At 72.6% G+C, this 57671-nt stretch carries 46 protein-coding genes, 1 tRNA gene and 1 pseudogene (1 of these 48 running past the window's edge); 28 read left to right on the top strand and 20 right to left on the bottom strand.

The window, feature by feature from the left end; translation table 11 throughout:
- A protein-coding gene (locus tag ACWCP2_RS25455; protein WP_450910890.1) for a class I SAM-dependent methyltransferase crosses the window boundary here: on the top strand, positions 1 to 88 show its end. It extends 1262 nt beyond the left edge of the window; only the last 88 of its 1350 coding nucleotides appear in the window; the start codon falls outside the window, past its left edge; the stop codon is at positions 86 to 88.
- A 90-nt stretch (positions 89 to 178) separates the two neighbouring features.
- Here the strand turns inward: ACWCP2_RS25455 and ACWCP2_RS25450 are convergent, their stop codons facing one another.
- The gene (locus ACWCP2_RS25450) at positions 179 to 2731 is read right to left on the bottom strand and encodes an ABC transporter permease (protein WP_450910889.1); all 2553 of its coding nucleotides are present in this window, start codon (positions 2729 to 2731) and stop codon (positions 179 to 181) included.
- 61 nt (positions 2732 to 2792) lie between these two features.
- Complete coding sequence (locus ACWCP2_RS25445; protein WP_450910888.1) at positions 2793 to 3566, bottom strand: ABC transporter ATP-binding protein; 774 nt, start codon at positions 3564 to 3566, stop codon at positions 2793 to 2795.
- A 433-nt stretch (positions 3567 to 3999) separates the two neighbouring features.
- Between ACWCP2_RS25445 and ACWCP2_RS25440 the strand changes: the two genes are divergently transcribed.
- A tRNA-Leu gene (locus ACWCP2_RS25440) sits at positions 4000 to 4081 on the top strand.
- A 213-nt stretch (positions 4082 to 4294) separates the two neighbouring features.
- Positions 4295 to 5152: a Bax inhibitor-1/YccA family protein gene (locus ACWCP2_RS25435; RefSeq protein ID WP_450910887.1), complete on the top strand. Its 858-nt coding sequence runs from the start codon at positions 4295 to 4297 to the stop codon at positions 5150 to 5152.
- A gap of 151 nt (positions 5153 to 5303) precedes the next feature.
- Here ACWCP2_RS25435 and ACWCP2_RS25430 read toward each other — a convergent pair whose 3' ends face one another.
- On the bottom strand, positions 5304 to 5534 hold the full coding sequence (locus ACWCP2_RS25430) for a DUF4287 domain-containing protein (RefSeq protein ID WP_356513084.1): 231 nt from the start codon (positions 5532 to 5534) through the stop codon (positions 5304 to 5306).
- Between the two features lie 106 nt (positions 5535 to 5640).
- On the opposite strand from ACWCP2_RS25430, the gene ACWCP2_RS25425 reads away from it, so the two are divergent.
- Positions 5641 to 6030 (top strand): hypothetical protein, encoded by a 390-nt coding sequence (locus ACWCP2_RS25425; protein WP_450910886.1) that lies wholly within the window; start codon positions 5641 to 5643, stop codon positions 6028 to 6030.
- 46 nt (positions 6031 to 6076) lie between these two features.
- Here the strand turns inward: ACWCP2_RS25425 and ACWCP2_RS25420 are convergent, their stop codons facing one another.
- From ACWCP2_RS25420 to ACWCP2_RS25410, 3 genes are all read right to left on the bottom strand, one after another.
- The gene (locus ACWCP2_RS25420; RefSeq protein ID WP_450910885.1) at positions 6077 to 6886 is read right to left on the bottom strand and encodes a hypothetical protein; all 810 of its coding nucleotides are present in this window, start codon (positions 6884 to 6886) and stop codon (positions 6077 to 6079) included.
- A 383-nt stretch (positions 6887 to 7269) separates the two neighbouring features.
- Positions 7270 to 8490, bottom strand: coding sequence for an acetyl-CoA C-acetyltransferase (locus ACWCP2_RS25415; protein WP_450910884.1), 1221 nt, complete (start codon positions 8488 to 8490; stop codon positions 7270 to 7272).
- 66 nt (positions 8491 to 8556) lie between these two features.
- Entirely contained in the window at positions 8557 to 9675 is a 1119-nt protein-coding gene (locus ACWCP2_RS25410) for an SGNH/GDSL hydrolase family protein (RefSeq protein ID WP_450910883.1), read from the bottom strand.
- A 167-nt stretch (positions 9676 to 9842) separates the two neighbouring features.
- Between ACWCP2_RS25410 and ACWCP2_RS25405 the strand changes: the two genes are divergently transcribed.
- Positions 9843 to 11228 (top strand): cystathionine beta-synthase, encoded by a 1386-nt coding sequence (locus tag ACWCP2_RS25405; RefSeq protein ID WP_450910916.1) that lies wholly within the window; start codon positions 9843 to 9845, stop codon positions 11226 to 11228.
- A gap of 372 nt (positions 11229 to 11600) precedes the next feature.
- On the opposite strand, the gene ACWCP2_RS25400 is transcribed toward ACWCP2_RS25405, so the two are convergent.
- Complete coding sequence (locus ACWCP2_RS25400) at positions 11601 to 11987, bottom strand: hypothetical protein (RefSeq protein ID WP_450910882.1); 387 nt, start codon at positions 11985 to 11987, stop codon at positions 11601 to 11603.
- Between the two features lie 9 nt (positions 11988 to 11996).
- Positions 11997 to 13283, bottom strand: a complete 1287-nt coding sequence (locus ACWCP2_RS25395; protein WP_450910881.1) for an MFS transporter — start codon at positions 13281 to 13283, stop codon at positions 11997 to 11999.
- A gap of 292 nt (positions 13284 to 13575) precedes the next feature.
- On the opposite strand from ACWCP2_RS25395, the gene ACWCP2_RS25390 reads away from it, so the two are divergent.
- A complete protein-coding gene (locus tag ACWCP2_RS25390) occupies positions 13576 to 14418 on the top strand; it encodes a MurR/RpiR family transcriptional regulator (protein ID WP_450910880.1) in 843 nt (280 codons plus the stop codon).
- Positions 14419 to 14438: 20 nt separating this feature from the next.
- On the opposite strand, the gene ACWCP2_RS25385 is transcribed toward ACWCP2_RS25390, so the two are convergent.
- On the bottom strand, positions 14439 to 15590 hold the full coding sequence (locus ACWCP2_RS25385; RefSeq protein WP_450910879.1) for an FAD-dependent oxidoreductase: 1152 nt from the start codon (positions 15588 to 15590) through the stop codon (positions 14439 to 14441).
- Positions 15591 to 15724: 134 nt separating this feature from the next.
- On the opposite strand from ACWCP2_RS25385, the gene ACWCP2_RS25380 reads away from it, so the two are divergent.
- Entirely contained in the window at positions 15725 to 16282 is a 558-nt protein-coding gene (locus ACWCP2_RS25380) for a TetR/AcrR family transcriptional regulator (RefSeq protein WP_450910878.1), read from the top strand.
- Positions 16283 to 16521: 239 nt separating this feature from the next.
- On the opposite strand, the gene ACWCP2_RS25375 is transcribed toward ACWCP2_RS25380, so the two are convergent.
- Entirely contained in the window at positions 16522 to 17877 is a 1356-nt protein-coding gene (locus ACWCP2_RS25375) for a diaminopimelate decarboxylase (protein ID WP_450910877.1), read from the bottom strand.
- Positions 17878 to 17981: 104 nt separating this feature from the next.
- On the opposite strand from ACWCP2_RS25375, the gene hutU reads away from it, so the two are divergent.
- From hutU to ACWCP2_RS25335, 8 genes are all read left to right on the top strand, one after another.
- Positions 17982 to 19646, top strand: coding sequence for a urocanate hydratase (gene hutU, locus ACWCP2_RS25370; RefSeq protein WP_450910876.1), 1665 nt, complete (start codon positions 17982 to 17984; stop codon positions 19644 to 19646).
- Between the two features lie 125 nt (positions 19647 to 19771).
- Positions 19772 to 20962, top strand: a complete 1191-nt coding sequence (locus ACWCP2_RS25365; RefSeq protein WP_450910915.1) for an allantoate amidohydrolase — start codon at positions 19772 to 19774, stop codon at positions 20960 to 20962.
- Complete coding sequence (locus ACWCP2_RS25360; RefSeq protein ID WP_450910875.1) at positions 20953 to 22314, top strand: formimidoylglutamate deiminase; 1362 nt, start codon at positions 20953 to 20955, stop codon at positions 22312 to 22314. The genes ACWCP2_RS25365 and ACWCP2_RS25360 overlap by 10 nt, the downstream gene beginning before the upstream one ends.
- 148 nt (positions 22315 to 22462) lie before the next feature.
- Positions 22463 to 23641 carry an imidazolonepropionase gene (gene hutI / locus ACWCP2_RS25355; protein ID WP_450910874.1) on the top strand — a complete coding sequence of 393 codons (1179 nt, stop codon included), beginning with the start codon at positions 22463 to 22465 and terminating at the stop codon, positions 23639 to 23641.
- A 187-nt stretch (positions 23642 to 23828) separates the two neighbouring features.
- On the top strand, positions 23829 to 24539 hold the full coding sequence (locus ACWCP2_RS25350; protein WP_450910873.1) for an LPXTG cell wall anchor domain-containing protein: 711 nt from the start codon (positions 23829 to 23831) through the stop codon (positions 24537 to 24539).
- 17 nt (positions 24540 to 24556) lie between these two features.
- Positions 24557 to 25603 (top strand): COG1470 family protein, encoded by a 1047-nt coding sequence (locus ACWCP2_RS25345; RefSeq protein WP_450910872.1) that lies wholly within the window; start codon positions 24557 to 24559, stop codon positions 25601 to 25603.
- 110 nt (positions 25604 to 25713) lie between these two features.
- Positions 25714 to 26811: a hypothetical protein gene (locus ACWCP2_RS25340; protein WP_450910914.1), complete on the top strand. Its 1098-nt coding sequence runs from the start codon at positions 25714 to 25716 to the stop codon at positions 26809 to 26811.
- Positions 26808 to 28106: a hypothetical protein gene (locus tag ACWCP2_RS25335; RefSeq protein ID WP_450910871.1), complete on the top strand. Its 1299-nt coding sequence runs from the start codon at positions 26808 to 26810 to the stop codon at positions 28104 to 28106. Before ACWCP2_RS25340 ends, ACWCP2_RS25335 begins: the two co-directional genes overlap by 4 nt.
- An 80-nt stretch (positions 28107 to 28186) precedes the next feature.
- On the opposite strand, the gene ACWCP2_RS25330 is transcribed toward ACWCP2_RS25335, so the two are convergent.
- Positions 28187 to 29704 (bottom strand): peptide MFS transporter, encoded by a 1518-nt coding sequence (locus tag ACWCP2_RS25330; RefSeq protein ID WP_450910870.1) that lies wholly within the window; start codon positions 29702 to 29704, stop codon positions 28187 to 28189.
- Positions 29705 to 30200: 496 nt separating this feature from the next.
- Between ACWCP2_RS25330 and ACWCP2_RS25325 the strand changes: the two genes are divergently transcribed.
- Entirely contained in the window at positions 30201 to 30878 is a 678-nt protein-coding gene (locus ACWCP2_RS25325) for a response regulator transcription factor (protein ID WP_450910869.1), read from the top strand.
- Between the two features lie 95 nt (positions 30879 to 30973).
- Entirely contained in the window at positions 30974 to 32239 is a 1266-nt protein-coding gene (locus ACWCP2_RS25320; protein WP_450910868.1) for an ATP-binding protein, read from the top strand.
- Positions 32240 to 32304: 65 nt separating this feature from the next.
- On the opposite strand, the gene ACWCP2_RS25315 is transcribed toward ACWCP2_RS25320, so the two are convergent.
- Positions 32305 to 32856, bottom strand: coding sequence for a GtrA family protein (locus ACWCP2_RS25315; RefSeq protein ID WP_450910867.1), 552 nt, complete (start codon positions 32854 to 32856; stop codon positions 32305 to 32307).
- 223 nt (positions 32857 to 33079) lie between these two features.
- Between ACWCP2_RS25315 and ACWCP2_RS25310 the strand changes: the two genes are divergently transcribed.
- From ACWCP2_RS25310 to ACWCP2_RS25295, 4 genes are all read left to right on the top strand, one after another.
- Positions 33080 to 34219, top strand: coding sequence for a 5-(carboxyamino)imidazole ribonucleotide synthase (locus ACWCP2_RS25310; protein WP_450910866.1), 1140 nt, complete (start codon positions 33080 to 33082; stop codon positions 34217 to 34219).
- The gene (gene purE, locus ACWCP2_RS25305) at positions 34216 to 34761 is read left to right on the top strand and encodes a 5-(carboxyamino)imidazole ribonucleotide mutase (RefSeq protein ID WP_450910865.1); all 546 of its coding nucleotides are present in this window, start codon (positions 34216 to 34218) and stop codon (positions 34759 to 34761) included. Before ACWCP2_RS25310 ends, purE begins: the two co-directional genes overlap by 4 nt.
- The gene (locus ACWCP2_RS25300) at positions 34758 to 35969 is read left to right on the top strand and encodes a dipeptidase (RefSeq protein ID WP_450910864.1); all 1212 of its coding nucleotides are present in this window, start codon (positions 34758 to 34760) and stop codon (positions 35967 to 35969) included. The genes purE and ACWCP2_RS25300 overlap by 4 nt, the downstream gene beginning before the upstream one ends.
- Positions 35970 to 36141: 172 nt before the next feature.
- Complete coding sequence (locus ACWCP2_RS25295) at positions 36142 to 37251, top strand: membrane dipeptidase (protein WP_450910863.1); 1110 nt, start codon at positions 36142 to 36144, stop codon at positions 37249 to 37251.
- A 7-nt stretch (positions 37252 to 37258) separates the two neighbouring features.
- Here ACWCP2_RS25295 and ACWCP2_RS25290 read toward each other — a convergent pair whose 3' ends face one another.
- Both ACWCP2_RS25290 and ACWCP2_RS25285 read right to left on the bottom strand, forming a co-directional pair.
- Entirely contained in the window at positions 37259 to 38557 is a 1299-nt protein-coding gene (locus tag ACWCP2_RS25290; protein ID WP_450910862.1) for a glycosyltransferase 87 family protein, read from the bottom strand.
- 162 nt (positions 38558 to 38719) lie between these two features.
- Positions 38720 to 40072 (bottom strand): UDP-glucose dehydrogenase family protein, encoded by a 1353-nt coding sequence (locus tag ACWCP2_RS25285; protein ID WP_450910861.1) that lies wholly within the window; start codon positions 40070 to 40072, stop codon positions 38720 to 38722.
- Positions 40073 to 40323: 251 nt separating this feature from the next.
- Here ACWCP2_RS25285 and ACWCP2_RS25280 point away from each other — a divergent pair, with 251 nt between their 5' ends.
- A complete protein-coding gene (locus ACWCP2_RS25280; RefSeq protein ID WP_254387593.1) occupies positions 40324 to 41496 on the top strand; it encodes an acyl-CoA dehydrogenase family protein in 1173 nt (390 codons plus the stop codon).
- Between the two features lie 226 nt (positions 41497 to 41722).
- Positions 41723 to 42805, top strand: coding sequence for a sugar phosphate nucleotidyltransferase (locus ACWCP2_RS25275; protein ID WP_450910860.1), 1083 nt, complete (start codon positions 41723 to 41725; stop codon positions 42803 to 42805).
- A 90-nt stretch (positions 42806 to 42895) separates the two neighbouring features.
- Here the strand turns inward: ACWCP2_RS25275 and ACWCP2_RS25270 are convergent, their stop codons facing one another.
- Positions 42896 to 44245: an LCP family protein gene (locus ACWCP2_RS25270; RefSeq protein ID WP_450910859.1), complete on the bottom strand. Its 1350-nt coding sequence runs from the start codon at positions 44243 to 44245 to the stop codon at positions 42896 to 42898.
- Positions 44246 to 44351: 106 nt separating this feature from the next.
- Here ACWCP2_RS25270 and ACWCP2_RS25265 point away from each other — a divergent pair, with 106 nt between their 5' ends.
- From ACWCP2_RS25265 to ACWCP2_RS25255, 3 genes and pseudogenes are all read left to right on the top strand, one after another.
- Positions 44352 to 44894 (top strand): acyl-CoA thioesterase, encoded by a 543-nt coding sequence (locus ACWCP2_RS25265; RefSeq protein ID WP_450910858.1) that lies wholly within the window; start codon positions 44352 to 44354, stop codon positions 44892 to 44894.
- 111 nt (positions 44895 to 45005) lie between these two features.
- Positions 45006 to 45830 carry an SGNH/GDSL hydrolase family protein gene (locus ACWCP2_RS25260; RefSeq protein ID WP_450910857.1) on the top strand — a complete coding sequence of 275 codons (825 nt, stop codon included), beginning with the start codon at positions 45006 to 45008 and terminating at the stop codon, positions 45828 to 45830.
- Positions 45831 to 46305: 475 nt separating this feature from the next.
- Positions 46306 to 46656, top strand: a pseudogene (locus ACWCP2_RS25255) (short-chain dehydrogenase); the annotation flags it as partial.
- Positions 46657 to 46678: 22 nt separating this feature from the next.
- Here ACWCP2_RS25255 and ACWCP2_RS25250 read toward each other — a convergent pair.
- Positions 46679 to 48214 (bottom strand): LCP family protein, encoded by a 1536-nt coding sequence (locus ACWCP2_RS25250; protein WP_450910856.1) that lies wholly within the window; start codon positions 48212 to 48214, stop codon positions 46679 to 46681.
- A 141-nt stretch (positions 48215 to 48355) separates the two neighbouring features.
- Between ACWCP2_RS25250 and ACWCP2_RS25245 the strand changes: the two genes are divergently transcribed.
- Positions 48356 to 49396, top strand: a complete 1041-nt coding sequence (locus ACWCP2_RS25245) for a glycosyltransferase family 2 protein (protein ID WP_450910855.1) — start codon at positions 48356 to 48358, stop codon at positions 49394 to 49396.
- 168 nt (positions 49397 to 49564) lie between these two features.
- On the opposite strand, the gene ACWCP2_RS25240 is transcribed toward ACWCP2_RS25245, so the two are convergent.
- From ACWCP2_RS25240 to ACWCP2_RS25225, 4 genes are all read right to left on the bottom strand, one after another.
- Positions 49565 to 51235: an LCP family protein gene (locus tag ACWCP2_RS25240; protein WP_450910854.1), complete on the bottom strand. Its 1671-nt coding sequence runs from the start codon at positions 51233 to 51235 to the stop codon at positions 49565 to 49567.
- 101 nt (positions 51236 to 51336) lie between these two features.
- Positions 51337 to 53094, bottom strand: coding sequence for an LCP family glycopolymer transferase (locus tag ACWCP2_RS25235; RefSeq protein WP_450910853.1), 1758 nt, complete (start codon positions 53092 to 53094; stop codon positions 51337 to 51339).
- Between the two features lie 222 nt (positions 53095 to 53316).
- Entirely contained in the window at positions 53317 to 54570 is a 1254-nt protein-coding gene (locus tag ACWCP2_RS25230) for an LCP family protein (RefSeq protein ID WP_450910852.1), read from the bottom strand.
- 179 nt (positions 54571 to 54749) lie between these two features.
- Positions 54750 to 55499, bottom strand: coding sequence for a TIGR03089 family protein (locus ACWCP2_RS25225; protein ID WP_450910851.1), 750 nt, complete (start codon positions 55497 to 55499; stop codon positions 54750 to 54752).
- Positions 55500 to 55648: 149 nt separating this feature from the next.
- Between ACWCP2_RS25225 and ACWCP2_RS25220 the strand changes: the two genes are divergently transcribed.
- Positions 55649 to 57115: a peptidoglycan recognition protein family protein gene (locus ACWCP2_RS25220; RefSeq protein WP_450910850.1), complete on the top strand. Its 1467-nt coding sequence runs from the start codon at positions 55649 to 55651 to the stop codon at positions 57113 to 57115.
- Positions 57116 to 57671: the final 556 nt, after the last annotated feature.

Raw genomic sequence — 57671 nt, 5'->3', positions numbered from 1 at the left:
GCTCGGCGTCAACCAGGTGCTCGCGGTGCGCACCGGGAAGCGCTCGGCCTCCGGGATGCCGCTGCGGGCCCGGGAGTGGCCCGCGTAGCCCCGTACGGGCGGTGGAACGGCCGCAGGGCCCCGCGACGTCGTGTCGCGGGGCCCTGCGGCTCGGTACGGGCGCGGCCGTTCCTTCCCGCTACTCCGTCTTGATCGCGGTCAGCATGTTCAGCCGGGCCGCGCTGCGGGCGGGCCACAGGGCCGCCAGGGCGCCGACGACGCCGGCGAGCAGCATGAAGATCGCGATCCGGTCGAAGGGGATGACCAGGGCGTAGTTCGGGATCGAGCCCTTGATGGTCTCGCCGACGGCCCAGGCGATGAAGGTGCCCAGTGCCACGCCGATGACCGCGCCGAAGAGCGAGATCACGATGGCTTCGAGCCGGATCATGTTCTTGACCCGGCCGCGGTCCAGGCCGATGGCCCGCAGCATGCCGATCTCCTGCGTCCGCTCGTACACGGACATCGCCAGGGTGTTGACGACGCCGAGGACCGAGATGATCAGCGCCATGGCGAGCAGGCCGTACATGATGTTCAGGGCGGTGTTGATCAGGCCGCCCATCTCGTTGCGGATGTCCTGCTGGGTGGCGAAGGTGATCGCCGGGTTCTTGCCGAGGGCGTCGACCAGGGCCTGCTCGCCCTTGGCCGAGGGGCCGCCGTCCATCTTGACGAGGACCTCGCGCAGGTACGGCTTCTCGTCGTGCCGGTCGAGGATCCGGGAGTCGATCACGTAGGGGGAGAGCATGCCCTCCATGTCCTTGTAGACCGCGCCGACCTTCAGGCTCTCCTTCTTGTTGTCCGGGAAGGTGACCTTCAGGGGGGAGCCGACCGACAGGCCGTCCGACTTCGCGGTCTTCTCGGCGACGGCCACCTCGCCCTTGGCCAGGCTGGTCAGCTGCCCGCTGAGCACGTCGAAGTTGAGGAGCCGGCCGATGGTCTCCGGGTTGACCCCGGAGACGGAGCGGTAGGTGTCGCCGTCGCCGACCTTGAAGTCGCCGGCCTGCTGCGGGGAGACCGCCTCGACGCCGGGGGCCTTCTCCAGGGCCGGGATCACGGAGGCGTCCAGGCTGCCGAAGCTCTCGCCCATGGAGACCTTGTAGTCGGCCTTGAGGTTGTCCGTCGTCATCCGGTCGATGGCCTTGCCCATCGTGATCCCGAGCACCGACAGGGCGGTGACCAGGGTCAGGCCGATGGCCAGCGAGGCGGCGGTGACGGCGGTGCGGCGCGGGTTGCGGACCGCGTTCTGCGCGGCCAGCTTGCCGGCGACGCCGAACACCTTCTCCAGCAGCGGGCGGACCGCCGCGATGACCGGGCGGGAGAGGGCCGGCAGCAGGATGATGATGCCGATCATCGTGAGGAAGGCACCGGCGCCGATGAGCATCTTGCCGTCCTTCCCGGTCATCGCGCCGCCGAGGATGGCGAGCAGACCCAGCAGGGTGACGGCCCCGCCGATGCTGTTGCGCAGCACCAGGGACTTCGAGGAGGCCGGCAGGTGGGCGCTGCCCATCGCGGCGACCGGGGAGATCTTGGCGGTGCGGCGGGCGGGCAGCCAGGCGGCGAGCATCGTGACGACGACGCCGATGACGATCGCGGCGATGACGGTGGCGGGGGCGACGACCAGCGGGCCGGCCGGGATCTTGACGTCGAAGGCGTTCATCGCGGAGCGCATGCCGACGGCGAGCCCGACACCGGCGATCAGGCCGATCGCGGAGGAGATCACGCCGACGACCAGGGCCTCGGCCAGGACCGAGCGCTTGACCTGGCCGCGGTTGGCGCCGACGGCGCGCAGCAGGGCCAGTTCCTTGGTGCGCTGGGCGACCAGCATGGTGAAGGTGTTGTAGATCAGGAAGACGCCGACGAAGAGCGAGATCAGCGCGAAGGTCAGCAGCATCTGGTTCATGCTGCCCATGCCGGCTTCGATGTCCTTGGCCTGCTCGGCCGCGAGGGCCGCGCCGGTCTGGGCCGTGGCGTCCTTGCCGACGAGCGGCTTGATCTCGGTGAGCAGCCGGTCGGCGGAGGTGCCGGCCTTGGCGCTGACCGCGAGCTCGTCGTAGTAGCCCGGCTCCAGGTAGAGCCGCTGGGCGGTGGGGGTGTCGAACAGGACGAGCGAGCCGCCCGCGTTGACCGCGCCGTCCTCGGTGGTGAAGACGCCGGCGAGCGTGTACTCCTTGGCCGGGCCGTTGTCGGCCACCCGGACCTTGTCGCCCACCGTGTACTTGCCGCGCTTGGCCGTCTCCGTGTCGAGGGCGATCTCGCCGGCCTTGGCCGGGCCGCTGCCCGCGGTGAAGGCGTAGCGGGGGTCCTTGCCGTCCTGGAGGGGGACGAAGTTGGCGCCGGTGTTGGACCAGCCGTTGCCGATCAGCTTGCCGTCCTGGTCGCCGACGGCGGCGAAGCCGTGGACGCGGCCCGAGGCGCTCTCGACGCCGCCGAGCGCCTTGACCTTGTCGAGGGTCTTCTGGCTGATGCCCGGCTCGCCCTCCTTGACGCCCTCGTCGTTGCGGGTGGGGCCGTGGGAGGTGACCGAGACGGCGACGCCGTCGAAGCTCTTGGCCGACTGGTTCGACATCGCCTTGCCGACGGTGTCGGTGAAGACGAGCGTGCCGGAGACGAAGGCGACGCCGAGGACGACGGCGAGCACCGTCATCAGCAGCCGGGCCTTGTGCGCGAGCACGTTGCGCAGGGCGGTACGGAACATGGTGGAGGAGTCCAGGTCTAAGGGGTCAGCGGGGACGGACGGGCTACGAGGGGTGCGTCCCTCAGCTGGTGCGGCCCTTGGCGTCGAAGGCCTTCATGCGGTCGAGCACGCCGTCCGCGGTGGGCTGGATCATCTCGTCGACGATGCGGCCGTCGGCGAGGAAGATGACGCGGTCCGCGTACGAGGCGGCGACCGGGTCGTGGGTGACCATGACGACGGTCTGGCCGAGCTCGCGCACGGAATTGCGCAGGAAGCCGAGGACCTCGGCGCCGGAGCGCGAGTCGAGGTTTCCGGTGGGCTCGTCACCGAAGATGATCTCGGGGCGGGAAGCCAGGGCGCGGGCCACGGCCACGCGCTGCTGCTGGCCGCCGGAGAGCTGGGTGGGGCGGTGGGAGAGGCGCTCGGAGAGGCCGACCATGGCGATCACCGCGTCCAGCCACTGCTGGTCGGGCTTGCGGCCGGCGATGTCCATGGGGAGCGTGATGTTCTCCAGGGCCGTCAGGGTCGGCAGCAGGTTGAAGGCCTGGAAGATGAAGCCGATCTTGTCCCGGCGCAGCTGGGTGAGCTGCTTGTCCTTCAGGGTGGACAGCTCGGTCTCGCCGATGCGGACGGAGCCGGCGGAGAAGGTGTCCAGCCCGGCGACGCAGTGCATCAGCGTGGACTTGCCGGAGCCGGAGGGGCCCATGATCGCGGTGAACTGGCCCTGCGCGAAGTCCACGGAGACGTTGTCCAGGGCGACCACCTGGGTCTCGCCCTGGCCGTACACCTTGGAGAGGCCCGAGGCGCGCGCGGCGACGGCCTGGGCGGTGTGCGGGGCGTAGTTCACGGTGGTCACGGGGGCGGCTCCTCAAGGTGCGGACCGGCTCACGGTCCGCGGTGGGCGGGACTCCTCCATCCTCGTGGCGCCCACCCCCGCTCCGGATCAGCCGTGATGCCCCTTCTCCGGTCCACCGGAGAGTGACCGCGGGGGACCGCGCCTCCTCCTTTGGTATGACAGAGGGCGCGGGAACGGACCGGAAGCGGAGCCGGTCCGAGGGGGTGGCGCACGGGGTGGCGCGCGCGGTGGCGCGGGCCATCGAAATTCCGTCAATCCCGGGGCGGCCATGATCGACGCCCGGAACGTGCCGACCGCGCCTTCTGTCCCCTGACGGGCCATCAATCACCAATAAAATCAGACAACATCGGCGAGATGCCCAGGTGGGGGCGCAAGTGTTCCGGATAGGCTCGGCGTAGCGTTCAAGGCTTTTCCTACGGGGCCGCTACGCCCTGCCCGGATGGTGGAATGCAGACACGGCGAGCTTAAACCTCGCTGACCCTCGGGTCGTGCCGGTTCAAGTCCGGCTTCGGGCACGATGTTGGTGACGATGTTCCGTTTCAGGCCGGAACATGCGGAGGGCGGGGGCGCCACGGGTACCCCCGCCGTCCCGCGAAGCGGGTCCGCACCCGCCGTCGTACCCGCCCCCGTACCTGAGGGAAAGATCCTCCTCCAGCAGTAGGGCGATTCCTTTGCGTTCGCATTACTCTTGATTCCAAGGCCGCGCACGGTGGCCATGGAGGAGTGAGATGAGGAGCAGCAACCCGGTCTTCTCGCGACGGGGGTTCAGCCGCGACAACGGTGCTTATGCGGGCTTCGGCACGCAGCAGCCCCAGGCCCAGGCCGGGACCGCCACCAACCCGTACGCGACCAACCCCTACGCGACCGACCCGGCCACGGGTATGCCGCAGGCGCCGGTCCGCGGCAATGCGATGACCATCGACGACGTCGTGAGCCGTACGGCCATGACGCTCGGCACGGTCGTCCTCACGGCGGCGATCTCCTGGATCACGCTTCCGGTCGACGCGGCCAACATCAACAAGTCGTACGGCATCGCCGTCGTCGCGGCGCTCATCGCGTTCGTCTTCGCGATGATCCAGTCGTTCAAGGCCAAGCCCGTCCCGGCGCTGATCCTGGCCTACGCGGCGTTCGAGGGCGTCTTCCTCGGCGTCATCAGCTCGGCCGTCAGCACCTACACGGGCCCCGGCACGGTCGTCCAGGCCGTCATGGGCACGATGTGCGTCTTCGCCGGCGTGCTGTTCGCGTACAAGATGCGCTGGATCCGGGTGAACCGGCGCTTCGTCGGCTTCGTGATGGCCGCCGCCATGGGCTTCATGCTCCTGATGGTCGTCAACCTGCTGTTCTCCGTCTTCGCGGGCGGCGACGGCCTCGGCTTCCGCAGCGGCCCCCTCGGCATCCTCTTCGGTGTCATCGGCATCATCCTCGGCGCGGCCTTCCTCGCCATGGACTTCAAGATGGTCGAGGACGGCGTGACCTACGGCGCCCCCCGCGAGGAGTCCTGGCTGGCGGCCTTCGGCCTCACCATGACCCTGGTGTGGATCTACATGGAGATGCTGCGCCTGATCTCCATCCTCAAGGGCGACTAGTACGGGGCGACCCGTACGCACGGCCTGAGCCGGGGAAGGCCCCGCGAGCACACGCTCGCGGGGCCTTCCCGCATGTCGGGGGTCAGCGGATCGGGTGAGGAGGCGGTCAGGGAGTCGGGGGCTGCGGACGGGGGCAGGGGCCGGAGCCGGCTCAGCCGAACTTGCGGGCGGCCCTGCGCAGGTCGTACTCGTGGATGATCGCCTTGGCCTGGCCGTACGACAGCTCGTGCGCGCCGAGCAGCCAGCTGACCTTCTCTTCGAACCGGACGAGGGAGGGGCCGTCGTCCACGGCCCGGAGCCAGTCGGAGAGGTCACGACCGGTGGTCTGGGGGATTCTGTCGATCATGTTGCGGTGGGTCTGTTCGGAGAACTCGACGGACATGGGCGCCTCCGGGGGTTTCGCCGTGCTGTGCTGTCCTCTTCACGCCACCGTGCCGGAGAGTTCGCCCGTTGGCAATGGCGCCGCGGCGGCGCGTAAGGTCGGCCGGGTGCTCGATACCTCACCCTTGACCGCCGCCGTGGAACGTTTCGCCGACCGGCTGCGGGCGGCCCCGCAGAGCCGGCTCCAGCAGGGTGCCGCCGAGGTGGCGCTGGACCTGGCCCGGGAGCTCTCGCTGCGCGCGCAGCGGCTGGAGGCCGCCTCCGCGGGCGGCGGGGACGGCGCGGGGGCGGCTCCGGCGCGGACGATGCCCGACGCCGGGATCTTCGTGGTGGGCGACCAGCTCGCCGTGGCCGGTCTGGACCTCACCGAGGCCCTGCACGCCGCGGCGGCCGGCTCCGGGGGCGGCCCGGGCGCGGACGTGGCGAAGGCCCCGTCCGAGTTGCTGGACGAGGCCGTTCGTCTGGTCGATCAGGCGGAAGCCGGGGCGCTGCGGTGACGCGGACCGACGCGGGGGATCGGCGCGGTCGGAGCGATCGGAGCGGTCAGAGCGATGCGATGACGCGGTCGGCGAGGATGTAGACGTTGTTGTCCGGGTCCTCGGAGTCTCCGCAGGAGAAGGTCAGGGCGTAGGCGCCGGAGATGCCCGAGCCGCCCAGCAGGACGGGCGCGCTGCCCGAGCGCAGGGCGTCGGCGAGCCGCTCGGCGGTCTCCCGGTGGCCCGGGGTCATGCAGAGCGTGGTGCCGTCGGTGAAGACGTACACGTCCAGGGTGCCCAGCGGGCCGGGACGGACGTCCGCGAGGGCCGTACGGGCCTCCGCGAGCTCCTCCAGGCGGTTGACCGTGCGCTCGTGGTCGGCGCCGGGGTGCGAGGCCTGCACGGGGACGAAGTCCGGGTGCGAGGGGTGGCGCCGGCGGGCGGCGGCCAGCTCGGCCGAGTCCTCCGGGTAGCTCTGGTAGTCGTCCGCGTCGTCGCCCGGGAACGGCTCCAGGCCGACCAGGTCGGCCTGCCGGGGCAGGAAGACGGGGCTCTCCTCGCCGAGGCCGGACAGGCCGCCCAGCAGCGAGGGGGCGTCGGCGGCGTCGCGCGCCTCCTGAGCGGCCCAGAAGGCACGCGCCTCGGCGAGCTCGCGCTCGCGCTCCTCGGCCAGGGCCTCGGCGACGGCGGCTCGTATCTCGGCGGCGGGGGACTCCACGGCGGCGCGGGCGTGCGGGACGGTGGCACCACGGGGGTGCGACACCGCCAGCTCACCGCGCAGGGCCGCGACCTGCTTGCGCAGGCCGTGGACGGCGTGCAGCGCGGCAGCGCCCACGGCCGTGGCAGCGGCCGTGGTCAGCAGTAGGGCAAGAGGCATGGCGCTCACTGTCTAACTCCTGATTGATTTCGATCCCCCGACTTCCTACATCAGCTTGTCCCGTCCTGGGAATGGCTTGCAGTGCATTACGTCATGAATTGGACAGGTCTTTCGTCCCGGCGGGACTGCCCGAATCGCCTCTGACCTGCGGGAATGACGAACCCCCAGGACGTATGTCACATCCTGGGGGACATTTGGTCACAGAATGGCCGCGACAGGATTAGATCCGGCGTCAGTACGACGCAGGGGGATCAAGACGGATCCCTTACGGCGTCCGGCCTCGGCTCTTGATCCTGACGGCCCCGCTCACGCTGAGCTTCGCCTTGGCTGCGGGCAGGTGTCGTCCTTCGTGCCTCAGGACGACCCCTACCCTCCGCTGCGGCTCAGCTCAGCCGCTCGATCACCATCGCCATGCCCTGGCCGCCGCCGACGCACATGGTTTCGAGGCCGAACTGCTTGTCGTGGAACTGCAGGCTGTTGATCAGCGTGCCCGTGATGCGCGCGCCGGTCATCCCGAAGGGGTGACCGATGGCGATGGCCCCGCCGTTGACGTTCAGCTTCTCCAGCGGGATCTCGAGGTCCCGGTAGGAGGGGATCACCTGGGCCGCGAAGGCCTCGTTGATCTCGAACAGGTCGATGTCGCCGACGGTCAGGCCCGCCCGCTTCAGCGCCTGCCGGGAGGCCTCGACCGGGCCCAGGCCCATGATCTCGGGGGACAGGCCGGTGACACCGGTGGAGACGATCCGCGCCAGCGGGGTCAGGCCCAGCTCGCGCGCCTTGGTGTCGCTCATGACGACCAGGGCCGCGGCGCCGTCGTTCAGCGGGCAGCAGTTGCCGGCCGTGATCATGCCGTCGGGGCGGAACACGGGCTTGAGGCCCTGGACGGCCTCCAGGGTGACCCCGGCGCGCGGGCCGTCGTCCTGCGAGACGACCGTGCCGTCCGGGGTGGTGACCGGGGTGATCTCGCGGGCCCAGAAGCCGTTCTTGATGGCTTCCTCGGCCAGGTTCTGCGAGCGGACGCCGAACTCGTCCATGTCGGCGCGGGTCACGCCCTTGAGCCGGGCCAGGTTTTCCGCGGTCTGCCCCATCCCGATGTACGCGTCGGGGGTGCGGCCGTCCTCGCGCGGGTCGTGCCAGGAGGAACCGGTCGACTCGGCGACCTCCTTGGTGCGGGCCTCGGCATCGGCGAAGAGCGGGTTGTGGGTGCCCGGGATGCCGTCGGAGGAGCCGTTCACGGACCGGGAGACCATCTCGACGCCCGCGGAGATGAAGACGTCGCCCTCGCCCGCCTTGATGGCGTGCAGCGCCATCCGGGAGGTCTGCAGCGAGGAGGCGCAGTAGCGGGTGATCGTGGTCGCGGGCAGGTGGTCCATGCCCATCTGCACCGCGACGATCCGGCCGAGGTTGTGGCCCTGCTCGCCGCCCGGCAGGCCGCAGCCCAGCATCAGGTCGTCGATCTCGCGCGGGTCCAGCCCGGGGACCTTGGCGAGGGCGGCCTGGATGACCGTGGCGGTCAGGTCGTCCGGGCGGACGTCCTTGAGGGATCCCTTGAAAGCGCGCCCGATCGGCGAACGGGCGGTGGAAACGATGACGGCTTCGGGCATCGGGGCTCCAAGGAAGTGGTGTCGTACCGGGACCGCATGCGAAGTTACCGCCCCGTACCGTCGAGGTCACTGCCCTTGCGATGTGACTCCGGTCGCTCTGGGCGTGCCCGCGGCGCCGGTCGCCCCGCCGGTCGCCCCGCCGGTCGCCCCGGCGTGTCCCGCACCGGCCGGCGCGCCGCCGGCCGCGGCGCCTCCCGTGTGCTCCGCGAGCTCCTCGCCGGGGACCCGGCGCCTGCGCCGGTACTTGAGCAGGGCCCAGGCGCCGCGGGCACCGGTCACCTCGGTGCCGGCCTGGCCCGCCGCCGCCGAGGCGGCCTTGGCCAGCGGGAGCATGTCCTCGTTGCGCGACACGTCCAGCCGGTCCGACTCGGGCCAGACGCCCAGGGCCGCGCACAGCGTCGGCAGTATGGCCATCGCCGCGGTCGCGTACCCCTCGGCCGACGGGTGGTAGGAGTCCGGTCCGAACATCTCGCGGGGGTTCGCCGCGAACTCCGTGCCCATCAGGTCGCCGATCGAGACGGTACGGGCGCCCAGCGCGAGCACCCCGATCGTCTGGGCGGCCGCGAGCTGGCGCGAGACCCGGCGGGCCAGCCACCGCAGCGGCTGGTAGACGGGCTCGATGGTGCCGAGGTCCGGACAGGTGCCGACCACCACCTCGGAGCCCGCGAGCCGCAGCCGGCGTACGGCCGCGGTCAGCAGCCGCACCGACTGGGTGGGCGGCATCCGGCGGGTCACGTCATTGGCGCCGATCATGATCACGCACACGTCGGGGGGCGGGACGTCACCGTCCAGCAGCAGCCCCGTCTGCCGGTCCAGATCGTCCGACATGGCACCCGAAAGGGCCACGTTGCGCAGCTCGACCGGCCGCTCGGCCACCGCCGCCAGCCCCGAGGCCAGCAGGGCCCCCGGAGTCTGCCGGGCCCGCCGCACCCCCAGCCCGGCGGCCGTGGAATCGCCCAGCACGCCGAACCGCAGCGGGCCCGGACTCAGCTCGGGTCCGCCGAACTCGCTCCCGTACAGCCCGTCCGCGCGCGGCGGATCCGGCAGGCCCGTGCCGACCGTCCGCTTCGCGAACTGCATTTCCGCGACCACCAGCCCGACCGCGGCGGCCCCGACGAGCCCGAGCCCGCCACCGCCGTACGCCGCTCCCGCCGCGATGCGGCGGGCCGTCCTCGCCCTGGACACCCTTCAAGCCACCTTCTCGGTCCTTGGCCGGATCCCTGCGCCGTGCCTGCTCGACCCCGCCGTCCTGTTGACCTACCTGCCCCGTAGTGCCGGTCGGCCAATCCCTTTCCGCATAGTCTGGCGGTGCCTCCCGGAGAACCCGTGGAGTCCCCTCCTTGGAGAACATGGTGCAATTCCACGACTCGATGATCAGCCTCGTCGGCAACACCCCGCTGGTGAAGCTCAACCGTGTGACCGAAGGCCTCCAGGCCACCGTCCTTGCCAAGGTCGAGTACTTCAATCCCGGCGGATCCGCGAAGGACCGCATCGCCGTACGGATGATCGAGGCCGCCGAACAGAGCGGAGCACTCAAGCCCGGCGGCACCATCGTGGAGCCCACGAGCGGCAACACGGGTGTAGGACTCGCCATCGTGGCCCAGCAGAAGGGCTACAAGTGCATCTTCGTCTGCCCCGACAAGGTCTCGACTGACAAGATCAACGTCATGCGCGCGTACGGCGCCGAGGTCGTGGTCTGCCCGACCGCCGTCGACCCCGAGCACCCGGACTCGTACTACAACGTGTCCGACCGCCTCGTGCGCGAGACCCCCGGTGCCTGGAAGCCCGACCAGTACAGCAACCCGAACAACCCGCGCTCGCACTACGAGACCACCGGCCCCGAGCTCTGGGAGCAGACGGACGGGAAGATCACCCACTTCGTCGCGGGCGTCGGCACGGGCGGCACGATCTCGGGCACCGGCCGGTACCTCAAGGAGGCCTCCGGCGGCAGCGTGAAGGTCATCGGCGCCGACCCCGAGGGCTCGGTCTACTCCGGCGGCTCGGGCCGCCCGTACCTCGTCGAGGGCGTCGGCGAGGACTTCTGGCCGACCGCCTACGACGCGGAGGTGGCCGACGAGATCATCGCGGTGTCCGACAAGGACTCCTTCCAGATGACCCGCCGCCTCGCGAAGGAGGAGGGCCTGCTCGTCGGCGGCTCCTGCGGCATGGCGGTCGTCGCCGCGCTGAAGGCGGCCGAGGGCCTCGGCCCGGACGACGTGGTCGTCGTCCTGCTCCCGGACAGCGGGCGCGGCTACATCAGCAAGATCTTCAACGACGAGTGGATGGCCGGACACGGCTTCCTGGAGGACGCGGGCCCCTCCGCCCGCATCCGGGACGTGCTCGCGGACAAGGCGGGCGGCATCCCCTCGCTGGTCCACATGCACCCGGAGGAGACCGTCGGCGAGGCCATCGAGGTCCTGCGCGAGTACGGCGTCTCGCAGATGCCGATCGTCAAGCCGGGCGCCGGCCACCCCGACGTGATGGCCGCCGAGGTCATCGGCTCCGTGGTCGAGAAGGAGCTGCTGGCGGCGCTGTTCGCGGGCGGCGCCTCGCTGGGCGACCCGCTGGAGAAGCACATGAGCGCGCCGCTGCCGCAGGTCGGCTCGGGCGAGCCGGTCTCCGAGCTGATGGCGGTGCTCGGCGAGGCCGACGCGGCGATCGTGCTGGTCGAGGGCAAGCCGACCGGTGTGGTGAGCCGTCAGGACCTGCTGGCGTTCCTGGCCAAGGGCGCCAAGTAGCCCGTAGGGAACCGCGCGGGGGCCGCGTACGGGTCCGTGTGCGAGCCCGGGCCCGGGCCCGCGCGCGGGCGACGCGCAAACGGTACGGGCCCGACACGTGACGGCAGCACCGGCTTAACACGGCTCCGGCACAGTGGTGGTTGTCGGCAGGGAAGCCCGGGAGACCGGGACCCGGCCGGCATCACGAACGGCGTCGGCGCACCTCCGGAGCGGCTCCCGGACCGCGTTGGACGCCACGGACGCGCGGACGGCCCTGACCCGGCCCGTGTCCTGCGCGGGGACCGCCGTCGTCCCGCCCCCGGGAAACCGGGGTGCGGCGGTCCCCGCGCATAAACCTGTGCGCGGGCCGCCCGGTGCCCCGGTGCCCGGCGGTCAGTTCAGCTGATCGGTATCGCGCTCGCCCCGGTGGCGGGAGAACTTCGCCGCGTGGACGTAGTTGACGCCCAGGATGCCGAGCCAGACCACGACCAGACCGCTGAGGTGGGCCTGGGCGGCGCCGATCGCGGAGAGCGGGATGGCCAGCACCAGGGTGATGATCGCGAAGCCGAAGCGCTCGCCGAAGTTGCCGTCCTGGGAGTCCGCGGCGCCGGGCCGGGTGCCGCGGGCCGCGGAGAGCCGCTCCTCCGCGAGGCGCCGGCGGACCTGCGTGTCGACCTTCTCCACGAACGAGTCCACCAGCGCGGCCTCGTACTCCGCCCCCAGCTCCCGCCGGGCGTCGAGCGTGGCGGAGAGTTCCTTCTTGATCTCTTGGGACTCCATCCCGCCACCCTAGGAGCCGGCGTCCTCGCCGGCACTGGGGCTAACCCCCGGATCGCGCCGCACGAGCCCGCGGACGGGCCGGACGAGGAGGAGGGCGAGGGCGCAGCCGAGGCCGATCGCGGCCCCGCCCAGCAGGAGCGGGCGGACGCCGAAGAGGGTGCTCGCCGGGCCCGAGAGGACCTGGCCGAGGGGGATGGCGAGGATCGAACCGCCCACCTCGTACGCGGTCACCCGGTTGAGCCGGTCCTCGGGTATCTGGGTCTGCATCGTGGTGGACCACTGGACGCCCCAGAACGCCCAGCCCACGCCGCTGATCGCGTAGCCGAGCATGAGCAGCGGCAGGGCCGGGACCAGGGCCGCGGCCAGCGGCATCACCGGGAACAGGAACATCGCCACCCCGCCGCCGAGCAGCGGCCGGGCCGGGCGGAGCCGGATCGCGACGAGCCCGCCGAGGACGCAGCCGGCCCCGAAGGCGCCCTCCGCGTACCCGAAGGCGGCCTTGCCGTGCTCGGCGATGATCGAGGCCGCGCCGAGCGGGGTGAGCGGGCCCCAGACGAAGACGCCGAGCACCCACCAGATCAGGATCACCGCCCACAGCCAGGACCTGGAGCGGAACTCGTCCCAGCCCTCCCGCAGGTTCGTGAGCATGGACCGTGAGCGGTCGGCCTCGAAGCGCGGCAGGCGCAGCAGGACCAGGCAGAGCCCGCTGACGGCGAAGGTGGCCGCGTCGATCACGAACACCCAGGCCGTGGAGGTGGCGGCGACCAGCACACCGGCGACCGCCGGCCCGGCCATCGTGGCCATCCCCTGGCTCACCCCCAGCACCCCGTTGGCCTGGGTGGGGTCGGTGGAAACCTGGGGGACGAGGCTTGCCGTGCCCGGCTGGAACATCGCGGTGGCGGTGCCGCCGAGGACCGAGACGCCGATGACGAACCAGAGCGTGGGGTGTCCGAGCCAGAGGTAGGCGGCGAAGGAGCCCTGCGCCACGCAGCGGACCGCGTCGGCGCCGATCATCTGCGGCAGGGGGTGGAAGCGGTCCGCGATCACCCCGCCGAAGACGATGAAGAGGGCGAAGGACCCCATCCAGGCGCCCAGCGCGTACCCGATGCCGCTCACCCCGTGGCCGAGCGAGATCATGGCCACGGCCAGGGCCACCGGCATCATCGTGTCGCCCAGCATCGAAACGATGCGGGCGGTGAAGAACAGGCCGAAGTTCCTGGTCCACAGACGGGTCCGGGTGCGGGATCCGGTTCGGCTTCCGGGTACGGGTGGGGCGGACGCGGGGGAAGACACCATGGGGGCCAATTCGGTTGAATCCGGTGGGGGTTGGCCGCGTCGAGCCCGGCGGCCGGTCCTTGAGAATCGAGCGCGGGGCGTGGGCCGGTCAAGGGAATTGATACGGGCCCGCGGGCGGGTCTCGCGGGGGCGCCGGGGGTGGCTCTCGCGGGGTCGACGCGGGGGTGTCAGGGGGTCTCGGATGACGGGATCGGGTTGCCGTCCTGCATAGCCGCATGCAGAGTGCTCGGAGACTGAATATCCCGTCGGTGGCCGCCCGGCCGCCCGGCGGACGGGGACGGAGGGGAACGGGATGAGCGAGAGCCCTGCGGCCCGGCTGCAGAAGCTGTTCGAGGGGCACCGGCTGACGCCGACGCAGCGGCGCATCGCGCACTGCATGGTGCGCGGGGCCGCCGAGGTGCCGTTCCTGTCGAGCGTGGAGCTCGCCGAGCTGGCCGGGGTGAGCCAGCCGTCGGTGACCCGGTTCGCGGTGGCGCTGGGCTTCGACGGCTATCCCGCGCTGCGCCGGCACCTGCGGGAGGTGGCCCCCGCCGAGCGGGCCGGCGGCGGGGAGCAGGACACGTACAACGAGTACCAGCAGGCCGTTCAGGGCGAGATCGAGAACCTGCGGCAGCTCTCCGCGATGCTCGCCGACCCGGCGCCGGTCCGCGAGGCGGGCCGGCTGCTGGCCGGGTCGAGCCCGCTGCCCGTCCTGGGGCTGCGCGCGGCGTCCTCGCAGGCGCGCGGGTTCGCGTACTTCGCGGCGAAGGTCCACCCGGACGTACGGCTGCTCGACGAGGGCGGCTCGATGCTCGCCGACCGGATCGACGCGGCCGCGGGCGCCGGGGCCTCCGCCCTGCTGTGCTTCGCGCTGCCCCGCCACCCGAAGGAGGTGGCCGAGGCCCTGGAGCATGCGCGGGGGGCCGGGCTGACCGTGGTCACGGTCGCGGATTCGGCCTTCGCACCGGTGGCCCGCCACTCGGACCTGCTGATCCCGGCGCCGGTCGGCACGGGCCTGGCCTTCGACACGGCGTGCGCGCCGATGCTGCTGGGGCGGGTGCTGCTGGAGGCGATGGCGGACGCGCTGCCGGACGCGCAGGCCCGGCTGGAGGCCTTCGACGCGCGGGCCGCGGCGCGGGGGCTGTTCGTGGAGTAGGGGGGATCGCCGGCCACGGCCTAGCGGTAGTTCAGTTCCGCCAGTTCCGTGGCCAGGCGCCGGTTCAGTGCCGGGACGCGGGCCAGCAGCGGGAGCAGGGTGTTGCGTACGGCGCGTACGGCCGGGTTGCGGGTGGCGGCGACGCGGGTCATCCGGTCGGTCAGGGCGATCACCCGCAGGGCGACGGGGCGGCGGGTGGCCTCGTAGGCGTCGAGCGCCTCGTCCGTGCCGGTGGTGAGGGCGGTGGCGAGGGCGCGGCCGAGGGCGTGGCCGTCCTGGATGCCGGTGTTCATGCCCTGGCCGCCGGCCGGGCTGTGCACGTGCGCGGCGTCGCCCGCGAGCAGCAGGCGGCCGGCGCGGTAGTGGTCCGCGACCCGGTGGTGGACCCGGAACCGCGAGGACCAGACGACGTCGGTGACGGTGGCCTGGCCGGGGGCGCGGGCGTCCAGCAGGGCCTGCACGAAGGGCAGGTCCGGCTCGGAGGGGGCATCGGCGACGGTGGTGACCACGCGGTAGCGGCCTCCGGGGAGCGGGGCCACCACGGTGGGTCCGGCCCCGCCGAAGGTGAGGGAGACCTCCTGGGGGCCCGGGGCCCAGTCCATCCGCACGTCGGCGAGGACGAAGGACTCCGCGTAGGCGCTGCCGGTGAAACCGATCCCGGCGGCCTCGCGGACCGTGCTGTGCATGCCGTCGGCGCCGACGGCGTGGGAGGCGCGCAGGGTCTCGCCGGTGGCGGTGGTGAGGGTGACCCCGGTGGCGTCCTGGGTGACGGCGGTGACCTCGTACGGGCGGTGGACGTCGCCGCCGAGGGCGCGCAGCCGGCCGAGGAGGACGGCCTCCGTCCGGTCCTGCGGGAGCATCAGGGCGTACGGGTGGGCCGTGGGCAGGCCGTCGAAGGTGACGGCGGCGAGCGGGCGGGCGCCGTCGCGGATCCGGAACCGGGTGACGGGCGTGCCGCGCCGGACCAGTTCGGCGCAGGCGGCCGGGTCGAGCGCGTCGAGGACCTCCAGGGTGCGGGCGTGGATCACGGCGGCGCGGGAGGTGTTGGCGCCCTCGGCCTGCCGGTCCAGGAGCACGAAGTCGATGCCGGCCCGGGCGAGCGTGAGGGCGAGGGTGAGGCCGGTGGGGCCGGCTCCGACGATGGCGACGCGGGTGGTGGCGGGGAGCGACATCTGGGGTCTCCTCCTGGATGCCAACGGTTGTTGGCCAACGGCTGTTGACATCAGGATGCGCTGGGTGCGGGCGGATGTCAACGGTTGTTGGCCTACGGTTGTTGGCCCACGGATGTTGGCCTACGGTTGGTGGCATGACAGCGAATGAGTCGGAGACCCGGGGCGGGCAGACCAAGGCGGCGATCCTGCGGGCGGCGCGGGAGCGGTTCGCCGCGCAGGGGTACGAGCGGACGACGATCCGCGGCGTCGCGGCGGACGCGGGGATCGACCCGTCGATGGTGATGCGGTACTTCGGGAACAAGGAGGGCCTCTTCGACGCGGCCCTGGCGGTGGACCTGCGGCTGCCGGACCTGGGGGCGGTTCCCGAGGGGGAGCTGGCGCAGGTGCTCGTACGGCACTTCGTGGAGCGGTGGGAGGGGGATCCGGCGGATGACGCGCTGCTCGTGCTGTTGCGCTCCGCGGTGACCCATGAGGCGGCGGCGGCCCGGATGCGGGAGGTCTTCGCGACCCAGGTCGCGCCGGCGCTCGGTCCCGACCGGGGGGCGCGGGTGGCGGGGCTGGTGGCCACGCAGCTGCTGGGCCTGGCGCTGACCCGGTACCTGCTGCGGCTGCCCCCGATGGTGGGGCTCTCGCCGGAGGCGGTGATTGCGGCGGTGGTACCGGGGGTGGCGGCGGCGCTTTCGGCCGCCTGAGCGCGGGGCGCTGCGCTGCGCTGTGCTGTGCTGGGCTGGCTGGGGGTGGGGGCCGGCCCCGGGTCTCTTCAGCCGTCCGGCGTTTGAGGACCGGGGTCTGGGGCGGAGCCCCAGGTCTTCGGGGTCCGGGCGGCGCCCGGGGAACGGTGGAAGGGCGGGTGGGGGACTTCGCCCCGCAGGGCCGCCCGGCCGGCGGGCGCAGCGCCGGGGCAGGGTTCCCGGGCCGGGGCCGCACCCGGTCAGAGCAGGGCGTCCGGGGTTGCTGCGCCCGCCTCCGCCGCGAGGTCCGACAGGCGCTGCGCCGCGCGGGCCAGGGCGAAGCGGACGCCGCCGTCCGGGGTCACCGTGAAGCCGTGCACCGGGGGCCGGGGCAGGCTGTTGTAGCCGTAGTGCGCGGTGAAGGCGTACGCCCCGGTGTCGGGGACGCAGACGAGGTCCCCGGGGGCCAGGAGCGGGAGCTCCCGCGCGGACGCCAGCAGGTCGCCCGCGAAGCAGGCCGGGCCGGCGATGTCCTGGGCGACGGGCGGCCCCGTCAGGGGGGACCCCTTCGCGGAGTACGGGAGGATGCGCAGCGGCCAGGCCGCGGGGGCGTACACCGTACGGGTGGCCAGGTGGACCCCCGCGTGCGTGAGGGCGATGGGCCGCCCGCCGGTGGTCTTCGTGTACTCCACCCGGGTGAGGATCAGCCCGTGTTTGGCCGTCAGGGACCGGCCGAACTCCGTGACCAGCCCGTACGCCCCCGAGAAGAGTCCGGGGGCGGCCGAGCGCAGGGTGTGCACGTAGTCGGCGTGGGTGGGGGTGGCCGCGTCCGAGGTGAAGTTCACCGGCAGGCCGCCGCCGATGTCCAGGGTGTCGACCTGCCGCCGCCCGGCCGCCGCGTTGATCTCCTCGGCCAGTGCGTACAGCTCCCGCACCCCTTCGGCGATCAGCGGGAGCGGGACCCCCTGGGAGCCGGAGTGGGTGTGCAGCCGGGTGAGCCACGGCCGGTCGAGGAAGGCCCGTACGAGCCATGCGCGCGCGCCCGGGTCCCGCAGGGCGATGCCGAACTTCGAGGTGGCCGTCGCGGTGGAGAGGGCGTCGATGGTGCCGGCGCCGGTCTGGGTGTTGATCCGCAGGCCGATCGGGGAGGCGGTGGGCGTCCGCGCGACGAGGGCGTCGAGGCGTTCCAGCTCCTGGCGGTTGTCGGCGTTCACCGCGACGCCCAGGGCGAGGGCTTCGCGCAGCTCGGCGGCCGTTTTCGCGGGGGAGTCCAGGACGATGCGCTCCGGCGCGACCCCGGCCGCGCGGGCCAGGGCCAGCTCGCCGGGGCTGGCCACCTCGCAGCCCAGTCCGGCGTCGGCGAGCAGCCGCAGCACGGGGACGAGCGGGGCGGCCTTGACGGCGAAGGCGTGCAGGACGGGGGTGCCGGGGGCGAGGGCCCCGGCGAAGGCGCCGGTCAGGGCTGCGGCGGAGGCGCGGATGCCGGCCGTGTCGAGCAGGCAGACGAGGGGGGAGGAGTCGTCGATCAGGCCCTGGCCGACGGCGGCCCGGACGGCCAGGTCCCGTCGCCGGGCGGAGTGCTCGGCGCAGTCCTCGGCGGAGTCTTCGGCTGCCATGTCCGCCATCCCATCATCCGGCGCGTCCGCCCGCAGCTGTTGACTGAATCTATTCAGGGAGGAAGGATGTGAATGGATAGACCAACAACGGAGGAGGCACCGCCATGTCAGGACCCCGCCCCGTACGTGCCGCGCGAGGTACCGAGCTGAGCACCCTGGGATGGCAGCAGGAGGCCGCGCTGCGGATGCTCCAGAACAACCTCGACCCCGAGGTCGCGGAGCACCCCGACAAGCTCGTCGTCTACGGCGGCACCGGCAAGGCCGCCCGCGACTGGCGCTCGTACGACGCGATGGTCCGCACGCTGCGGACCCTCAAGCAGGACGAGACGATGCTCGTGCAGTCCGGCCGCCCGGTCGGCGTCATGCAGACGCACGAGTGGGCGCCGCGCGTGCTCCTCGCGAACTCCAACCTGGTCGGCGACTGGGCCAACTGGGAGGAGTTCCGCCGCCTGGAGAACCTGGGCCTGACCATGTACGGGCAGATGACCGCCGGGTCCTGGATCTACATCGGCACCCAGGGAATCCTGCAGGGGACCTACGAGACCTTCGCGGCCGTCGCCGCCAAGAAGTTCAACGGGACGCTGGCAGGGACCATCACCCTCACCGCCGGCCTCGGCGGCATGGGTGGCGCCCAGCCGCTGGCCGTGACGATGAACGACGGCGTCGCCATCTGCATCGACGTCGACCCGCGCGCCATCGACCGCCGGATCGAGCACCGCTACCTGGACGTCAAGGCCGACAGCCTGCGGCACGCGCTGCAGCTCGCCGTCGAGGCCCGCGACGCCCGCAAGCCGCTCTCCATCGGTCTGCTCGGCAACGCCGCCGACCTCCTCCCGCAGATGCTCGCCGAGGGCGCCCCGATCGACATCGTGACGGACCAGACCTCCGCCCACGACCCGCTCGCCTACCTGCCCGTCGGCGTGGACTTCGACGACATGGCGGCCTACGCGGCCAAGGACCCGGCCGGGTTCACCACCCGCGCCCGCGAGTCCATGGCCACGCACGTCGAGGCCATGGTCGGCTTCATGGACGCGGGCGCCGAGGTCTTCGACTACGGCAACTCCATCCGCGGCGAGGCCCAGCTGGCCGGCTACGACCGCGCCTTCGCCTTCCCCGGCTTCGTCCCCGCCTACATCCGCCCGCTGTTCTGCGAGGGCAAGGGCCCGTTCCGCTGGGCCGCCCTGTCCGGCGAGGCCTCGGACATCCACAAGACCGACAAGGCGATGCTGGAGCTCTTCCCCGAGAACGAGTCCCTGCACCGCTGGATCAAGATGGCCGGCGAGCGCGTCCACTTCCAGGGCCTGCCCGCCCGCATCTGCTGGCTCGGCTACGGCGAGCGCGACAAGGCCGGCGAGCGCTTCAACGAGATGGTCGCCGACGGCACCCTGGCCGCGCCGCTGGTCATCGGCCGCGACCACCTCGACTGCGGCTCGGTGGCCTCCCCGTACCGCGAGACCGAGGCCATGCTCGACGGCTCCGACGCGATCGCCGACTGGCCGCTGCTCAACGCCATGGTCAACGTGGCCTCCGGCGCGTCCTGGGTCTCCATCCACCACGGCGGCGGCGTCGGCATGGGCCGCTCCATCCACGCGGGCCAGGTCACGGTCGCCGACGGCACCAAGCTCGCGGGCGAGAAGATCCGCCGCGTCCTGACCAACGACCCGGGCATGGGCGTCATCCGCCACGTCGACGCCGGCTACGACATCGCCGAGACGGTCGCCGACGAGCGCGGCGTCCGCATCCCGATGCGCGAGGGTGACCCGGCGTGACCTTCCCCGCAGACGGGGGTGCGGGCAGTCGTTCCGCCGGGGCGGAACGGGTGGGCACACCCCCCACCGGGCCGCACCCGGCGGCCCCCGCCCCCGGTGACCACGGCGCGGGCTCGTTCCACAGCATGTGGGCCGACCTCGCGCCCATCGGCCGCAACGCCGACTCCGGCGGGTACCGGCGGTACGCCTGGACCGGCGCGGACGCCGACTGCCGGACCTGGTTCCAGGCGCAGGCCGAGGCGCGCGGGCTCGCGTACGAGACCGACCGCAACGGCAACCAGTGGGCCTGGCTCGGCGACCCCCTCGCCGGTGACGCCGTGGTCACCGGCTCGCACCTGGACTCCGTCCCCGACGGCGGGGCCTTCGACGGCCCCCTCGGGGTGGTGTCCTCCTTCGCGGCCCTGGACGAACTCCGCAGGAGGGGAGCGGAGTTCTCCAGGCCCCTGGCCATCACCAACTTCGGCGACGAGGAGGGGGCCCGCTTCGGCCTCGCCTGCGTCGGCTCCCGGCTGGCCGCCGGGCAGCTGACCAGGGAGAAGGCGTACGAGCTCCGCGACGCGGACGGCATCAGCCTCCCGCAGGCGATGGAGGCGGCCGGCTACGACCCCGGGACCATCGGGGCCGACCCCGAACGCCTCGCCCGCATCGGTGCCTTCGTCGAACTGCACGTGGAACAGGGCCGCGCCCTGGACCTGTCCGGGGACCGGGTCGGCATCGCCTCCGCGATCTGGCCGCACGGCCGCTGGCGCTTCGACTTCCGGGGCGAGGCCAACCACGCCGGCACCACCCGGCTCGCGGACCGCCGCGACCCGATGCTCACCTACGCGCAGACCGTGCTCGCGGCCCGCGCCGAGGCGGCCCTCGCCGGGGCCGTGGCCACTTTCGGGAAGATCGCCGTCGAGCCCAACGGGGTCAACGCCATCCCGTCCCTCGTGCGCGGCTGGCTCGACTCCCGGGCCGCCGACCAGGCCACCCTCGACACGGTCGTGACCGCGATCGAGAAGGCCGCCCGCGAGCGCGCGGACGCGGAGGGGATCGACCTGGACGTGGTCCGGGAATCCTTCACCCCGGTCGTCGAGTTCGAGCACGCCCTGCGCGAGGAGATGAACCGGATCCTCGGCGGAGCCGTCCCCGTGCTCGGCACGGGCGCGGGACACGACGCCGGAATCCTCTCGGCCGCCGTCCCGACCGCCATGCTGTTCGTGCGCAACCCCACCGGGGTCTCCCACTCCCCGCGGGAGTTCGCCGCCGAGGACGACTGCGTGGCGGGCGTCCTCGCCCTCGCCGACGTACTGGAAGGGCTCGCATGCAGGTGAAGGGGCACGCGTTGAAGACGTACTGGCTGGAGCACGCCTGGCTCGGCACCCATGTCGAGCCGGGCGTCGCCCTGGACGTGTCCGAGGACGGGCGGATCTCCGCCCTGCGGACCGGTCCCGGGTACGAGACCCCGCCCCCGGGCGCGGAGGTCCTGCGCGGACTGACGCTCCCGGGCCTGGCCAACGCGCACAGCCACGCCTTCCACCGGGCCCTGCGCTCGACCGTGCAGGTCGGCAGCGGCACCTTCTGGACCTGGCGCGACTTCATGTACAAGGTCGCCCAGAACCTCACCCCCGACAGCTACTTCGCGCTCGCGCGGGCCGTCTACGCCGAGATGGCGCTGGCCGGCATCACCGCGGTGGGGGAGTTCCACTACGTCCACCACGCCCCCGGCGGAGTCCCGTACGCGGACCCCAACGCCATGGGCGAGGCCCTGATCGCGGCCGCCGCCGAGGCCGGCATCCGCATCACCCTCCTCGACACGGCGTACCTGTCGGCGGGCTTCGGCGAAGCGCCCAACCCCCACCAGCTGCGCTTCTCCGACGGGACCGCGGACTCCTGGGCGGAGCGGGTCTCGGCCCTCAAGGCCCGCGAACACGCCCTGATCGGGGCCGCGATCCACTCCGTGCGCGCGGTACCGGCGGCTCAGCTCGCCACGGTCGCGGCCTGGGCGTCCGAACGCCGGGCGCCGCTCCACGTGCACCTCTCGGAGCAGACCGCCGAGAACGACGCCTGCCTGGCGGCCCACGGCCGCACCCCGACCCAGCTCCTCGCCGACCACGGGGTGCTCGGCCCGCGCACCACCGGGGTGCACAACACGCACCTGACCGACACCGACATCGCCCTGCTGGGCTCCACCACCACGGGCACCTGCATGTGCCCCACCACCGAACGCGACCTCGCCGACGGCATCGGCCCGGCCGTCCGCCTCCAGCGCGCGGGCAGTCCGCTCTCGCTGGGCAGCGACAGCCATGCCGTGATCGACCTGCTGGAGGAGGCGCGCGCGATGGAACTCAACGAGCGCCTGAGCAGCCGTACGCGCGGCCACTGGACGGCCAACGCCCTGCTCACCGCCGCCACCGCCGACGGGCACGCCGCCCTGGGTTGGTCGGAGGCGGGCCGCCTGGAGGCGGGGGCGCTCGCGGACTTCACCACCATCGCGCTGGACTCCGTCCGCACGGCGGGCGCGCTGCCCCGCCTGGGCGCGGAGACGGCCGTCTTCGCCGCCTCGGCGGCGGACGTCCGCCACACCGTGGTGGCCGGCCGCCACATCGTCCGCGACGGCGCCCACACCCTCGTGGCCGACACCCCATCGGCGCTGGCCACCACCATCGCCGCCCTCCGCGGCTGACACCCCCGCCCGCGGCGGGCCTTCCCCCCACACCACCCCGCCCCGGCGCCCCGGGGCTCCGCCCCCGAACCCCCGCGCCCCACACGCAGGCGGGGCTGTCTTCAGCCCGCGCGCGTTCGAGCGCACCGGCCGACCACCCCGAGGGACCATGACCACCACAGCGATCACCCACATCGGCAGCCTCGTCACCAACGACCCCGCCCAGGGCGACGGCACCCCCCTCGGCCTGATCCACGACGCGGCCGTGGTCATCGACGGCGACCGCATCGCCTGGGTCGGCCCCGCCGCCGAGGCCCCGGCGGCCGACGAGACGTACGACGCCGAGGGCCGCGCCGCCATCCCCGGCTTCGTCGACTCCCACTCCCACCTCGTCTTCGCGGGCGACCGCACCGCCGAGTTCAACGCCCGCATGTCCGGCCGCAGCTACTCCGCCGGAGGCATCCGCACCACCGTCGCCGCCACCCGCGCCGCCTCCGACGCCGCGCTCGAGGCGAACCTGGTGCGCCACCTCCACGAGGCCCGCCGCCAGGGCACCACCACCTTCGAGACCAAGTCCGGCTACGGCCTCACGGTCCAGGACGAGGCACGAGCCCTGCGCATCGCCGCCGCGCACACAGAGGAGGTCACCTACCTCGGCGCGCACATCGTCTCCCCGGACTACGCCGACGACCCGGCGGGCTACGTGGCCCTCGTCACCGGCGAGATGCTGACCGCCTGCGCCCCGTACGCCCGCTGGGTGGACGTGTTCTGCGAGAAGGGCGCCTTCGACGGCGACCAGGCCCGGGCGATCCTCACGGCCGGCGCCGCCGCCGGGCTGATCCCGCGCGTCCACGCCAACCAGCTCTCCCACGGCCCCGGCGTCCAGCTCGCCGTCGAGCTGGAGGCGGCCTCCGCGGACCACTGCACCCACCTCACCGACGCCGACGTGGACGCCCTCGCCCAGGCGTCCGGCACGACGGTGGCGACCCTGCTGCCCGGCGCCGAGTTCTCCACCCGCGCGCAGTGGCCCGACGCCCGCAGGCTCCTCGACGCCGGGGTCACGGTGGCGCTGTCGACCGACTGCAACCCGGGCTCCTCCTACACGAGTTCGATGCCGTTCTGCATCGCCCTCGCCGTCCGCGACATGGGGATGACCCCGGACGAGGCCCTGTGGTCCGCCACCGCCGGCGGCGCCCGGGCCCTGCGCCGTACCGACATCGGCACCGTGACCCCGGGAGCCCGCGCGGACCTGGCCCTGCTCGACGCCCCCAGCCACGTCCACCTCGCCTACCGGCCGGGCGTTCCGCTGGTTTCGGCCGTCTGGCAGAAGGGCCTCAAGACGGCCTGAAACCGCCGGTATCCGGACGCCGCGGACCGCCCCCGGGCGCGGATCGCGGCGGATCGCGGCCCATGGACGGGCTGTTGATACGGCGCTGTCCTTTGTCTTCCCTCCGTAGGGCCCCGGGGCTACCTTGAGCCACCAATCTGATGTGCCGTCAGTAACTTGTGGCCCAAGGTTCGAGGGGAAGACGAAGGTGTCCGACCGGAAACGCTCCACCGCGCTCGCGCTGGCCTCCGCGCTGGCGGGGGCGGCGGTCCTGCTGGCCGCCCCCGCGGCCCATGCGGCCGTTGTCGACGTCCAGTACGACTGCAAGACCCCCATCGGCCCCAAATCGGCGGTGTCGCCGATCGAGATCAAAGGAGTCAAGGAGGGCAGCGGGTACAAGCTGACGATGTCCTTCCAGAAGGGCGTCTCCTCCAGCCCCATCGAGCTCGGCAAGGGCGCGATGACGCCCAGCGCCGTGATCATGGTCGGCGGCGCGGAGAAGGTGTCCGTACCGGTCTCCGGGCCGCCCAACCCCGAGGCCATTCCGGCCAATACGCCCATCAAGATCACGGACCTCTCGGGCACGTACACGCCCAAGAAGTCCGGCAAGGTGACGCTCACCGCGGGCGTGCTCACGATCAAGGCGATGGGGACGACCACCACCTGCACCCCGGGCAACAGCCCCAAGCCGTCACTCGAACTCGACGTGACGGGCGCGGGCGGCGGCTCCACCGGCTCCACCGGATCCACCGGATCCACCGGATCCACGGGCTCCACCGGCTCCACGGGTGACAGCCTCCCGCAGACCGGTCCCGAGGACTCCGCCATCGCCCTCGGAACCCTCGGCGCCACCGTGCTCCTCTCCGGCGCCGCCGGCGTGCTCTGGCTGACCCGGCGCGGCCAGCGGGCCCGGTCCTGAACGGAGCGCACCCGGTCATGCCCGTGCTCCACGCGCCCCGAAGGTCCGGCGGCCTCCTGCTCGCGACCCTCGCCGCCGCCGTCGCCGTGCTCCCCTGCGCGGTGGCGGCCCCGGCCGCCGCCGACGGTCCCGGCTGGACCGCCGAGCCCGTCGCCGGGAGCGCGCGGGCGGCGGCGGAGTCCGGGGCCCGCCCGTCCTTTGCGCGCCCGTTCTTCTACGCCGCGGGGACCTCCGGCACGGTGCTGGAGGACCGCCTCGCCCTGGTCAACACCAGCGACCAGGAGCACACCATCACCCTGCGCGGCGCCGACGCCTACAACACGGCGGCCGGTGCCTTCGCGGTGCGTTCCGCCAGGGAGTCGACCGGCGCCGGCCTGTGGATCAGCTTCGGCGCGGGCACCACGGTCAAGGTCCCGGCGCACACCCGCGCGGTGGTGCCCTTCACCGTCACCGTGCCGCCCGGCTCCCCGCCCGGGGACCACCCGGCCGCCGTCGTCGCCGGCGAGTCCGGCCGCGAGGTGGGCGTACGGGTCCACCTGCGCGTCGGCGGCCCGGCGGTGGCGGCGCTCACGGTCGAGGACGTCTCCGTACGGGGCAAGGGCGCGGCCGCGCGCGTCGCGTACACGCTGGTCAACCGCGGCAACGTGGCCCTCGCCCCCGAGCTCGCCATCAGCGCCGAGGGCGCCCTCGGCAAGGTCGCGGGCCGCAGCGTCCGCGCCCTGCCCGTCGAGGTGCTGCCCGGCCAGCGCGTCGAGCTGACCGAACCCTGGCCCGGCGCACCCGTCTTCGACCGGGTCGCCCTGACCCTCACCGTCACGGCCCCCGGCGGCGCCCGCGCCACGGGGAGCGCCTCGGTCTGGTGCGTGCCCTGGGGCATCGCGGGCGCGACCGGCCTCGGGCTGCTGGGCCTGGGCGCCGTGACGGCGGGCGCGCTGCTCCTCGTACGCAAGCGGCGGGTTCGGTCCGGCCGGTTCGGACCGGGGTCCGGGCCCGCGCCGCACGCGAGCGCCGTACCCGAAGAAGCCCCAGCGCCGGAACACGAGTTGACGGGAGCACCCAGGTGAGCGCCAAGGCCGGTGGGAGACACGGCGGCAAGGTCAGGGCCCTGGTCGCGGCGGGACGCGCGGGCCTGGCGGCGGGACGTACGGGGCTGACGGCGGGGCTGGCCGCGGCGGTGGCGGTGTGCGCGCTGGCGCTGTTCGCCGCGGCCCCGGCCACCGCGGACGACGCGCCCGGGCCGGCCGTGGCCCTCTCCCTCAAGGAGGCCGCCAAGGGCACGGAGATCGCCGTCACCGGAACGGGCTGGCGGCCCAGAACCATGGTGATGCTGCTGGTCTGCGGCCAGAACATGATCGGCGGCACCAACAGCTGCGCCAACGCCGACGGGGTGGCCGTCTCGGTCGCCGACGACGGGCACTTCTCGGCCCAGCTCCCGGTGGTCGCCCCGCCCAAGCCCTGCCCCTGCGTGGTCAACGTGACCTCCGTCAACGGGGACCAGTCCACCGTCGCGGCCCCGCTGAAGATCACCGACCACCCGGTCGCGGACCTGCCCGCCGAGGGCGGCACGGCCCGGCTCGCCCTGCTCACCGCGGTCCGGCTCAAGGGCGAGGACGGGGTGCTGACCTGGTTCGGGGCGCCGCCGGGCCGCACGTTCACGGTCACCGTGGGCAATCTCGGCTCCGCCGCGGTCAAGGACCCGGTCTTCCAGCTCGGCACCGCCCACGGGGTGTTCGCGCCGACCTGGGAGGAGGTCCGCTGGAAGGGCACCATCCCGCCCGGCGGGAAGGCGGAGGTCTCCCTCGACGCCACCCTGACGGCCGGCGCCCACGGGGACTACACCCTCTCCCTCAAGTACGGGGAGACGGTGCTGGCCACGCAGCCCTGGGGCGTGGCCCGCCCGTACGGGGTGCTGCTGTTCTGGGGCCTGCTCCTGCTGGTGATCCCGGCCGGCGTCTTCCGGATCGGCATGGCCGTCGTCGACAAGGTCCGCCCGCGGGATGCGGGCCGCCACCGCGGCCACCGGCCGCAGCCCGACCCGGCGGCGGCCGTGACCGCCCGGCTCCCGCGGATCCCGGCGGTACGGGGACCCGCGCGGGCTCCCGCACGGCGCCCGGCCCGCTCCGCCCCGGCGGCCGAACCCCCACAGACCACCACGGCGGTACTGCCGTGGTTCACCCCGGACAGCGCGCCGGGGACCCAGGAAACCGAAGCACCTGCACCACAGACGTCCGCACCGTCTGAGAACAGTCCGACGACGAAGGGACTTCAGTGAAAACCCAACGGAGGGCGAGCGCGGCCGCGGTCGCGCTGCTGCTCGGCGGCGCGGGCATCGCCATGGGGGCCACGCCGGCTCAGGCGGACGTGGTCGAGGTCAAGTACGACTGCGAGACGCCCATCGGCCCCAAGTCGGCGGTCTCGCCGATCGACATCAAGGCCGTCAAGGAGGGCGCCGGGTACAAGCTGACGATGTCCTTCCAGAAGGGCGTCTCCTCCAGCCCCGTCGCGCTCGAAGCGGGGTCGATGACCCCGAGCGCGAAGATCGTTCTGGGCGGTGACGACACGGGGGCGGTCGACGTCGCCGGCCAGTCCAACCCCGAGAAGATCCCGGCCAACACGCCCATCAAGATCAGCGACCTGACGGGCACGTACACGCCCAAGAAGTCCGGCAAGGTCACCTTCACCGCCGGTGTCCTGCTGATCAAGGCCCTGGGGACCACCACCACGTGCACCCCGGGCAACAGCCCCAAGCCGTCCCTGGAGCTGGAGGTGACCACCGGCGGCGGCACCACCCCGCCGACCACCCCGCCGCCCACCAGCAAGCCCCCGACCACCCCGCCGCCCACCTCGGCTCCGCCCACCAGCGGGCCGCCGACGAGCGCGCCGCCCACGAGTCCCGGGCCCTCCCCGACCGGCGGGGGCCAGACCGACTTCCCGGGTCAGCCCGTGGCCGTCACCTTCGACTGCGGGGCCTTCATGCCCGACGGCCCGCTGAAGGGCAAGGTGACGATCAACGCCAGGAAGAACGGCGGCAGCTACGACCTGACCGCCACGACCGCCAAGGGCGTGATGAACAGCCCCGCGGACCTTCCGGCGGGTGCGCTCCAGCCCGCGATGGACATCAAACTCGGCGGCGCCGACAGCGGCATCGTCAAGGTCAGCGGACCGGGGAACCCCGAGGCGATCAAGATCGGTACGCCGGTCAGCCTCAGCGACATGAAGGGCACCTACAAGCCGGGCAAGACCGGCAGGACCACGCTGACCCCGGACAAGCTGACGATCAGCGTGGTCATGGTCCCGGGCGCCAAGCCGATCGTGGTGCCCTGCACCGCGAGCGGTGCCACGCCGTCGCTCACCCTCGACACCGCGGCCCAGCCGGGCGGCTCGGGCACCTCGGGCTCGTCGGGGTCCTCCGGCTCCTCGGGCAGCACCTCGGGCGGCCTCGCCCAGACCGGAGCCTCGGACGAAGGCGGCATCAAGGCCCTGGCCCTGGTCGCCGGCACGGTGATGCTCCTCGGCGCCGCCGTCTTCACCTTCACCCCGTGGCGCCGCCTGCGCGCCCGGCGCTGACGGCCCACCCGCGGCAGCGGCACAACGGAACGGCCCGGCACACCGCGAGGTGTGCCGGGCCGTTCAGGGCTGGGGGCGCGTCAGTGGACGGTGCCCATCAGCGCCTGGACCTTCTTGCGGTACGCGTAGACCGCGACGCCCGCGGCCACCGCGGCCAAGGCCTCGAAACCGATGATCCAGGTGCCGTTCAGGTCCACCTTGGCGATGGAGAGCAGGCTGGTGATGCAGTCACCGGCGGTGACCGCGAGGAACCAGACGCCCATCATCTGGGAGGCGTACTTCTGCGGCGCCATCTTCGTGGTGACCGAGAGGCCGACCGGGGAGAGGCACAGCTCACCGATGGTCTGGATCATGTAGATCGAGACGAGCCACATCGGGGAGACCAGGGTGCCGTCGCCCGTCATGTTCATCGGGACGATGAAGACGAAGAACGAGGCGCCGACCAGGACCAGGCCCATCGCGAACTTCACGATGGTGTTCGGCTCCTGGTTCTTGCGGGCCAGCCACAGCCACAGCCAGGCGAAGACCGGCGCCAGGGCCATCACGAACAGCGGGTTCAGCGACTGGTACCAGGTGGCCGAGAAGCCGAGGCCGAAGATGGTGTCGGCGGTGTTCTTGTCCGCGAACAGGGACAGCGTGGAGCCACCCTGGTCGTAGATCATCCAGAAGACGGCGGCGGCGATGAAGAAGAAGATGTACGCGGTCATCTTCTTCTGCTCGGTGCCCGACAGGTCCTTGTCGCGCTTGATGCGCGCCAGTACGGCGATCGGGATGAACAGGCCGGCCAGCGTCAGCGGGACCAGCGCCCAGTTCAGCGTGTAGGCACCGAGGGCGACCACGGCGCCGTAGAAGACGGCGATGCCCAGGACCGTGAGCGCGACCTTCGTGAGGACGGCCTTGCGCTCCTCGGGGGACAGCGGGTTCGGGACCAGGTTGCTCTTCGGGCTCAGGTGCTTGGTGCCGAGCAGGAACTGGGCGAGGCCCAGCGCCATGCCGACGGCGGCGAGGGCGAAGCCCAGGTGCCAGTTGTGCTCCTTGCCGACCGTTCCGACGATGAACGGGGCGACGAAGGCACCGAGGTTGATGCCGATGTAGAAGAGCGTGAAGCCACCGTCGCGGCGGGGGTCCTCGGGACCGTCGTACAGGTGGCCGACCATCGTGGAGATGTTGGCCTTCAGCAGACCGGAACCGGCCGCGACCAGGATCAGACCGACGAAGAACATCGCCTGGCCCGGGACGGCCAGGGACACGTGACCGGCGATGATCACGAAGCCGGCGATGGCCACCGTCTTGCGGGCACCCCAGACGCGGTCACCGAACCATCCGCCCGGCATGGCCATGAGGTAGACCATCGAGACGTACACGGAGTAGATGGCCGTGGTCGTCGCCGCGGTCATCGCCAGGCCGCCGCCCTGGCTGCCCGTGGCGGCGTCGGCGCCGCCCGAGACCAGGTAGTACACGAGGAGGGCGCGCATGCCGTAGTAGGAGAACCGCTCCCACATCTCGGTCATGAACAGAGTGGCCAGGCCACGGGGGTGTCCGAAGAAGGTCTTCTCGGTGGAGGGGTCCACCGAGCCCTTCGTCAGGCTGGAAGCCATGGTCGATCCTTGCTTGCTCGGGACGCGCGGCTTCGTGAGCTCAACGGCGCCCGGTGAGGGGTGGCCGGTACCGGCAGCGGGTGGTCCGGACCCCACGCCCGGGGGTCTCGCTCCGCGGGGGCGAAGACGAAGGAACATCCGTAACCGGGATCCACGCCCTGTCGCGCTCCATCGCGCGCAGGGCCCGGCCCATAGGTCATTCACTGTCATCTGTTGCCCGGAACGGGCGGTGCGACAACAATGCCTGCCCGATCAGGGCAGAAATAGAGACTTTCGGCTGGTTTTCGCTCGAAAGTCTCGTGGGGGTAGTGCATCAGGCGTCTCGACACCATACGACACGACAGTGCCGCATATGAAAGCACTTGAGATATGGATCACAGGCTGCGGTGGAACCAACCACGCACATTCGAAGGCCGTTAGTAGTTCGTGAACCCAGATGTACAGGGGCCTGCAGGCGGGCCTCTTCTTTCCCCCGCCGCGGACTACCATCACCCACATGACGCGTGTACTGCTCGCCGAGGACGACGCATCCATCTCGGAACCCCTGGCCCGCGCCCTGCGCCGGGAAGGGTACGAGGTCGAGGTCCGGGAGGACGGCCCCACCGCCCTGGACGCGGGACTGCAGGGCGGTATCGATCTGGTCGTCCTGGACCTGGGACTGCCGGGCATGGACGGGCTGGAGGTCGCCCGCCGGCTGCGCGCCGAGGGCCACGGGTTCCCGATCCTGGTCCTCACCGCCCGCGCCGACGAGGTCGACACGGTCGTGGGCCTGGACGCCGGCGCCGACGACTACGTGACCAAGCCCTTCCGGCTCGCCGAGCTGCTCGCCCGGGTCCGGGCCCTCCTGCGGCGCGGCGCCAACGAGGCCTCGCAGTCCCCGGCCACCCACGGGGTGCGGATCGACGTCGAATCGCACCGCGCCTGGATGGGCGAGGAGGAGCTCCAGCTCACGGCGAAGGAGTTCGACCTGCTGCGGGTCCTCGTCCGCGACGCGGGCCGGGTCGTGACCCGCGACCAGCTCATGCGCGAGGTCTGGGACACCACCTGGTGGTCCTCCACCAAGACCCTCGACATGCACATCTCCTGGCTGCGCAAGAAGCTCGGCGACGACGCGGCGAACCCCCGCTACATCGCCACCGTCCGCGGGGTCGGCTTCCGCTTCGAGAAGAGCTGACAGCACCTTCGAGGAGCGCGGCGACGGAGCGCGGCGACGGAGCGGGGCGACCGCCCGGGACCGTACATCCGGATATGTAGGGCATTCTCGGAGTCATGCGCCGCCGCCTGATCAACTCCACGCTCGCCGTGGTGCTCGTCGTCATCGCCGTCTTCGGGGTCTCCCTCGTCATCGTCGAGACCCGCACCATCACCAGCAGCGCCCAGGACCGCATCGAGTCCGAGGCGCTGCGGCTGGTGGGCGCCGTCGAGAGCGACGTCCTGGAGAGGAAGCCGCTCGACCCCGGCGCGCTCGCCGGACAGCTCGGTGACGGCCGGTACGCCCGGATCACGATCCCCGGCCGCGCACCGGTCGAGATCGGGACGCCCATCGCCGACAGCGTCGTCCGGGGCACCGCCCGCGGGGAGCAGGGCGAGGTCGTGGTCGTCGAGGAGTCCCGCTCCACCGTCACCCGCGAGGTGGGCCGGACCCTGGCCGTGGTCGGCGCCGTCGCCCTGCTGGCCGTCGTGGCGGCCGTTCTGCTCGCCGTACGCCAGGCCAACCGGCTGGCCTCCCCGCTGACCGACCTCGCCGAGACGGCCGAGCGGCTCGGATCGGGCGACCCGCGGCCCCGGCACAAGCGGTACGGGGTCCCCGAGCTGGACCGGGTCGCGGACGTACTGGACTCCAGCGCCGAGCGGATCGGCCGCATGCTCACCGCCGAGCGGCGCCTGGCCGCGGACGCCTCGCACCAGCTGCGGACCCCGCTGACGGCCCTGTCGATGCGGCTGGAGGAGATCACCGTCACCGACGACCTGGAGACCGTACGGGAGGAGGCGACGATCGCCCTCACCCAGGTGGAGCGGCTCACGGACGTGGTCGAGCGGCTGCTGACCAACTCCAGGGACCCCCGCACGGGCTCGGCCGTCCCCTTCGACCTGGACGAGGTCGTCAAACAGCAGCTGGAGGAGTGGCGCCCCGCCTACCGCAGCGCCGGCCGGGCCGTCGTCCGCTCCGGGAAGACCGGCATCCGCGCCGTGGGCACCCCCGGCGCGGTCTCGCAGGTCCTGGCGACGCTGGTGGAGAACTCCCTCATGCACGGCGGCGGCACCGTGGCGCTGCGGACCCGCGTGATCGGCAACCAGGCCGTACTGGAGGTCACGGACGAGGGACCGGGCGTCCCGTCGGACCTCGGCAACCGGATCTTCGAGCGGGCCATCAGCGGCCGCAACTCCACCGGCATCGGCCTCGCCGTGGCCCGGGACCTCGCGGAGGCCGACGGCGGCCGCCTGGAGCTGCTCCAGACCCAGCCGCCGGTGTTCGCCCTGTTCCTGAGCCGGACCGCGCCGGAGCGCGCGGAGCCGGAGCAGACGGTCCGCTGAGGGCGGGCGGGAGGGCGGGAGGGCGGGAGGGCGGGAACCGGCAGGGCGGCGGGGGCGGCGGGCGCTCAGTTCGCGGCGGTCTCCGGCGTACGCGCCGACGGGGCGGCCGGCGCGTCCGCCGCGCCCTGGCCGTCGCGCTGCTCGACGACCAGCGAGGTCGCGGGCGGCGTCGGCAGGGCCTTGAAGACCCAGGTGCGGTAGGACCAGAAGCGGAACACGGTGGCGATGCCGATGCCGGTGAACTTGAAGAAGTTCGAGGCGAGCGGCCCGTCCCAGTGGAAGCCGTACGTGGCCGTGAAGAGGATGCCGTTCTCGATCACGAGCCCGATCGCGCTGAACGCGACGAACAGACCGAGCTCACGGGTGCGGCCCGCCCCGGTCCGGTCGGCCCGGTCCCGGTAGGCGAAGTAGCGGAAGCCCAGGTAGTTCGTGACGATGGCCACCAGAGTGGCTATCACGCTCGCGCGCACCACCTGGAGGTCGGTGACCTGCCGGATCAGGTTGAAGACGCCCAGGTTGACCAGGACGCCCAGCCCGCCGACGGCCCCGAACCTGGCGATCTCGCGCGCGAGCCCGCGCACGCGGTCGAGGACGGATCCGTTCTCCGGCTTGCTCATATGAGGCTCAGTCCTGTCTTCGGGGCCCCCGTATGAGGCGTCGCACGTTTACGTCACACGTTTGACCGTGCGCGCCCATGCTAAGTGTCGCCCCATCGCTACGTCTGCGCCTTCGGACACCGTGCGACACACGGCACACCCGCCGCGCGCGAGCGGCGGGTACCGGCCAGGCCCGTCTCCGGGTGGGTCCGGATGGCGGAATACCGCCGGATACCCTGGAGGAGTGACGTTCCCGGTAGTCGGCATGGTCGGCGGCGGACAGCTCGCCCGCATGACCCACGAGGCGGGTATCCCCCTCGGCATCAGATTCAAGATCCTCAGTGACACCCCACAGGACTCGGCGGCCCAGGTCGTGAGCGACGTCGTCATCGGCGACTATCGCGATCTGGAGACCCTGCGCGCCTTCGCGCGCGGCTGTGACGTGATCACCTTCGACCACGAGCACGTGCCCATCGCGCACCTGCGGGCCCTGGAAGCGGACGGCATCCCCGTCCGCCCGGGGCCCGACGCGCTGGTGCACGCCGCGGACAAGGGGGTGATGCGCGCCCGGCTCGACGCGATCGGCGCGCCCAGCCCCCGCCACCGGATCGTGAGCGATCCGGCGGACGCGGCCGCCTTCGCCGAGGAGGTCGGCGGGTTCCCCGTCATCCTCAAGACGGTGCGCGGCGGGTACGACGGAAAGGGCGTGTGGTTCGTCCGCACGCCGGCGGACGCCGAGGCCCCGTTCAAGGCGGGCGTCCCGGTCCTGGCCGAGGAGAAGGTGGACTACGTCCGCGAGCTCGCGGCCAACATCGTCCGCTCCCCGCACGGCCAGGCGGTGTCCTACCCCGTCGTGGAATCCATCCAGGTGGACGGGGTCTGCGACACGGTCATCGCCCCCGCCCCGAACCTGTCGGAGGCCCTCGCCGGCGAGGCCCAGGCCCTGGCCCTGCGCATCGCCAAGGAGCTCGGCGTGACCGGCCACCTGGCCGTGGAGCTCTTCGAGACCACCGACGGCCGGATCCTGGTCAACGAACTGGCCATGCGCCCGCACAACAGCGGCCACTGGACGCAGGACGGTGCCATCACCTCCCAGTTCGCCAACCACGTCCGGGCCGTCCTGGACCTCCCCCTCGGCGACCCGCGCCCCCGCGCCCCCTGGACGGTCATGTGCAACGTGCTCGGCGGGGACTTCCCCGACATGTACGCGGCCTACCTGCACTGCATGGCCCACGACCCCCAGCTGAAGATCCACATGTACGGCAAGGACGTGAAACAGGGCCGCAAGGTCGGCCACGTCAACACCTACGGCGACGACCTGGACGATGTGCTGGAGCGCGCACGTCACGCAGCCGGCTACCTCAGAGGAACCATCCAAGAATGAGCACCTCCGCAGCAGCTCCCGCAGCTCCCGTCATCGGCATCGTCATGGGCTCGGACTCCGACTGGCCCGTCATGGAGGCCGCCGCCCAGGCCCTCGACGAGTTCGAGATCCCCTACGAGGTCGACGTGGTCTCCGCGCACCGGATGCCGCGCGAGATGATCGCGTACGGGGAACAGGCCGACGGGCGCGGCCTCAAGGCGATCATCGCGGGCGCGGGCGGCGCCGCCCACCTGCCCGGGATGCTCGCCTCCGTCACCCCGCTGCCGGTCATCGGCGTGCCCGTCCCGCTGAAGTACCTCGACGGCATGGACTCCCTGATGTCGATCGTCCAGATGCCGGCCGGGATCCCCGTCGCCACCGTCTCGATCGCCGGGGCCCGCAACGCCGGGCTGCTCGCCGTACGGATCCTGGCCGCGCACGACCCGGAGCTGCGGGCCCGTATGAGCGACTTCCTCCAGGACCTCAACGACCAGGCCACCGAGAAGGGGAAGCGGCTGCGCAACAAGGTCGCCGGCCAGGACTCCTTCGGATTCGGCAAGTGACCCCCGTCGGGGCCGCCGGCGGCGCGGACGCCGCCCCGCACCTGGACGCCGCGCGGGAACTGCTCGCCGAGCACCCGGTCGTCGACGGGCACAACGACCTGCCCTGGGCCCTGCGCGAGACCGTGCGCTACGACCTGGACCGGCGCGACATCGGCCGCGACCAGAAGGGCCACCTGCACACCGACATCCCCCGGCTGCGCGCCGGCGGGGTCGGCGCGCAGTTCTGGTCGGTCTACGTGCGCTCCGACTACGCCGGGGACCAGGCGGTCAGCGCCACCCTGGAGCAGATCGACGCCGTCGCCCAGCTGATCGACCGTTACCCGCGCGACCTGGTGCGGGCGCTGACGGCCGACGACATGGAGGCGGCCCGGGCCGGGGGCCGGATCGCCTCGCTGATGGGCGCCGAGGGCGGGCACTCCATCAACAACTCGCTCGCCACCCTGCGCGCCCTGCACCAGCTCGGCGTGCGGTACATGACGCTCACGCACAACGACACCATCGACTGGGCGGATTCGGCGACCGACGAGCCCCGGCACGGCGGGCTGAGCGACTTCGGCCGCGAGGTCGTCCGCGAGATGAACCGGATCGGCATGCTCGTCGACCTCTCGCACGTCGCCCCGGCCACGATGCGCGACGCGCTCGCGGTCACGGCCGCGCCGGTGGTCTTCTCGCACTCCTCGGCCCGGGCCGTCTGCGACCACGTGCGCAACATCCCGGACGACGTGCTGGCGCTGCTGCCCGCCAACGGCGGGGTCGCGATGGCCACCTTCGTGCCCAAGTTCATCCTCCCGGAAGCCGTCGAGTGGACCCTGGCCGCCGACGAGAACCTGCGCGCGCACGGCTACCACCACCTCGACACCACTCCCGGGGCGATGGCCCTGCACCGGGCCTTCGAGGAGGCGCGTCCGCGCCCGGTGGCCACGGCCGCCACGGTCGCCGACCACCTCGACCACATGCGCGAGGTGGCCGGAGTCGACCACATCGGCATCGGCGGGGACTACGACGGCACCGCCTTCACCCCGTCCGGGCTGGACGACGTGGCCGGGTACCCCAACCTGGTCGCCGAGCTGCTGGCCCGCCGCTGGTCGAAGGCCGACTTGGCCAAGCTGACCTGGTCGAACGCGGTACGGACGCTGCGCGACGCCGAAGCCGTGGCGCGCGAGCAGTCGGCTTCCAGGGGCCCGTCCAACGCGGTGCTCCCGGTGTGAGGCCGAGGGGTCCCGCGGTGTCCTGACCGGGGCGCCCGGCGGATCCGGCGTACGGGCCGTGACCAGCGCAGACCTGCTGGTTACACCCGAACGCCACATCCGCCGGGCGCCTCCGGCGTCCCACATGTCACGGTGGCAACATCTTTCCTGCTTCTCTCCCGCTGCTTTTCGCATGGACACAGCCGCCGAGACCGGAGCGCACCCCATGGCCGACCTGCAGGACGAACCGCACACGAACCCGGTGACCCCCGTGGGCCCCGGTTCCCTAGGAGCCGAGGATCCCACCGGCGCGCTGCTGCCGGGCGCCCTGGACCGGGCCGCCGCACTGCTGAGCGTCCATCCCGTCGCGGATGGCAGCAACACCCTCGTCTGGACCCTGCGGACCAGTCCGTACCACGACATCGAGACCTCGGACACGGGCGTCGACACCGACATCCCGCGGCTGCGCGCCGGGGGAGTGGGGGCGCAGTTCTGGTCGCTGCTGATGCCGCGCGAGGCCGCGGCCACCGACCAGGTGGTGTCCGACACCCTCGAACAGATCGACGGGGCGCTGGCCCTGATGCGCCGGTACCCCGACAGCCTCTGCCTCGCGCTGACCGCCGACGACCTGGCGGACGCCCGCAACCGGGGCCGCATCGCCTCCTTCCTCGGGCCCGTGTCCGGCCGCACCCTGACGGACTCGCTGGGTGCGCTGCGCGCCTTCCACGCGCTGGGCGTACGGATCCTCGCGCCGGCCGGCGCCTCGTGGGCGATGGAGGGGCTGACCGCCTTCGGCCACGAGGTGGTCAAGGAGATGAACCGGCTGGCGATGGTGCTGGACCTCCGGGGCTGCCCGCCCGCACCGGCCTGCCAGCTCGCCGCGGCCTCCAAGGCACCGGTGATCATCTCGCACACCGGGGCGGCCGCCCTCAACCCGCACCCGGACAACGTGACCGACGAGGTACTGCTCGCGCTGCGCGCGGCGGGCGGGCTGGCGATGGTCAGCTTCGACACCGCGCTCACCGGGGACTCCCTGCACGCGGTCGCGGACCACGTGGAGCACGTACGGGCCGTCGCGGGCCCCCACTGCGTGGGTCTGGGCGCCGGCTTCGGCGCCGAGCCGGGCATCCGCCGGCCGGCCGGGCTGACGGACCCCTCGGGCTATCCGCGGCTGATCGCGGAACTGCTGGAGCGGGGCTGGCCGGAGACCGACCTGGCCCTGCTCACCTGGGGCAATGCCCAGCGGGTGGTGCGCGACGCGGAGTTCACGGCGCGCGCGGCGCAGCACCGCAGGGCGTCCTGAGCGGGAGTCAGACGCGGGCCGGCACTCCGGAGTCGACCTGGGGTGCCGGGACGGAGACGGCCTTGCCATCCGCTCCGGACCCCGTTTCGGGGAGGGGGCTGACGCTCGCCCGCCACAGGAGCAGACAGGACCAGACGGCGGCCCAGCCGAGCAGGCCGTTGCGGAGCACCAGGAGGAAGGTGCCGAAGCCGGTGCCCGGAAGGATCTGCGAGCCGTAGGCCAGCGGGTAGATCGCCGTGCTGAGCGCGGTCGAGGCCACGATCAGCCAGGCCACCGGCCGCTGCGTGGTGTGTTTGCAGGTCAGGCAGACGGCCGCGAGCCCGACCAGCCAGATGAGGTACTGCGGGCTCAGCACGCGGCTGGTGATGGTGAAGACGAGGATGGCGCACAGCGCGGCGTCCAGCGGGGTCGCGGTCGTCCAGCGCCGGGCCTTCACCCGCCACAGCAGCAGCCAGGCGAACCCGACGAGGGTGAGGCCGACGGAGAGCAGGGCGACGCTGGAGACGTACGGGCCGAGGTACTCGTAGGCGCCGTAGCGGACTTCGACCTTCCCGGACCAGGCGCCGACCAGCTTGCCGAACATCAGGGCCGAGCCGCCGAGGGACTCGACCTGGATGCCGCGGTTGCCCTGGTTGCCGAGGAAGCCGAGGGTGTCGCGGAAGAACAGCGCGAGCACGGCGAGCAGGACGGCCCCTGCGGCCACGGCCGAGACGACGGCGTCGCGGGTGGTGCGCCCGCGCGGGGTGCCGATCAGCGCGAGCAGCGGCCAGACCTTCACCAGGGCGCCGACTCCGGCGAGGACGCCGCCGAGCTTGCGCCGGAAGCGCAGGCACAGCAGCGAGCCGACGGCGAGCAGGGTGACCTGGAGGTCGTAGCGGCCGAAGGGCAGCGACAGCAGCAGCGGCAGCGTGGTCAGCCACAGCACGGCCCCGGCCAGGCTGCCGTCGGCGCGCCGGGCGGCGCGGACCAGGCCCACGGCGATCAGCGCGTCGCAGACGACGGTCAGGGCGACGAAGGCCTGGAAGTAGCTGAGGAAGGGGAGCAGGTCGGGCGAGAGGAAGATCGCCGCCGCGGCCGGCGGGTACTGCCACATGACGTCGTCGTGCGGCATGGATCCCGTGACGAGGACGTCGTACCAGTTGTTGTAGGTCTGGGTGATCTCCACGCGCACCGAGGAGGTGCCGTGCAGGTTGACCACCAGGAGGACCACCATCAGGGTCCGGGTGGCCAGCCAGAAGCCCGCCATGGCCAGACGGCCGGCGCGTCCGCGGAGTGCGGAGTCGATGGTCCTGCTCGTACTGGTCATCGGCTGTGAGTCTAGCGATCCCGGGCGCGCGGCCCCGGTGGCTCCCGCCAACGATCGGGTGACGAGATGTGGGGCGGCGCATTCCGCAACGAACCGGATCGGGGGCCGCCACGGGGCCGGCGCGTGGACGGCGCGCGGCCTGCGGGTGGACGGCCGCGCAGGTCAGGCGCGGGGACGGCCCATCGCGCGGTACGTCCAGCCGGCCGCGCGCCACAGGGCCGGGTCGAGGGCGTTGCGCCCGTCGAGGACGAGCCGGTCGGTGACGACCTCGCCGAGGGCGGCGGGGTCCAGGTCGCGGAACTCCCGCCATTCGGTGAGGTGCAGGACGACCTCGGCGCCGCGGGCGGCGTCCAGGGCGGTGTCGGCGTACCCGAGGGTGGGGAAGACGCGGCGGGCGTTGTCCATGCCCTTGGGGTCGTAGACGGTGACCTGGCCGCCCTGGAGGTGGATCTGGCCGGCCACGTTCAGCGCGGGGGAGTCGCGGACGTCGTCGGAGTCGGGCTTGAAGGTGGCGCCGAGGACGGCGACCCGCTTGCCGAGGAAGGAGCCGCCGACGGCGTCGCGGGCCAGCTCGACCATGTGGCCGCGGCGGCGCATGTTGATGGAGTCGACCTCGCGCAGGAAGGTCAGGGCCTGGTCGGCGCCGAGCTCGCCGGCCCGCGCCATGAAGGCGCGGATGTCCTTGGGCAGGCAGCCGCCGCCGAAACCGATGCCGGCGCGCAGGAACTTCTTTCCGATGCGCTCGTCGTGGCCGATGGCCTCGGCCAGCTTCACCACGTCGCCGCCGGCGGCCTCGCAGACCTCGGCCATGGCGTTGATGAAGGAGATCTTCGTGGCGAGGAAGGAGTTGGCCGCGGTCTTGACGAGTTCGGCGGTGGGGAAGTCGGTGACGACCAGCGGGGTGCCCTCGCCCATGGGGGTCGCGTAGACCTCCCGCAGGAGCTTCTCGGCGTGCGCGCCCCGTTCGCCGTCGATCCCGATGACGATCCGGTCCGGGTGCAGGGTGTCCTGGACGGCGAAGCCCTCGCGCAGGAACTCCGGGTTCCAGGCGAGCTCGATCTCCTCGCCGGCCGGGGCGAGCGCGGTCAGCTTCGCGGCGAGGCGCTCGGCGGAGCCCACGGGCACGGTGGACTTGCCGACTACCAGGGCGGGCCGGGTCAGGTGCGGGGCGAGCGATTCCACGGCGGAGTCGACGTAACCCATGTCGCAGGCGTACTCGCCGTGCTTCTGCGGGGTGTTCACGCAGACGAAGTGGACGTCGCCGAAGGCGCCGGCCTCCTCGTAGGAGGTGGTGAAGCGCAGCCGGCCCGTGGAGCCCGGCAGTCCGGCCACGTGCGCGGCCAGCAGTTCCTCCAGCCCCGGCTCGTACATGGGGACGCGGCCGGAGGCCAGCAGGGCGATCTTCTCCGGCACCACGTCCAGTCCGAGCACCTCGAACCCCAGCTCCGCCATCGCGGCGGCGTGCGTGGCGCCGAGGTATCCGGTGCCGATCACAGTGATCTTGAGGGGGGCCATGAGTGCTCCTGGAGGTGCGGGGCCGTGCGCGGCAACCGAGCATAGTCGGGCCGGTGACCGGGGATGCATTCCGGCGTCCGTCACCCGTCCGCCGCCCGCCGGCCATCCCGTGGCCGTCTCCGCGCCGCCCGCACCGGCTCCGCTGTCACGCAACTCACGTGCGACGGCCGTGTCGCGGTCGGCGGGCGGACACTAAGCTTGGGCTACTTAACGGTAGTTAACACCACGCACCACCTGGGGAGTGAGAGATCTTGGCGGGTTCTGCCGACTTCGACCTGTACCGCCCGGCCGAGGAGCACGACATGCTCCGCGAGTCCGTCCGCGCGCTCGCGGAGGCGAAGATCATGCCCTTCGCCGCCGCGGTCGACGAGGAGTCCCGCTTTCCGCAGGAGGCCCTGGACGCCCTCGTCGCCAGCGACCTGCACGCCGTCCACGTGCCCGAGTCCTACGGCGGCGCCGGCGCCGACGCGCTCGCCACCGTGATCGTGATCGAGGAGGTGGCCCGCGTCTGCGCCTCCTCCTCCCTCATCCCGGCGGTCAACAAGCTCGGCTCGCTCCCGGTGATCCTCTCCGGCTCCGAGGAGCTCAAGGCCAAGTACCTCGGCCCGCTGGCCAAGGGCGACGCGATGTTCTCGTACGCCCTCTCCGAGCCCGACGCGGGCTCCGACGCGGCCGGCATGAAGACCCGCGCGGTGCGCGACGGCGACTTCTGGGTGCTCAACGGCGTCAAGCGCTGGATCACCAACGCCGGCGTCTCCGAGTACTACACGGTCATGGCCGTCACCGACCCGGAGAAGCGCTCCAAGGGCATCTCGGCCTTCGTGGTCGAGAAGTCCGACGAGGGCGTCTCCTTCGGCGCCCCGGAGAAGAAGCTCGGCATCAAGGGCTCCCCGACGCGCGAGGTCTACCTCGACAACGTCCGCATCCCGGCCGACCGCATGATCGGCGCCGAGGGCACCGGATTCGCCACCGCGATGAAGACCCTCGACCACACCCGCATCACCATCGCCGCCCAGGCGCTGGGCATCGCCCAGGGCGCCCTGGACTACGCCAAGGGCTACGTCCAGGAGCGCAAGCAGTTCGGCAAGCCGATCGGCGACTTCCAGGGCGTGCAGTTCATGCTCGCGGACATGGCCATGAAGATCGAGGCCGCCCGCCAGCTGACCTACTCGGCCGCGGCCCGCTCGGAGCGCGTCTCCGGCGGCGGCCCGCACGAGGACCTCACCTTCTTCGGCGCCGCGGCCAAGTGCTTCGCCTCCGACGTGGCCATGGAGGTCACCACGGACGCCGTCCAGCTCCTCGGCGGCTACGGCTACACCCGGGACTACCCGGTGGAGCGCATGATGCGCGACGCGAAGATCACCCAGATCTACGAGGGCACCAACCAGGTCCAGCGGATCGTCATGGCCCGCAACCTGCCGTAGCGGCCCGCCCCCCCGCCGGACGCGAGGTCCCCCGATCGACGACCGGGGGACCTCGCGTTTCCCGCGCCCGGGGCGGCAATTTTCCGGCCACGCCGACCCATATGCCACCCAGGGCCCTGGCCTGCGGCGCAGACGGCCGCGCACATCCGGCACCAGCGCCCTGGGGACCCCCCGGATGGGCTAAATTTGGACCTTCGTACGCCGGAACCGGTTGGGGAGAACGCAAATGACCGAAGCGATCCTGCTGGTCGGCGGACAGGGGACGCGGTTGCGCCCCGTCACGGTGAACACGCCGAAGCCGATGGTGCACACGGCAGGTGTTCCCTTCCTCGCCCACCAGATAGCCCGCGCCGCAGCCGCGGGCGTCACGCACATCGTGATGGCGACCTGCTACCTCGCCGAGGTCTTCGAGCCCTACTTCGGGGACGGGTCCGACTTCGGGGTCCACCTGGAGTACGTGGTCGAGGACGAGCCGCTGGGCACCGGCGGCGCCATCCGCAACGCGGCCCGGCTGCTCACCGGCGGCCCGGACTCCTCCGTGCTCGTCTTCAACGGGGACATCCTCACCGGCCTGGACATCGCCGGGCTCGTCGAATCGCACAAGGCGGCCGACGCCGACGTCTCCCTGCACCTGGTCCGGGTCGACGACCCGCGCGCCTTCGGCCTGGTCCCCACGGACGCCCACGGGCGGGTGCTGGCCTTCACGGAGAAGCCGCAGACGCCGGAGGAGATCGTCACCGACCAGATCAACGCCGGCTGCTACGTCTTCCGGCGCAGCGTCATCGACACCATCCCGGCCGGGCGGTCCGTTTCCGTGGAGCGCGAGACCTTCCCCGGGCTGCTCGCCTCCGGGGCCACGCTGCACGGGGTCACCGAGAACACGTACTGGATGGACCTCGGCAAGCCGGAGGCGATCATCCAGGCCTCCGCCGACCTGGTCCGCGGCGTCGTGCCCTCCCCGGCCGTCCCCGGACGCCGCGGCGAGTCCCTCGTCCTGCCCGGCGCCCACGTGGCGGCCGGGGCCAAGCTGTCGGGGGGCACCGTCGTGGGCGCCGGAGCCCGCATCGAGGCGGGCGCGGTGGTCCAGGGCTCCATCGTGCTGGCGGACGCGGTCGTCGGCCCCGACGCGCAGGTGTCCGCGAGCCTGATCGGCGCCGGTGCCTCGGTGGGCGCGCGGACCGTACTGGACGCCGCCGTCATCGGGGACGGAGCCGAGGTGGGGGCCGACAACGAGCTCCGCGCCGGGGCCCGGGTCTGGTGCGGGGCGCGGCTGCCCGACGCGGCGATCCGCTTCTCCTCCGACGCCTGAGCCGACGCCTGAGCCGACGCCTGAGCCGGGGCGGGCGCCCCGCGTGGGGCGCCCGGCTCCGTGACCGGTCCGCGTGACCGGTCCGCGTGATCAGTTCCCGCGGACGGTGACCTTCTCGTCCTTCTGGATCTGCTGCACCAGCTGCTGCACCTTCGCCTTGTCCCAGACGAGGTTGCCGCCGCGCTGGCCGGAGATCGGCATGTTCATGGACACGCCGTCACCGCCGCTGATGCCCTTCATCGCGAAGAACATCGACCCCATGTCCCACAGCCCCATGTCCTTGTCCACGATCAGCGTGTCCAGACCCGCGCCCAGCACCGGGTACAGCGCGAACGGGTTCAGGATCGTCGAGGGGGTCGCCGCCTGGCTCGCCAGCGCCGACAGGAACTTCTGCTGGTTCTTGGTCCGCTGCAGGTCCGACTCGGCGAAGGCGTAGCGGGTCCGTACGTAGGCCAGCGACTGCTCGCCGTTCAGCGTCTGGGTGCCCTCCTTGAAGTCGGCCCCGGACTTCTCGTCCTTGAACCCCTTGTCGATGTTCAGCTCCACCCCGCCCAGCGCGTCCACGATGTTCGCGAAGCCGGCGAAACCGATCTCCGCGTAGTGGTCGATGCGCAGGCCGGTGTTGAACTCCACCGTCCGTACCAGCAGCTCCGGGCCGTCCTGCGCGTACGCCGCGTTCAGCTTGGTGCGCTTGCCCGTGCCCGCGAACTTCTTGCCCGACTCCGAGCCGACGAAGGAGGGGATCTCCACGTCGGAGTCGCGCGGCAGGGAGATCATCGTGTTCCCGCTGGAGCACTTGGCGAGGATCATCATCGAGTCGGTGCGCTTGCCCTCGGCCGAGCCGGTGTGGAGCTTCTTCTTGTCCTCGGCGGACATGCCCTCACGGCTGTCGGAGCCCACGATCAGGTAGGTCGTGCAGTCGCCCTCCTTGGGGCGCTCGATGACCTTGGAGAGGTCGACCTCGCGGCGCACGTTGGAGTCGGCCCAGAAGTAGGTGCCGATGCCCGTCACGAGCAGGCCGGACACCAGCACGATCGAGCCGATCTTGATCCGCTTGCGCCAGTCCGGGGCCGGACCCGCCGGCCGGGCCGGGCCGCCGGGGCCGCCCGCACCGCGCCCGCGCGGGCCGCTGGGCGGCTGGCCGCCGCCGTAGACCTGGCCGGTGTTGTAACCGCTGTCGTAGCTTGCGCCGCCGTCGTACGAGCCGCCCTGCTGCGGAGGCACGTAGGCGGGCCCGGCCGGCGGCTGGGCCGGGCGGCGCGGGGGCTGCCGGGGCTGCGGCGGCTGCTGCGGCTGCCGGGACGCCTGGGGGCCGGGCCGCTGGACGTGCCTCATCCGCTGTGCGCCTTCCGGCTCCGCCTGACCGCTGCCGCGGCCGTACCCGTCATCGCGGCGGCCACGCTGGTCCTGCTCGCCGCTCCACCCGTCCCAGTCACTCATGTGCCCAAGAATGCCTGGCGGGGAGGGCCGCGGAACACCCCCGGCGGCTCTTCGTACCGGTGCTGTTGCACACCTGACACCAGCGAGCCGCACTTAAGCTGTCCCCATGACAGAGATACCGGGCGAGCTGCCGGGAAAGCCGATCTCGGCGTCCCGCACCACCCTGAGCCACATCATGACCGCCAATGACACCAACCTGCTCGGCACGGTGCACGGCGGAGTGATCATGAAGCTGGTGGACGACGCGGCCGGTGCCGTGGCCGGCCGCCACTCCGGCGGCCCGGCGGTCACCGCTTCCATGGACGAGATGGCCTTCCTCGCCCCGGTCCGCGTAGGCGACCTCGTCCACGTCAAGGCCCAGTGCAACTGGACCGGCCGCTCCTCCATGGAGATCGGCGTACGCGTCCTCGCGGAGCGGTGGAACGAGTCCACCCCCGCCACCCAGGTCGGCAGCGCCTACCTCGTCTTCGCCGCGGTCGACGCCGAGGGCAAGCCCCGCCAGGTGCCCCCCGTCCTCCCCGAGACGGAGCGGGACGAGCGGCGCTACCAGGAGGCCCAGATCCGCCGCACCCACCGGCTCGCCCGCCGCCAGGCCATCCGCGACCTGCGGGAGGAGCGGTCCGCGCAGGGGCTGGACGCCGACCTCTAGACGCCGACCTCTGGACGCCGACCTCCGGACGCCGGCCCCCCCAGGGGGAGCGTCCGTGCCCCCGCGTCCGCCCGTGGCCCCGCTGCCGCCCCGCCCCATCCGGAAGGCATCATGAACCGCCGATCGGCCGTGTTCGCATGCATCGCAGGCGTAGCCGGCCTCGCAGGTTTCGCCGCGGCGGTCCCGCTGCTGACGGAGGGCTCCGGAAAGGCGCCCGCCGCCAAGGGCCCGTCGCTCCCGACCGCCCCCTCCCGGGACTCCTCCGACCCGCGAGCGCCCCGCACCCTGCGCGTCATGCCCCTCGGGGCCTCGACGACCGCCGGCGTGGGCAGCTCCGACTTCGGCGGCTACCGGCTGCCGCTGGGGCGGCTGGTCGCGGGCCAGTCGGCGTACCGCATCGACTTCGTGGGGTCCCGCTCCCAGGGCCCCATGGAGGACAACCAGCACGAAGGGCATCCCGGCTACACCGTCGGCCGGATCCGTGCCGGGGTCGACCGCTGGATCGAGGCCGCCGGGCCCGACGTGATCCTGCTGCACATAGGACTGAACGACCTGAACCGCGGCGGCGACCCCGACGGGGCCGCGGACGAGGCCGGGGAACTGGTCGACCGGATCTTCACCCTGCGCCCGGGGATCACCGTCATCATGCAGGGCCTGGTCCCCTCGACCCCCGGCTCGAAGGGCCGGGACATCTCCGGACCCATCGCGGTGTACAACCGGCGCCTCAAGCGGATCGAGACCCGGCAACAGGCCGCGGGCAGGCACTTCCGCTTCGCCAAGGCCCCCTGGCTGACCCCCGCGGACCAGGCGGACGCGTCCACGCCGGCCGAGCTGGCCGACGGTCTGCACCCGAACGGCACCGGGTACGCGAAGGTGGCGGACGCCTTCTTCGAGGCGATGGAGCAGGCTCGCGCGGACGGCTGGTTCCGGATGTGACCGTCCCGGACGCCCCCCGGGGCGAAGGTCGGGCCGGTGCCGGGGACCCTGGTCCAGCGGTTCGGGTCCAAGCGCGGTCTGCTCCTGGCACTCGCCGACCTGTCCCAGAAGGACGCGGAGGAGACGGCCGGCCGGGTGCGCCGCTCCCACGGTTCGGCGCTCGGCGCCCTCGTGGAGCTCACGGTGGAGTCGGTGGCCGTGATGGCCACGCCGGAGAGCTTCGCCCACCACCTGGCGTTCCTCTGCGCCGACCTCGCGGATCCCGAGCTCTACGAGCGCGCGCTGGCCGTGCACCGTACGCACGGGCGGGTCATCGAGGAGCTGCTGACGGAGGCGGCCGGCACGGGCGAGCTCCGCGCCGGAACCGACGCCGCGGCGCTGGCCCGCACCGTACGGGCGGTCACCGCGGGGGCCGGCCTGTCCCGTACGGACCGACCACAGCAGTCCCGAAGAGGTCCGGGCCCTCGTCGACAGGATCGCCGCCGAGCTGCGGCCGCACGGCGTCGCGGCCGTGGCGATCACCCCGGGCTTCCTGCGCTCGGAGGCCCTGCTGGAGCACTTCGGCGTCACCGAGGCCAACTGGCGCGACGCCGCGGCCCAGGACCCCCACTTCGCCCACTCGGAGACCCCGGCCTACCTCGGCCGGGCCGTCGCCGCACTGGCCGCCGACCCCGAGGTCATGGCCAAGACCGGACGGGCCCTGGCCACCTGGGGCCTCTACCGCGAGTACGGCTTCACCGACGCCGACGGCACCCAGCCGGACTTCGCCGCCCACTGGGCCGCGAACCTCCAGGAGGAGTACGGCCCCCTCGGGGACCCGCTGTGAGCCGCCCCGTACGCGGGCCCGCTCAGGAGCCGCCGCAGACCACCTGGTCGCCGGTGACCACACCGAACTCGCCCTGGTACGGGTCCTCCGCGCGCACCGCCACCACCTTGCGGTAGTCGGCGCCCGCGATCACCACCACGGTCCGCCCCTGCCCGCGCACGGCCCGCATCTCGCTGCCGGGCAGCGCGGTGGACACCGTACGGGCCGACCGGTCCCAGCGCGGGTCGTACGTGATCACCGTGCGCTTGACGTCCCGGCTCGCGCCGTTCCCCGGAGCCCGGGTGGTGTCGAAGCCGGTGGCGCGCAGCGCCGAGTCCACCCGGGTGCCCAGCCCGTCGATCCGGGTGCCGTTCTCCACCTGCACCCGGACCTGCCCCGGCGGCACGTCCACCGGCACCGCCGGCTGCCGCTGCACCGGCTTGCCGGCGGCGGGGGCGGGGGCCGCGGGCGGGGCCATCGGCCGGTCCTCGCGCAGCGCCTGGAAGAGCTTCGCGGCCTTCGGCCCGTCCCATTTCACCGTGGAGCCGAGGCCCTTGACCGGGAAGGAGGGGTTGCCGACGGGCACGGAGGCGAACTCCGAGGAGGAGGGGGTGAAATCGCGCATCGCCTGCCCGAGCGCCAGCATCTGCTCGGAGCCGAAGCCCCGGTCGGCCCGGACCGAACCCAGCAGGGTGGAGCTGACCTGCTTGAACTTGACGGGATTGAGCAGCACCCCGCCGCCCGTGGCCTGCTTGATCAGCGCGGCGATGAACCGCTGCTGGCGCTGCATCCGGCCCAGGTCCGAGGCCCCGTCGACATGGCGCGAGCGCACGTACTGCAGGGCCTGGCCGCCGCTGAGCCGGTGGGTGCCGGGGAGCAGGTCGAGGCCGGTGTTGGGGTCCTTCATGGTCTTGGCGGTGCAGATCTCCACGCCGCCCATGGCGTCGACCGTCTTCATGAAGCTGGTGAAGTCGACCTCCAGGTAGTGGTCGATCTTCACGCGCGTCATGCTCTCGACGGTGCGCACGGTCAGCTGGGGCCCGCCCTCGGCGTAGGCGGCGTTCAGCTTCACGGGGTGGGCCCCGTGCGGCTTGCCGCTGGAGCCGTCCACGTGCGCGGGCAGCTCGACGAAGCTGTCGCGGGGGAGGCTGACCACACTGGCCCGGGACCGGTCCGCCGAGAGGTGGACCAGCATGACGGTGTCGGTGCAGTGGCAGGGCGCGCCGCCCAGGCGGTACTCGCGCTTCTCCTCGGCGGTGATCTTGTCGCGGCCGTCGGTTCCGACGAGCAGGAAGTTCAGCCCGTGCCCGGCCTGCGGCCGGTTCTTCATGTCCTTGAAGGGATCCACGCGCTGGATCCCGGTGTCCAGTCCGGTCATCACCGCGTGCCCGAGGGCGCCCGAGCCCAGGACGAGCACCGACAGTCCGGCGGCGAGCCGGACCCCCCAGCGGGGTCTGTCCGCCGGGCGGCCACCGCCCGCCCGGTTTCCGGCCGGTCCGCCGGGCCGCGGCGCGCGCTGCGACGGCCGGGCGGACCGGGCGGGCAGGGCGGGTCGGGTGGGACGGTGCGGCTGGGGCACGGGGGACACCTCGCACGATCGGCGGATTCGTCAGAACAGTAGGTCCATACGATCAGCTGCTGTCCGTACTGCTCATCCGGCGCGCACCCGGTTCCCCCGTACGCGGTAACGTGACACCGATACCCGACCTTGAAGGACCACATGCCCGCCCAGCAGCCCGCAGTCTCGGTGATCATGCCGGTGCTCGACGAGGAGCGCCACCTGCGCGACTCGGTCCACCACATCCTCGGACAGGAGTACGGGGGTGAGATGGAAGTGGTGATCGCCCTCGGGCCGTCCAAGGACCGTACCGACGAGATCGCCGCCGAGCTGGTACGGGAGTCCGCGTCGAACGAACGCGCCCGCGTCCAGACCGTCCCGAACCCCACCGGCCGCACCCCCGCCGCTCTCAACGCGGCCATCCAGGCCTCGCGCCATCCGATCGTGGTGCGCGTGGACGGCCACGGCATGCTCTCCCCCAACTACATCGCCACCGCGGTCCGCCTCCTGGAGGAGACCGGCGCGCAGAACGTCGGCGGCATCATGCACGCCGAGGGCGAGAACGCCTGGGAGGACGCCGTCGCCGCCGCGATGACCTCGCGCATCGGCGTCGGCAACGCCGCCTTCCACACCGGTGGCAAGGCCGGCCCCGCCGACACCGTCTACCTCGGGGTGTTCCGTCGGGAGGCCCTGGAGGCCGCCGGCGGGTACAACGTGGAGTTCATCCGCGCGCAGGACTGGGAACTGAACTACCGCATCCGCGAGGCCGGCGGCCTGATCTGGTTCTCGCCGGAGCTGAAGGTCCAGTACCGGCCGCGCCCCTCGGTGCGGGCGCTCGCCAAGCAGTACAAGGACTACGGGCGCTGGCGCCACGTGGTGGCCCGCTACCACGCGGGCTCCATCAACCTGCGCTACCTCGCCCCGCCGGCCGCCGTCTGCGCGATCGCCGCGGGCCTGGTCGTCGGCGCGGCCGTCACCCCGTGGGCCTTCGTCCTCCCGGCGGGCTACCTCGCGGCGATCACCGCCGGCTCCGTCCCGGCCGGCAAGGGGCTGTCCCTGGGCGCCCGGCTGCGGATCCCCGTCGCCCTGGCGACCATGCACGTGAGCTGGGGCTACGGCTTCCTGACCAGCCCGCGCTCGCTCGCCGCCAAGGTCATCGCGAGCCGCCGCCCGTCGGTGAGCCGGGACCCCGCCGGCCGCTGATCCCGGCACCCGCCCGGAACGCACCCGGAACGCACACGGAGCCCACACGAAAGGGGTGACCCGGTCCTCGTCGGACCGGGTCACCCCTTTCGGTGTCGAGGCCGCCCGGCCTCTCGGCTCAGCTCAGGTCGGCTCGGGTCGGCTCAGGTCGGCTCAGGCCGGCCCGGCTCACCAGCGGTACGGCTTGTAGATGTCCATGCAGCTGGTGTCCGTGGCGTTGAGCGCGTCGGCCGTGTCCGGGACGTCGCCGGCCTGGGGCGGCGCCTGCTGCGGGTAGACGGCGCCCTCGCGCCAGTCCGCGCCCACCAGGACCGTGATCTTCGCGGCCCCGGCCGACTTCTGCACGGAGGTGCCCGGGATCCCGAGCGCCGCGGCGACGCTCTGCGCGTCGGCGGCCTGCGCGTCGGTGGCGTAGCGGACGACCGTGGCCTTCTCCGGGATGAGCGCGCCGTCCGCCTTGGCCAGGGTGAACCCCTTGGCGACCAGGTGGCCCGCCACGGCCGTGGCCCGCTTGGCCACCGGCTGCGCGCCGACGCCCGTGCCGTTGACCACCTGTACGGCGATCTTCGCGGGCACGGAGGCCGGCGGCGCGGAGGACGGCTGCGTGCCCGGCGCGGGGGTCGACGGCGACGCGCTCGCGGCGGGGGCCGGGTCGCCGTTCTTGTCCAGGGCGACGTCCTTGCGGAGGAGGTCCCACACCTTCGGGGCGTCCTTGGGATCGAGGATCAGCCGGTCCTTGTCGCTGGGGGCCTGCAGCACCGGGATCGTGGTCGAGGTGATGCGGTTGATCGGCACGTCCTTGAGCAGCAGGGCGAGGTCGAGGAGCTTCTTGACCGTCCCGATCTCCTCCGACACCTGCAGCGACTTGGTCGCCGCCTCCGCCAGGCCGGTGAGGCGGGGCAGGTCGGTGAAGGCGTTCTGGCTCTTGAGCCCGCGCATCATCGAGTTCATGTACATGTGCTGCGCCTTGGCCCGGCCCATGTCACTGCCGAAGGAGTGCCGGGTACGCAGCCACTGGAGCGCCTGCTGGCCCTGGATCCTGGTGGTGCCGGCCTTCAGCTTGAGGCCGGAACCGCCTTCGCCCGACCCCGGCTCCGACTGGTCGAAGACGTTCTGGTTGACGCAGACGTCGACGCCGCCGATCGCGTCGGCCATGCTCACGACCCCGACGAAGTCGATCGTCATCCAGTGGTCGATGTAGACGTTGGCCATCTTCTCCCAGGTGGCCAGGGTGCAGCCCGCGCCCCCGTTCGCGAAGCTCTCGTTGATCATCATCTTGGCCGCCTTGTGCTTCTTGCCCGTCTCGGGGTCGGTGCACTCCGGGACGTCCACGAGCGTGTCGCGCGGAACGGAAGTCACCGAGGCGTTCTTCCGGTCGGCCGATATGTGGATCAGCATCTGCACGTCGGCCCGGGCGGGGTCGCCGATGTTGTCCCAGCCGCCGCCGAGCTTCGCGTTCTCCTCGTCGCGGACGTCGGAGCCGAGCATCAGGATGTTGATCGGGCGCCGGCCCGATGCGTCGGCCTCGCTGCGGGCCACCCCGCTGTCGCCGCTCAGACGCTGGCCGCTGCGGATGTTGCCGTTGAGGTGGCGGTAGTAGAGGTAACCGGCCGCCGCCGTCCCGAGTATGAGCAGCGCGACGACGGAGGCCGCCCAGCGCAGTGCGCGGCGCCGTCCCCGCCGGGTCGGCCGATTGCCGCCGCCCGCGCCCGCGCCTCTGCGGGAGCCGGACCTCGGCGTGGGTACGGCACTGCTGGCCGTCGGACGGGTGCCGGGGCCGGATATGCCGTCGCCGGCCCGGCCCGGCGCCCCCTCCCCTTGCACGCTGCTGTGCCTCACGCGTCCCCCATCACGATCACTCTGTGTCGGTATTGTGCCGGTCCGACGGATTCCGGCCCGTCATTTCGTGACCGTGGAGAGCCGGTCGGCCCCCCTGTCGGTCACTTCGCGCAGACGGACTTGTCCGCCTCCACCCGCTGGACGCCCTCGGGCGCCTGCTGCGGCGCCGTCAGGGAGACCCCCGCCCCCTTGAAATCCGCACCGAGCGTCAGCTTCATCGGCGTCCTGGGCGCGGCGTCGGCCGTGCCCGCCTTCAACGCCGTCGCCGGCAGCCCCATCATGTCCGCCAACGCCCGCGCCTGGTCCGCCTGGTTGGGCGCGTACTCCAGCTGCGTGGCCGCCACCTTGGCGGGCGCGTTGCCCAGGTTGCTGGACTTGAGCACCCCCTTGGTGTTCTGCAGCCAGGTCAGCGTGCCGGACGCGGATCCGGCCGGGCCGCCGCCGTTGTAGACGTCCACCCGCACGTCCTTGGCCGCCGCGCGGGGGCCCTGCATCAGGGCGTCCAGCTTGGCCTTCGCGTCGGCGTTCGCCGCGTCCTTCGCGGCCTGTTCCTTCTTCTCGACCTCGGTCAGCGAGACGTCGCCGCGGATCATCTGGAGCAGGGGCTCCGCCTGTGCCTGCTTGACCACCACGGTGGCCTTGGCGCCGGCCGGCTCCGCCGGATTGTCGATGACCGGGAGGGTGGTGAAGGTGATGTTCTTGAGATCGATCCCCTTCAACTCGCCCGCGAGATCGGTGAGTTTGGCGATCGACCCTATGCCCGAGTCCACGCTCAGCGACTTGGTGGCCGCCTCGGCGAGGGAGAGGAACTTCTGCGGACTGGTCAGCGTCTCCTTCGACTTCATCTCCCGCATCATCGAACCCAGGAACTGCTGCTGGGTCTTGATGCGGTCGAGGTCGCTGCGCTGGCCGAAGGCGTGCCGGGTCCGTACGAAGGCCAGCGCCTGCTCGCCCTGCAGCCGGTGCTCGCCCGCCGTCAGCTTGAGCTTGGAGTCCTTGTCGTTCACGTCCTTCGCCACGCAGACCGGTACGCCGCCGACCGCCGTGCTCAGGTTCTTCACCGCGTTGAAGTCGGCCATCATGAAGTGGTCGACCTGGATCCCGGTGAGCTCCTTGACCGTGCGCATCGTGCAGCCCGGGTCCCGCCCGGCCTGCCCCAGGCTGGTGTTGAAGCGGGCCCCCCGCTCGCCGGGGATGTCCTTCGTCGAGCCGTCCGGCTGCTTCGTGGGGCAGGTCGGCACATCGGTGATCAGGTCGCGCGGGATGGACAGCGCGGTGGCGTTGGAGCGGTCCTTCGCGACGTGGAAGAGGATCGTGGTGTCGGCGTGCCCGACGCTGCCGGCGTCCCCGTACCCCTCGTTGCCCGCACCGCTGCGCTTGTCCGTGCCGATGACGAGGATGTTGATCGGCTGGTCCTTCTTGAACCCGCCGCTCGTACCGGCGTCGCCGATGTCGGTGACGTTGAGGTTGCCGTTCAGGTGGTCGTAGTAGAGGTAGCCCGCGATCGACCCGCCGACCAGCAGGAACGCCAGCGTTCCGCCGGTGGCGACCAGGATCTTCTTGCGCCGCCCGCCGCCGCCTCCGCCCTTGCGGGGGCGCGAGCCGCGCCGGCCGCCGCCGGGCGGGGCGTCACCGCGGCGCGGCCCGGGAACCGCGGGGGAGGCGGGGGATCCGGGCGAAGCGGGGGAGCCGGGGGAGCCGGGAGCTCTGCGCGGCGTCGCGCCGGGCGCGCGCCGCTGCGAGGGCGCTTGCGCAGCGGATTGCTCCAGTCGCAGCTCGTAGTTGCCGGTGCGGGGGTTCAGCACCCACTGGTCTGCGGGGTCGATCTCGTCGGCCCGTCCACGGCTTTGCGCATCCACGGTTTGCTCGAATCCTCCGTCGGTGCTTCGCGACGCGCCTCCCCCAGGCGCACGGTCAACGATCCGGCTGCTGGCGCACGGCCTCTGTGCTGGCCGCCCGCCGGATCGCTCACCTTATCCGGACAGGTTCGCCGCAAACCATGCTGGTGATGAATTCCACGCACTTACAACGGGGCAATCTCCCCAACAAGCTCGGCCCCGGCACCGGCTTTTGGGATTGCTTTACCGGCAGTCGGCGACTCCGGCCGTCGTCCCGGTGAAGGTGGGGACGGGCGCGGAGGGTTCAGCGGTTCCCGGCCGGTCCCCGCTGCCGTTCGCGGCACCGTTCTCGTTGTCCTCCTCGGCCGCCGCCTCCTCCCGCTGCCCGTCGTCCGGCCGGGAGACCGGCGCGGGCGAGGCCGTGGCCGCGGGCGGGGCGATGGTGAGCGGCTGGTCCGAGCGCAGCCGCTGGAAGAGCTGCGTCGCGTCCGGTTCCCGCAGCTCGTCCCGGTTGCGGTTGGCCGCGTACGGCCGGCGCGGCACCGTGAGGAACTTGATCTGCTCGGTCGGGATGTCGCGCACCCCCCGGACGAGCTCGTACAGCCCGCGCAGCGAGGCCAGCCCCGGGTCGGTGGTCACCGAGGAGGTCGCCGCGTCCAGCAGCGGGTACAGCCGGGCCGGATTGAGCAGCACCCCGTTGCTCTGCACCTTCTTGACGAGCGAGCCGAGGAACGCCTGCTGGCGCTCCATCCGCTCGGTGTCGCTGCCGTTGCCCAGGCTGTGGCGCGCCCGTACGAAGCCCAGCGCCTGCTCGCCCTGCAGGGTCTGGCGGCCCGCGGGCAGCTTCAGCTTGGCCTCGGTGTCGTTGACCGGCCGCTGCAGGCACACCTCCACCCCGCCGATGGCGTCCACCATCTTCTTGAAGCCGCTGAAGTCCAGCACCATGTGGTGATCGACCCGGATCCCGGTCATCGCCTCGACCGTACGGACCGTGCAGGCGGTGCCGCCCCACTCGAAGGCCCAGTTGAACTGGGCGAACTGCTCGCTGGTGCGGGTGCCGTCCGACTTCAGGCAGGCGGGTATCTCCGTCATCAGGTCCCGCGGTATCGACACCGCCGTCGCGCTCTTCCGGTCCGCCGGCAGGTGCAGCAGGATCGTGGTGTCGGAGCGCTGCGTGCCCTTGTCCTGCCCGTACCGCGCGTTGCCCGCGCCGGTGCGCGAGTCCGAGCCGATCAGCAGGATGTTCTGCGCGCCGCCCGCCAGGTGGACCGGGCGCTCCTTGTCGTAGCGCCGCAGCTCGGCGGCGGCGGAGGTGTCCTCGGAGATGTTCCCGTCGAGGACGGAGTAGATCCACCAGCCCGTGCCCGCCCCGGCGACGACCAGCAGGCCGGTCCCGAGCCCGATCCAGCGCAGCAGCCGGCGCCGCCTGCGGCCGTTCGGAGGCTGGTCGCCTCCGGCCGCATCGGTGCCGCCCGGTATGCCCGCGCTGTCCGTCACTCGCGTTCCGTCCCCTCACCCGAACCGGTACGGGCCGTACGGGTGAGTACGGCCTGTGCCGATCCTGCCCCCGGGGCACCGATGCGGCCCGGGGGCACGGCCGTGTACAGGGCCATGTGGGTGACAAATCGCCCGGATCCGGCATTGGGCGGTGTGGGTGACGCCCCGGCCGGCCCGGGTCAGACCGTGTGCGTGACCCGCTCGCTCTCGATCCGCTGCGCCAGGGCCGCCTCCGAGAGCCCCCCGGCATTGCGGCACAGCACCACGGAGCCGCCCGTGGCCAGGGCCGCGTACAGCCCGGCCGAGAGCCCCTCCCAGCTGTCGTAGCCCTGCCGGGACAGCACCCGGGCCCCCTCGCCGAGGCCGAGCTTCCCCGCGTCCTCGCGGGCCCGCTCGCAGATCCGGGCGTACGAGAGCTCCTCGCCGCCGACCACCAGGCCCGGGCCGTCCGCGTCCACGGGCTGGAAGGGCGCGAACCGGTCGCCCTGCCCCGGCACCTCGACCGCGTAGTCGGCGAACCCGGCCGGCGGCTGCGGGAAGCGCCCGCCCAGCGGCCGCAGCGCGAGCGCCACCCGCTCGCCGGAGCACGCGGCGGCCTCCTCCAGCGTGTCCGGGCCGCTCACCACGAGATCGGCGCCGCCCGGATCCCCGCCCACCTCCACCACGACCCCGACCGAGGCACAGGCGAGCAGCCACACGGCGCTCTGCCAGTGCGAGGGGAGCAGCAGCGCGAGCCGGTCACCGGGCTCGGCGCCCAGGTCGCCCTGGAGCAGATTGGCGGTCTTGGCCACCCAATTGGCGAAGGTGGCGACGGACAATTCGACGCGCTCGCCCGTGGCGTCGTCGTAGAAGGTCACGAGCGGGCGGCCGGGATCGGCGGCCAGCGCGGATCGCAGCAGGTCGGCAGGGGTGCGGTCAGTGGCGTTCACGGACCAGAGCCTACGCGGGCGCCCCGCGGCCCTCCTCCGTACGGCCGCAGCACGATCCCCCGTACGGAGGAGGGGTATCGGTGCCGCGACCGGACGGTACGTCAGTTCTCGGATGGCGCGGGCCCGCCGCAGTCCCCAGCATCCTTTCCATGCGTGCATTCCTTGCTTCCTCGATCGGCGTCGCGACGGCTGCCGCACTGGCCCTGCCGCTCGCGCTCCCCTCCACGGCCCTCGCACACCCGGCAGCGACGCGGCCATCGGCCGGGGCGGGGCAGGCGGCCCCCGTGACCCCGTCGGCCCCCGCGGCCCCGTCGGCCCCCGTGACCCCCGCCGGATCCACCCAGTCCCTGCCGCTCGCCCCCGTGGGACCCGCGTCGGCGGACCGCGCTCCCGGGGTCCCCGGCATGAGCACCTCGCCCCGGCTGCCCGAGACGCAGGGCCTGGCCGCGCGCGACGTCAAGACCTTCTCCCTGGTCGGCGTCGTCTGGGACGACGCGAGCACCCGGCTCGACGGCCGCGTCCAGGTCCGCACCCGCTCCGTGACCACCTCGGCCTGGTCCGACTGGCAGGACGTCGAAACCCACAACGGCGAACACGCCGCCGACCCCGGCACGGCGGAACGGGGCACCGGCCGGGTCCGCGGCAGCACCGCCCCCCTGTGGGTCGGACAGTCCGACGGCATCGAGGTCCGCGTCCAGGCGGAACACGGCAGCCGCGAGGCCGGCAGCGGGCTCCCGTCGGGCCTGCGCATCGAACTGGTGGACCCGGGGGACTCCTCCCGCATCCCCTCCGACGCGAAGAACGGCACCGCGGAACCCGCACCCGCCACCGACGACGACGACAAGGGCGAACTGGCCCTCCTCCCCGGCATGACGATGGAGATGGCGGAGTCCTCCTCCGCCAACGTCCCGATGGCCCCCCTCGGAGCCCAGGAGATCCCCGCCCTCAACAAGGCCGACTCCACCGCCGACGCGGTCCTCGCGGACGAGGCGCTCGCGGCCGCCCCGTACATCGGCCCGCGCCCGAAGATCGTCACCCGGCTGGGCTGGGGCGCGGACGAGAGCCTGCGCGAGAAGGGCTTCGTCTACACGAACACGGTCAAGGCCGCCTTCGTCCACCACACCGCCTCCGGCAACAACTACGCCTGCAAGGACGCCCCGGCGGTCCTGCGCAGCCTCTACCGCTACCACGTGGTCAGCAGCGGCTGGCGCGACATCGGCTACAACTTCGCCGTCGACAAGTGCGGCACCGTCTACGAGGGCCGGGCGGGCGGAGTCGCCAAGGCGGTGCTCGGCGCGCACACCATGGGCTTCAACACGGACAGCATGGGCGTCGCGGTCATCGGCACCTTCACCTCCACGGCCGCCCCCAAGGCGGCGGTCGACGCGGTGGCCCGCCTCACGGCCTGGAAGCTCGGCCTCTTCGGAGCCGACCCCCGGGCGAAGACCACCCTGCGCTCGGGCGGCGGCAACCTCTACGCGAAGGGCAGCAACGTCCGCCTGAACGTCATCTCGGGCCACCGCGACGGCTTCGCCACGGAATGCCCCGGCCGCAACCTCTACAACGCCCTCCCCCCCACCCGAACCGCCTCGGCCAAACTCCAGGGCCGCCCCTGAAACACCACACCCCTCCTTGACGCGCCACACCCTCCTTGACGCGCCGCACCCTCCTTGACGCGCCACTCGCACCGCTGCGCGGGCTTCGTGTCGCTGCGCCGGACTCCGTCCGGCGGTGGTGGGTCGGCGGGGCCCGCCACGGCCGCCTGATCCTGGTGCGGGTGGGCGGGTGCGGGTGGGCCGGCCCTGCGGGGCAAGGTCCCCTACCCACCCTTCGCCCGTTCCCCGGGCTCCGCCCGGACCCGGTCCTCAAACGCCGGACGGGCTGAAGGGGTCCCGGGCTGCGCCCGGACCCCCTGGGGCTCCGCCCCGGACCCCTTGCCGCGCGCGGCGCCGTTCCCCGGCGCGTTGCCTCGTACCCGGTCCCTGCGGGGCCCCGCGCCCAAGGGGCGACGGGGGTGGAGCGGCCCTCCGGGCCGTCCAGCCCGCGCCGCGGACACGTGCGAGCCGACGCCGGCCACATCCAGCCTCGCCGGCGTTTGAGGCGCGGGGTCTGGGGCGGAGCCCCAGGGGGTCCGGGGGCAGCCCGGTACCCCACCCCCCCCCCTCCCGCGGG

Source organism: Streptomyces sp. NPDC002104, assembly GCF_053593795.1.
The sequence above is the reverse complement of the archived record's forward strand: the minus strand, read 5'-3'. Positions and strand labels throughout refer to the sequence as shown.

What these genes read in the sequence shown, in the direction of transcription:
- ACWCP2_RS25450 (WP_450910889.1), bottom strand. Translation starts at nt 2,731, where the DNA reads ATGTTCCGTACCGCCCTGCGCAACGTGCTCGCGCACAAGGCCCGGCTG.
- ACWCP2_RS25435 (WP_450910887.1), top strand. Translation starts at nt 4,295, where the DNA reads ATGAGGAGCAGCAACCCGGTCTTCTCGCGACGGGGGTTCAGCCGCGAC.
- ACWCP2_RS25430 (WP_356513084.1), bottom strand. Translation starts at nt 5,534, where the DNA reads ATGTCCGTCGAGTTCTCCGAACAGACCCACCGCAACATGATCGACAGA.
- ACWCP2_RS25420 (WP_450910885.1), bottom strand. Translation starts at nt 6,886, where the DNA reads ATGCCTCTTGCCCTACTGCTGACCACGGCCGCTGCCACGGCCGTGGGC.
- ACWCP2_RS25415 (WP_450910884.1), bottom strand. Translation starts at nt 8,490, where the DNA reads ATGCCCGAAGCCGTCATCGTTTCCACCGCCCGTTCGCCGATCGGGCGC.
- ACWCP2_RS25400 (WP_450910882.1), bottom strand. Translation starts at nt 11,987, where the DNA reads ATGGAGTCCCAAGAGATCAAGAAGGAACTCTCCGCCACGCTCGACGCC.
- ACWCP2_RS25395 (WP_450910881.1), bottom strand. Translation starts at nt 13,283, where the DNA reads ATGGTGTCTTCCCCCGCGTCCGCCCCACCCGTACCCGGAAGCCGAACC.
- ACWCP2_RS25390 (WP_450910880.1), top strand. Translation starts at nt 13,576, where the DNA reads ATGAGCGAGAGCCCTGCGGCCCGGCTGCAGAAGCTGTTCGAGGGGCAC.
- ACWCP2_RS25385 (WP_450910879.1), bottom strand. Translation starts at nt 15,590, where the DNA reads ATGTCGCTCCCCGCCACCACCCGCGTCGCCATCGTCGGAGCCGGCCCC.
- ACWCP2_RS25380 (WP_450910878.1), top strand. Translation starts at nt 15,725, where the DNA reads ATGACAGCGAATGAGTCGGAGACCCGGGGCGGGCAGACCAAGGCGGCG.
- ACWCP2_RS25375 (WP_450910877.1), bottom strand. Translation starts at nt 17,877, where the DNA reads ATGGCAGCCGAAGACTCCGCCGAGGACTGCGCCGAGCACTCCGCCCGG.
- hutU (WP_450910876.1), top strand. Translation starts at nt 17,982, where the DNA reads ATGTCAGGACCCCGCCCCGTACGTGCCGCGCGAGGTACCGAGCTGAGC.
- ACWCP2_RS25365 (WP_450910915.1), top strand. Translation starts at nt 19,772, where the DNA reads ATGTGGGCCGACCTCGCGCCCATCGGCCGCAACGCCGACTCCGGCGGG.
- ACWCP2_RS25360 (WP_450910875.1), top strand. Translation starts at nt 20,953, where the DNA reads ATGCAGGTGAAGGGGCACGCGTTGAAGACGTACTGGCTGGAGCACGCC.
- hutI (WP_450910874.1), top strand. Translation starts at nt 22,463, where the DNA reads ATGACCACCACAGCGATCACCCACATCGGCAGCCTCGTCACCAACGAC.
- ACWCP2_RS25345 (WP_450910872.1), top strand. Translation starts at nt 24,557, where the DNA reads ATGCCCGTGCTCCACGCGCCCCGAAGGTCCGGCGGCCTCCTGCTCGCG.
- ACWCP2_RS25330 (WP_450910870.1), bottom strand. Translation starts at nt 29,704, where the DNA reads ATGGCTTCCAGCCTGACGAAGGGCTCGGTGGACCCCTCCACCGAGAAG.
- ACWCP2_RS25325 (WP_450910869.1), top strand. Translation starts at nt 30,201, where the DNA reads ATGACGCGTGTACTGCTCGCCGAGGACGACGCATCCATCTCGGAACCC.
- ACWCP2_RS25320 (WP_450910868.1), top strand. Translation starts at nt 30,974, where the DNA reads ATGCGCCGCCGCCTGATCAACTCCACGCTCGCCGTGGTGCTCGTCGTC.
- ACWCP2_RS25315 (WP_450910867.1), bottom strand. Translation starts at nt 32,856, where the DNA reads ATGAGCAAGCCGGAGAACGGATCCGTCCTCGACCGCGTGCGCGGGCTC.
- purE (WP_450910865.1), top strand. Translation starts at nt 34,216, where the DNA reads ATGAGCACCTCCGCAGCAGCTCCCGCAGCTCCCGTCATCGGCATCGTC.
- ACWCP2_RS25295 (WP_450910863.1), top strand. Translation starts at nt 36,142, where the DNA reads ATGGACACAGCCGCCGAGACCGGAGCGCACCCCATGGCCGACCTGCAG.
- ACWCP2_RS25290 (WP_450910862.1), bottom strand. Translation starts at nt 38,557, where the DNA reads ATGACCAGTACGAGCAGGACCATCGACTCCGCACTCCGCGGACGCGCC.
- ACWCP2_RS25285 (WP_450910861.1), bottom strand. Translation starts at nt 40,072, where the DNA reads ATGGCCCCCCTCAAGATCACTGTGATCGGCACCGGATACCTCGGCGCC.
- ACWCP2_RS25275 (WP_450910860.1), top strand. Translation starts at nt 41,723, where the DNA reads ATGACCGAAGCGATCCTGCTGGTCGGCGGACAGGGGACGCGGTTGCGC.
- ACWCP2_RS25270 (WP_450910859.1), bottom strand. Translation starts at nt 44,245, where the DNA reads ATGAGTGACTGGGACGGGTGGAGCGGCGAGCAGGACCAGCGTGGCCGC.
- ACWCP2_RS25265 (WP_450910858.1), top strand. Translation starts at nt 44,352, where the DNA reads ATGACAGAGATACCGGGCGAGCTGCCGGGAAAGCCGATCTCGGCGTCC.
- ACWCP2_RS25260 (WP_450910857.1), top strand. Translation starts at nt 45,006, where the DNA reads ATGAACCGCCGATCGGCCGTGTTCGCATGCATCGCAGGCGTAGCCGGC.
- ACWCP2_RS25245 (WP_450910855.1), top strand. Translation starts at nt 48,356, where the DNA reads ATGCCCGCCCAGCAGCCCGCAGTCTCGGTGATCATGCCGGTGCTCGAC.
- ACWCP2_RS25220 (WP_450910850.1), top strand. Translation starts at nt 55,649, where the DNA reads ATGCGTGCATTCCTTGCTTCCTCGATCGGCGTCGCGACGGCTGCCGCA.